At 65.0% G+C, this 57428-nt stretch carries 50 protein-coding genes (2 of these 50 only partly in view); 33 read left to right on the top strand and 17 right to left on the bottom strand.

Going from position 1 to position 57428, the window contains the following annotated elements:
* Nucleotides 1-408 carry the 3' portion of a polyprenyl synthetase family protein gene (locus tag M2335_RS10540; RefSeq protein ID WP_264570092.1) on the top strand. 606 nt of this gene lie to the left of the window's left edge, so 408 of the gene's 1014 nt are visible here — the last part of the coding sequence; its start codon lies off the left edge, out of view; the stop codon is at nucleotides 406-408.
* Between the two features lie 532 nt (nucleotides 409-940).
* Nucleotides 941-1513 carry an FxDxF family PEP-CTERM protein gene (locus M2335_RS10535; protein ID WP_264594651.1) on the top strand — a complete coding sequence of 191 codons (573 nt, stop codon included), beginning with the start codon at nucleotides 941-943 and terminating at the stop codon, nucleotides 1511-1513.
* A 102-nt stretch (nucleotides 1514-1615) separates the two neighbouring features.
* Here the strand turns inward: M2335_RS10535 and M2335_RS10530 are convergent, their stop codons facing one another.
* A complete protein-coding gene (locus M2335_RS10530; protein WP_264594650.1) occupies nucleotides 1616-2413 on the bottom strand; it encodes an N-acyl amino acid synthase FeeM domain-containing protein in 798 nt (265 codons plus the stop codon).
* 372 nt (nucleotides 2414-2785) lie between these two features.
* Between M2335_RS10530 and hrpB the strand changes: the two genes are divergently transcribed.
* Nucleotides 2786-5257 carry an ATP-dependent helicase HrpB gene (hrpB, locus tag M2335_RS10525; RefSeq protein ID WP_264594649.1) on the top strand — a complete coding sequence of 824 codons (2472 nt, stop codon included), beginning with the start codon at nucleotides 2786-2788 and terminating at the stop codon, nucleotides 5255-5257.
* Between the two features lie 190 nt (nucleotides 5258-5447).
* Nucleotides 5448-5726 (top strand): ETC complex I subunit, encoded by a 279-nt coding sequence (locus M2335_RS10520; protein WP_181559425.1) that lies wholly within the window; start codon nucleotides 5448-5450, stop codon nucleotides 5724-5726.
* 30 nt (nucleotides 5727-5756) lie between these two features.
* Here the strand turns inward: M2335_RS10520 and dmeF are convergent, their stop codons facing one another.
* From dmeF to purM, 4 genes are all read right to left on the bottom strand, one after another.
* On the bottom strand, nucleotides 5757-6728 hold the full coding sequence (gene dmeF / locus M2335_RS10515; RefSeq protein ID WP_264594648.1) for a CDF family Co(II)/Ni(II) efflux transporter DmeF: 972 nt from the start codon (nucleotides 6726-6728) through the stop codon (nucleotides 5757-5759).
* Between the two features lie 9 nt (nucleotides 6729-6737).
* Nucleotides 6738-7013, bottom strand: coding sequence for a metal/formaldehyde-sensitive transcriptional repressor (locus M2335_RS10510; RefSeq protein WP_264594647.1), 276 nt, complete (start codon nucleotides 7011-7013; stop codon nucleotides 6738-6740).
* Nucleotides 7014-7259: 246 nt separating this feature from the next.
* Complete coding sequence (purN, locus tag M2335_RS10505; protein ID WP_264594646.1) at nucleotides 7260-8222, bottom strand: phosphoribosylglycinamide formyltransferase; 963 nt, start codon at nucleotides 8220-8222, stop codon at nucleotides 7260-7262.
* A gap of 28 nt (nucleotides 8223-8250) precedes the next feature.
* Nucleotides 8251-9357, bottom strand: a complete 1107-nt coding sequence (gene purM, locus M2335_RS10500; RefSeq protein ID WP_264594645.1) for a phosphoribosylformylglycinamidine cyclo-ligase — start codon at nucleotides 9355-9357, stop codon at nucleotides 8251-8253.
* On the opposite strand from purM, the gene M2335_RS10495 reads away from it, so the two are divergent.
* The 4 genes from M2335_RS10495 to M2335_RS10480 are packed head-to-tail and all read left to right on the top strand — an operon-like array spanning nucleotide 9356 to nucleotide 14973.
* The gene (locus M2335_RS10495) at nucleotides 9356-10660 is read left to right on the top strand and encodes a heavy-metal-associated domain-containing protein (protein ID WP_264594644.1); all 1305 of its coding nucleotides are present in this window, start codon (nucleotides 9356-9358) and stop codon (nucleotides 10658-10660) included. The genes purM and M2335_RS10495 overlap by 2 nt on opposite strands.
* Nucleotides 10657-11295: a DnaA ATPase domain-containing protein gene (locus M2335_RS10490; protein ID WP_264594643.1), complete on the top strand. Its 639-nt coding sequence runs from the start codon at nucleotides 10657-10659 to the stop codon at nucleotides 11293-11295. Before M2335_RS10495 ends, M2335_RS10490 begins: the two co-directional genes overlap by 4 nt.
* 2 nt (nucleotides 11296-11297) lie before the next feature.
* Nucleotides 11298-13448: an RNA degradosome polyphosphate kinase gene (locus M2335_RS10485; RefSeq protein ID WP_264572231.1), complete on the top strand. Its 2151-nt coding sequence runs from the start codon at nucleotides 11298-11300 to the stop codon at nucleotides 13446-13448.
* Nucleotides 13449-13464: 16 nt separating this feature from the next.
* The gene (locus tag M2335_RS10480; protein ID WP_264594642.1) at nucleotides 13465-14973 is read left to right on the top strand and encodes a Ppx/GppA family phosphatase; all 1509 of its coding nucleotides are present in this window, start codon (nucleotides 13465-13467) and stop codon (nucleotides 14971-14973) included.
* A gap of 309 nt (nucleotides 14974-15282) precedes the next feature.
* Here M2335_RS10480 and M2335_RS10475 read toward each other — a convergent pair whose 3' ends face one another.
* Together M2335_RS10475 and rnd are read right to left on the bottom strand one after the other, a co-directional pair.
* On the bottom strand, nucleotides 15283-15579 hold the full coding sequence (locus M2335_RS10475; RefSeq protein ID WP_264594641.1) for an I78 family peptidase inhibitor: 297 nt from the start codon (nucleotides 15577-15579) through the stop codon (nucleotides 15283-15285).
* A gap of 66 nt (nucleotides 15580-15645) precedes the next feature.
* The gene (gene rnd, locus M2335_RS10470; protein ID WP_264587061.1) at nucleotides 15646-16833 is read right to left on the bottom strand and encodes a ribonuclease D; all 1188 of its coding nucleotides are present in this window, start codon (nucleotides 16831-16833) and stop codon (nucleotides 15646-15648) included.
* Between the two features lie 146 nt (nucleotides 16834-16979).
* On the opposite strand from rnd, the gene aspS reads away from it, so the two are divergent.
* Both aspS and M2335_RS10460 read left to right on the top strand, forming a co-directional pair.
* Nucleotides 16980-18761, top strand: a complete 1782-nt coding sequence (gene aspS, locus M2335_RS10465) for an aspartate--tRNA ligase (protein WP_264587062.1) — start codon at nucleotides 16980-16982, stop codon at nucleotides 18759-18761.
* Between the two features lie 38 nt (nucleotides 18762-18799).
* Complete coding sequence (locus tag M2335_RS10460) at nucleotides 18800-19585, top strand: polyphosphate kinase 2 family protein (protein WP_264570106.1); 786 nt, start codon at nucleotides 18800-18802, stop codon at nucleotides 19583-19585.
* A 5-nt stretch (nucleotides 19586-19590) separates the two neighbouring features.
* On the opposite strand, the gene M2335_RS10455 is transcribed toward M2335_RS10460, so the two are convergent.
* The 5 genes from M2335_RS10455 to M2335_RS10435 are packed head-to-tail and all read right to left on the bottom strand — an operon-like array spanning nucleotide 19591 to nucleotide 23420.
* Nucleotides 19591-20088 (bottom strand): GNAT family N-acetyltransferase, encoded by a 498-nt coding sequence (locus tag M2335_RS10455; protein ID WP_264594640.1) that lies wholly within the window; start codon nucleotides 20086-20088, stop codon nucleotides 19591-19593.
* Between the two features lie 10 nt (nucleotides 20089-20098).
* Nucleotides 20099-20749, bottom strand: a complete 651-nt coding sequence (locus M2335_RS10450; protein WP_264594639.1) for a hypothetical protein — start codon at nucleotides 20747-20749, stop codon at nucleotides 20099-20101.
* Entirely contained in the window at nucleotides 20746-21234 is a 489-nt protein-coding gene (gene greB / locus M2335_RS10445) for a transcription elongation factor GreB (RefSeq protein ID WP_181559438.1), read from the bottom strand. The genes M2335_RS10450 and greB overlap by 4 nt, the downstream gene beginning before the upstream one ends.
* Nucleotides 21231-21413, bottom strand: a complete 183-nt coding sequence (locus M2335_RS10440) for a hypothetical protein (RefSeq protein ID WP_264578720.1) — start codon at nucleotides 21411-21413, stop codon at nucleotides 21231-21233. Before M2335_RS10440 ends, greB begins: the two co-directional genes overlap by 4 nt.
* Nucleotides 21414-21467: 54 nt before the next feature.
* Nucleotides 21468-23420 carry a lytic transglycosylase domain-containing protein gene (locus M2335_RS10435; protein ID WP_264594638.1) on the bottom strand — a complete coding sequence of 651 codons (1953 nt, stop codon included), beginning with the start codon at nucleotides 23418-23420 and terminating at the stop codon, nucleotides 21468-21470.
* Between the two features lie 147 nt (nucleotides 23421-23567).
* On the opposite strand from M2335_RS10435, the gene dapA reads away from it, so the two are divergent.
* From dapA to M2335_RS10390, 9 genes are all read left to right on the top strand, one after another.
* Complete coding sequence (gene dapA / locus M2335_RS10430; protein WP_264570110.1) at nucleotides 23568-24446, top strand: 4-hydroxy-tetrahydrodipicolinate synthase; 879 nt, start codon at nucleotides 23568-23570, stop codon at nucleotides 24444-24446.
* 46 nt (nucleotides 24447-24492) lie between these two features.
* Nucleotides 24493-24975, top strand: coding sequence for an SsrA-binding protein SmpB (gene smpB / locus M2335_RS10425; RefSeq protein ID WP_264570111.1), 483 nt, complete (start codon nucleotides 24493-24495; stop codon nucleotides 24973-24975).
* Nucleotides 24975-25583: a DUF2062 domain-containing protein gene (locus tag M2335_RS10420; protein WP_264594637.1), complete on the top strand. Its 609-nt coding sequence runs from the start codon at nucleotides 24975-24977 to the stop codon at nucleotides 25581-25583. The genes smpB and M2335_RS10420 overlap by 1 nt, the downstream gene beginning before the upstream one ends.
* Nucleotides 25580-28021 (top strand): response regulator, encoded by a 2442-nt coding sequence (locus tag M2335_RS10415; RefSeq protein ID WP_413716117.1) that lies wholly within the window; start codon nucleotides 25580-25582, stop codon nucleotides 28019-28021. Before M2335_RS10420 ends, M2335_RS10415 begins: the two co-directional genes overlap by 4 nt.
* A 108-nt stretch (nucleotides 28022-28129) precedes the next feature.
* Nucleotides 28130-29311, top strand: a complete 1182-nt coding sequence (locus M2335_RS10410) for an HlyD family efflux transporter periplasmic adaptor subunit (protein WP_181559444.1) — start codon at nucleotides 28130-28132, stop codon at nucleotides 29309-29311.
* Nucleotides 29312-29316: 5 nt separating this feature from the next.
* A complete protein-coding gene (locus M2335_RS10405; RefSeq protein WP_264594636.1) occupies nucleotides 29317-31491 on the top strand; it encodes a glycosyltransferase in 2175 nt (724 codons plus the stop codon).
* 108 nt (nucleotides 31492-31599) lie between these two features.
* Entirely contained in the window at nucleotides 31600-32679 is a 1080-nt protein-coding gene (gene recA / locus M2335_RS10400; protein WP_319801195.1) for a recombinase RecA, read from the top strand.
* Nucleotides 32680-32867: 188 nt separating this feature from the next.
* Nucleotides 32868-35522 (top strand): alanine--tRNA ligase, encoded by a 2655-nt coding sequence (gene alaS, locus M2335_RS10395; protein WP_264594635.1) that lies wholly within the window; start codon nucleotides 32868-32870, stop codon nucleotides 35520-35522.
* A gap of 64 nt (nucleotides 35523-35586) precedes the next feature.
* Complete coding sequence (locus tag M2335_RS10390; protein ID WP_264594634.1) at nucleotides 35587-35985, top strand: cupin domain-containing protein; 399 nt, start codon at nucleotides 35587-35589, stop codon at nucleotides 35983-35985.
* A gap of 13 nt (nucleotides 35986-35998) precedes the next feature.
* Here M2335_RS10390 and M2335_RS10385 read toward each other — a convergent pair whose 3' ends face one another.
* Both M2335_RS10385 and M2335_RS10380 read right to left on the bottom strand, forming a co-directional pair.
* Nucleotides 35999-37783: a cation:proton antiporter gene (locus tag M2335_RS10385; RefSeq protein WP_264587070.1), complete on the bottom strand. Its 1785-nt coding sequence runs from the start codon at nucleotides 37781-37783 to the stop codon at nucleotides 35999-36001.
* Between the two features lie 113 nt (nucleotides 37784-37896).
* Complete coding sequence (locus M2335_RS10380) at nucleotides 37897-39117, bottom strand: NADP-dependent isocitrate dehydrogenase (RefSeq protein WP_264594633.1); 1221 nt, start codon at nucleotides 39115-39117, stop codon at nucleotides 37897-37899.
* A gap of 208 nt (nucleotides 39118-39325) precedes the next feature.
* On the opposite strand from M2335_RS10380, the gene M2335_RS10375 reads away from it, so the two are divergent.
* The gene (locus M2335_RS10375; RefSeq protein ID WP_264594632.1) at nucleotides 39326-40072 is read left to right on the top strand and encodes a phosphatidylserine decarboxylase; all 747 of its coding nucleotides are present in this window, start codon (nucleotides 39326-39328) and stop codon (nucleotides 40070-40072) included.
* A gap of 58 nt (nucleotides 40073-40130) precedes the next feature.
* Nucleotides 40131-40913, top strand: coding sequence for a CDP-alcohol phosphatidyltransferase family protein (locus M2335_RS10370; RefSeq protein ID WP_264594631.1), 783 nt, complete (start codon nucleotides 40131-40133; stop codon nucleotides 40911-40913).
* Here M2335_RS10370 and M2335_RS10365 read toward each other — a convergent pair.
* On the bottom strand, nucleotides 40873-41100 hold the full coding sequence (locus M2335_RS10365; protein ID WP_264594630.1) for a hypothetical protein: 228 nt from the start codon (nucleotides 41098-41100) through the stop codon (nucleotides 40873-40875). The two genes, M2335_RS10370 and M2335_RS10365, sit on opposite strands and share 41 nt — an antisense overlap.
* A 210-nt stretch (nucleotides 41101-41310) precedes the next feature.
* Here M2335_RS10365 and rpsB point away from each other — a divergent pair, with 210 nt between their 5' ends.
* The 12 genes from rpsB (at nucleotide 41311) to rpmE (ending at nucleotide 52563) form a co-directional block, all read left to right on the top strand.
* Nucleotides 41311-42069, top strand: a complete 759-nt coding sequence (gene rpsB / locus M2335_RS10360) for a 30S ribosomal protein S2 (RefSeq protein ID WP_181559454.1) — start codon at nucleotides 41311-41313, stop codon at nucleotides 42067-42069.
* Nucleotides 42070-42183: 114 nt separating this feature from the next.
* Nucleotides 42184-43110: a translation elongation factor Ts gene (gene tsf / locus M2335_RS10355; RefSeq protein ID WP_264570120.1), complete on the top strand. Its 927-nt coding sequence runs from the start codon at nucleotides 42184-42186 to the stop codon at nucleotides 43108-43110.
* Nucleotides 43111-43216: 106 nt separating this feature from the next.
* Nucleotides 43217-43939: a UMP kinase gene (pyrH, locus tag M2335_RS10350; RefSeq protein ID WP_264570121.1), complete on the top strand. Its 723-nt coding sequence runs from the start codon at nucleotides 43217-43219 to the stop codon at nucleotides 43937-43939.
* An 18-nt stretch (nucleotides 43940-43957) separates the two neighbouring features.
* Complete coding sequence (gene frr, locus M2335_RS10345; protein ID WP_264570122.1) at nucleotides 43958-44515, top strand: ribosome recycling factor; 558 nt, start codon at nucleotides 43958-43960, stop codon at nucleotides 44513-44515.
* A gap of 60 nt (nucleotides 44516-44575) precedes the next feature.
* Nucleotides 44576-45319 (top strand): isoprenyl transferase, encoded by a 744-nt coding sequence (locus M2335_RS10340; protein ID WP_264594629.1) that lies wholly within the window; start codon nucleotides 44576-44578, stop codon nucleotides 45317-45319.
* Entirely contained in the window at nucleotides 45319-45981 is a 663-nt protein-coding gene (locus tag M2335_RS10335) for a phosphatidate cytidylyltransferase (RefSeq protein WP_264594628.1), read from the top strand. The genes M2335_RS10340 and M2335_RS10335 overlap by 1 nt, the downstream gene beginning before the upstream one ends.
* Nucleotides 45978-47144, top strand: coding sequence for a 1-deoxy-D-xylulose-5-phosphate reductoisomerase (locus M2335_RS10330; RefSeq protein WP_264594627.1), 1167 nt, complete (start codon nucleotides 45978-45980; stop codon nucleotides 47142-47144). Before M2335_RS10335 ends, M2335_RS10330 begins: the two co-directional genes overlap by 4 nt.
* Nucleotides 47141-48277: a M50 family metallopeptidase gene (locus M2335_RS10325; RefSeq protein ID WP_264594626.1), complete on the top strand. Its 1137-nt coding sequence runs from the start codon at nucleotides 47141-47143 to the stop codon at nucleotides 48275-48277. Before M2335_RS10330 ends, M2335_RS10325 begins: the two co-directional genes overlap by 4 nt.
* Nucleotides 48278-48452: 175 nt before the next feature.
* Entirely contained in the window at nucleotides 48453-51065 is a 2613-nt protein-coding gene (bamA, locus tag M2335_RS10320; RefSeq protein ID WP_413716141.1) for an outer membrane protein assembly factor BamA, read from the top strand.
* Nucleotides 51065-51736 (top strand): OmpH family outer membrane protein, encoded by a 672-nt coding sequence (locus M2335_RS10315; RefSeq protein ID WP_264572649.1) that lies wholly within the window; start codon nucleotides 51065-51067, stop codon nucleotides 51734-51736. Before bamA ends, M2335_RS10315 begins: the two co-directional genes overlap by 1 nt.
* 6 nt (nucleotides 51737-51742) lie before the next feature.
* Complete coding sequence (fabZ, locus tag M2335_RS10310; protein WP_264575947.1) at nucleotides 51743-52225, top strand: 3-hydroxyacyl-ACP dehydratase FabZ; 483 nt, start codon at nucleotides 51743-51745, stop codon at nucleotides 52223-52225.
* A 110-nt stretch (nucleotides 52226-52335) separates the two neighbouring features.
* Nucleotides 52336-52563: a 50S ribosomal protein L31 gene (gene rpmE / locus M2335_RS10305; protein WP_181559464.1), complete on the top strand. Its 228-nt coding sequence runs from the start codon at nucleotides 52336-52338 to the stop codon at nucleotides 52561-52563.
* A gap of 103 nt (nucleotides 52564-52666) precedes the next feature.
* On the opposite strand, the gene M2335_RS10300 is transcribed toward rpmE, so the two are convergent.
* Together M2335_RS10300 and rpoC are read right to left on the bottom strand one after the other, a co-directional pair.
* Nucleotides 52667-53863, bottom strand: a complete 1197-nt coding sequence (locus tag M2335_RS10300; RefSeq protein ID WP_264594624.1) for a S41 family peptidase — start codon at nucleotides 53861-53863, stop codon at nucleotides 52667-52669.
* A 119-nt stretch (nucleotides 53864-53982) separates the two neighbouring features.
* Nucleotides 53983-57428: the 3' portion of a DNA-directed RNA polymerase subunit beta' gene (gene rpoC / locus M2335_RS10295; RefSeq protein ID WP_181559466.1), read on the bottom strand. The gene runs 811 nt beyond the window's last position; only the last 3446 of its 4257 coding nucleotides appear in the window; its start codon lies beyond the right edge, outside the window; it ends in the stop codon at nucleotides 53983-53985.

Genomic DNA, 57428 nt, shown 5'->3' with positions numbered 1-57428 from the left:
GAGGCGGAGGAGCTGGCGCTCGACGCCTATGGTCGCAATCTCGGCATTGCCTTCCAGCTCGTCGACGATGCGATCGACTATGTCTCGGACGGCGCGACGATGGGCAAGGATACCGGCGATGACTTCCGCGATGGCAAGATCACGCTGCCGGTAATCCTGGCTTATGCGCGCGGCGGCGAGGCGGATCGCAAATTCTGGAAAGAGGCGATGTCCGGCCTCCATGGCGACAATGCCGATCTCGCCCATGCTCAGCATTTGCTGCGCGAAACCGGCGCGATCGACGACACCATGGCGCGGGCGCGCCATTATGGCCAGCGCGCCATCGACGCCATCGGCATGTACGGCAAGGGTGCCGCCAAGTCTGCGCTGGTCGAAGCCGTCGAATTCGCCATCGCGCGGGCTTACTGAGCCCGCTTTCCGGCAGGCGCCCGCGCCCCCCACGTTGTACCCGACACCCATAGCGAGATGACGCGCCGCGCTGCCCGATTGGGTGGGGCGGCCGCCTCGCCTAGCCGGTCTCGAATCGGGGCTTGTCGGTGCGGCAGGCCGCCACATCCCCTCTTCTCACCAGTCCCTTCCCGTCCATTTTCGGGACACGGGGTATATCGGCCACGACCCAAATAATTTTGCACTGCGCGGGAACGGTGGTGCGTTGCGATGAAGCGACCGCACCGTCCGCCATAGCGTGGTAAATCTGCGGTTAACAGTTGGGAACTTTGGGAACCCGGCAAATTGGTTGGCCTGATTAAGTATCTGAAATACAGCAATAAAATATGAGGAATTCGTTGATAATCCGTTAACCGATCAGTATTTCTCTGCTCGAGCGGTCGCCTCATTATCTACTCGGAATGTTCGCCTTTCAGGCGGTGTGGGAGAAGCATGATGAGCCAGCTCAAAAACCGAACAAACAAAGGAGCTATCCATGAGGAAACTGGTATCTTTGGCCGCGCTGGCCACTGCAGCAGCATTTGCGCCGAGTGCGGCCAACGCCGCCACCTGCGTTGCCATGAACTGCACGTTCACGCCCGGCGATGACGAGTTCACCACGTCTGGCGACACCATCCCCCCCATCACCGAAGCCGTTTCGGCCACCATTGGCCGCACCGACATCGGTTCGGGCATCTTCACCGACATTTACCGCTTCATCGTTGACGTTGATGGCGTCGGCAGCGGCGGCATCATCACGACGCTGTCGGGCCTGTCGACCAACATCGACCTGCTGACGGTCACGATTAACGGCAAGGACGTCCCGATCTTCGGTCAGGGCACCGACGTTGAATCCGCTGGCATTTCGGGCTTCCCGATCATGGCCGGCATGCTGAACGAGCTGGTGATCAGCGGCACGTCCGCGGGTCTTGGTTCCTACGGCGGCAACCTCACCTTCACGCCGTCGCCCGTGAGCGCGCCGGTTCCGGAGCCGGCCACCTGGGCGCTGATGCTGCTCGGCTTCGGCAGCCTTGGCTACACGATGCGCCGCGCACGTCGCACCAGCGCACGGGTCCAGTTCGCCTGATCATCCTGGCCGTCTCCCACGGGACGGCCTCGATAAAGAATGGGGATCAACGGGTGCAGCCGTTGATCCCCATTTTTGTGGGATGAGAGCAAACGATCCTGTTCAGGCAGCGCTGCGCCAGAATGTGCCGCTCATGCCATTGCGGCTGCGCGGCTCCGTGCAACCCGCATCCCTGTCCCACAAGCGCGCGACGCGCCGTGCGACATCCTGCTCCTCATCGCGCGAGAAGAAATAGGGGTAGAGCGAGCGGCCGATCTTGTCGGCGCGGCCGGCAAAGCGATTGATCTGGTCGGCGACATCGCAGACCTTGAGGCGCATGAGCTGTACCGGCGTATCCTTGGGCCACCAGGAGACGGACTCATCCATCTTCGGCGGGCCAAGCCGGTCGAAACCGAGCATGGCCTCATAATAGCGCACATGGCGTGGATGCACCTCGATCACCAGATCCGTGCAATCGAAGCGCTGCATCCCGTAAATGAAGATGACATGAAAAAGCCCCGCGAGGACGGAGGGGGACTTGGTCATCGGGTCGACCGCGAACTTGGTGAGTTCGCAAAGGCGGGCACCCGGCGCCTCGCGCAACGCATCCAGTTCCGTGCGAAATGTTTGATCGGTCGAAAGGCCGGCTGGTGAGTCCACCGTCAAGGTGAGCGTGGCGATTACGGCATCTTCCAGCGCTGCCGTGAAGACGGCCTGGTGATCGCCATTGTCGGGGAGCAGATGCGCCATGCCATAACCGCGCGACCCATACATGCGGTTCAGGAGATCATGCGCCTGCTCGCGCAGGTCGGGCCGATCGGCCAGCCGGACATCGATGGTGCGCAGCCGCTGGCCACAGGCAGACGGGATACGGCGCACGGACAGCAGCCGGCCGTGCGGTTCCGCGCAAGAGGCGGACACAACATGATCATGCACTAGGACGACCCCCAAAAGGCCCAACCGGGCCAGACGAGCTTTCTATTTTTACGAAGCCTTGCGCCTCAGCGAGACCATGGATGGGTTCGAACGGTTAACAGAGCAATACCTCTTCGCGGCAAAGAGGCGGAGCGTTCGGGCGTTGCGGCAAAAGGTAGATAGTTCTATGACTTAAGTGAACAAGTGCACGGAACTCTAGTCATCCGGGTGTAGTCGCAGGAGCAGATTGCTCCCATGGCGGTGGTTAAGAATTAACCATGTTCTCTATCCTTGCATGACTCTGCGGTGATCAGGCTTTGCTCCTATCCCTTACGCCGCCAGCTTGGCTTTGGCGGCGTCGGCGCATAAGCGGATGACGTGACCGCTGCGCTCCCCATCCATGAGGTTCTGCCCGACCTGCTCGCTGCCTTGCGAGCAGGATCGAACGCCGTGCTCGTGGCGCCGCCCGGCGCGGGTAAGACGACCAGCGTTGCGCCCGCTTTGCTGGGCGAGCCGTGGGTGGCGGGCGGGCAGATATGGCTGCTCTCGCCGCGCCGGCTTGCCGCGCGCGCCGCTGCCGAGCGCATGGCGGATCTGGCTGGCGAGAAGCCCGGCGACACCATCGGCTATGCCACCCGACTTGAGAGCCGCCAATCCGTCCGCACCCGCATCCTCGTCGTGACCGAAGGGATTTTCCGGCGCCGCATTCAGGCCGATCCGGAGTTGACCGGCGTCGCCGCCGTGCTGTTCGACGAGGTCCATGAACGCAGCCTGGAAGGCGATTTCGGGCTGGCCCTCGCGCTCGATGCGCAATCCGGCCTGCGCGAGGATTTGCGCCTGCTCGCCATGTCCGCGACGCTGGATGGTGCGCGCTTCGCCACGCTCATGGCGGTGGAGGGCAAGCCGGCCCCCGTGATCGAGAGCGCGGGCCGATCTTTCCCCATCGATCTGCGGCATATTGGCCGCGCGGCAGAGCAGCGCATCGAGGATGGCATGGCGGCGGCGATCCGTCGCGCGCTGGCCGAAGAGTCGCAGGGCGATGTTCTGGCCTTCCTCCCCGGCGTCGGCGAGATCGAGCGCACGGCCGAGCGGCTGATGGGACTGTCCGAGAGCATCGCCCTCCATCGCCTGCATGGCTCGCTCGAGCCGGGAGCCCAGCGCGCGGCCCTGCGACCGGCGGCGGCAGGCACGCGCAAGCTGATATTGGCGACCAGCATCGCTGAGACCAGCCTCACCATCGACGGCGTGCGCATCGTGGTCGATTCAGGGCTTGCCCGCCGGCCCCGGCATGATCTCGCCGCCGGTGTTACGCGGCTGGTGACGGAGCGCGCCAGTCAGGCCGCCGTAACCCAGCGTGCCGGCCGCGCGGGTCGTCAGGCGCCGGGCGTGGCCTACCGCTTGTGGGAAGCAGCGGCGACCGCCGGGCTGCCGCCGTTCGATCCGCCCGAAATTCTGGAAAGCGACCTGACCGGCCTGCTGCTCGATTGCGCGGTGTGGGGCGTGACCGACCCGACCACGCTGCGCTGGCTCGATCCGCCACCGGCGGCGGCCTTGGCCGAGGCGCGGCGCCGGCTCGAGGCGCTGGGCGCGCTGGATGGGGAGGGGCGGGCGACTCCGCATGGCCGCGCGGTCGCCGATCTGCCGCTGGAGCCACGCCTCGCGCATATGCTCATCGCTTCGGCCGAGGCGGGGGAGGGCGCTGCGGCGGCTGACGTGGCGGTGCTGCTCACCGAGCGCGGGCTGGGCGGGCCATCGGTGGATCTCGCCCGGCGTCATGCGCTCTGGCTGCGCGAGCGGGGACAGCGGGCCGAAGCAGCGCGCGGCCTTGCGCGGCGCTGGCTCGGGCTGGTCGCGTCCGGCTCGTCGCAAGGCATCATCGACGATGCCGCGCTTGCCCGCTGCCTGATGAGAGCCTTCCCGGACCGCATCGCCCGGCGACGGGATGCCAGTGGCGAACATTGGATCAGCGCGGGCGGGCGCGGCTTCCGGCTGGACCCCGCCGATCCGCTGGCGCGTGCAGACTGGCTGGCGGTAGGCGATATTCAGGGCAGCGCCGCCGGGGCACGCATCCTCTCCGCACTGGCCGTGCAGGAGGAGGATGTGATGGTCGCTGCCGGGCATCGCGTCATGGATCGCCGCACGGTGCGCTGGCGCAAGGATCTGGCCGGCGTTGAGGCATTGCGTGAACGGCATCTGGGCGCCATCCGCCTCACCAGCGGGCCGGACGATGCGCCCGAACGGGCCGCCATCATTGCCGCACTGGCGCAGGCGCTGCGCAGCGAGGGACTGGGGCTGCTGCCATGGGGCAAGGCGGCGCAGGCGTTGCGGACCCGGGCTGCCTTTGCGGGCGTGGGCGATGAGATCGGCGATGCGGCGCTGCTTGCCGATGCCGAGGAGTGGCTGGAGATGCTGCTCCCGGCCAATGCCCGGCGCTTTTCCGCGATCGACGGTGGCGCGCTGCATGGCCTGCTAACCCAGCGCCTGGGATGGGATGCCACGCAGCGCATCGAGGCGCTGGCGCCGGCCGAGTTCCGTAGCCCGGCCGGCAGCACCCACGCCATCGACTATGAGGCGCCGGCTGGCCCGACCGTCGAATTGCGGGTGCAGGCGCTCTTTGGCCTATCGGAGCATCCGGTCATCGGTCGCGAGCGCATCCCGCTCGTCTTGTCCCTGACATCGCCGGCGGGTCGCCCCATCCAGACGACGCGGGATCTGCCGGCCTTCTGGAAAGGCAGCTGGGCGGATGTCGCCAAGGAGATGCGCGGACGCTACCCGCGGCATCCATGGCCGGATGATCCCGCCGCGGCCAGCGCTACGCTGCGGACCAAGAAGGCTGATGCCCATCGGTGATCCTGTTCCGGATGACCTTCCGTTCGTGTCGAGCGAAGTCGAGACACGGCAGAGCGGTGCGCGGGTGTCTCGACTTCGCTTGACACGAACGGGTCGCTTCATTCCCCCAATCATCTTGACAGGGCCCCCCGCTTTGCGCGACGGCAAAAGCGCTCGCATGTTGGGCATATGCACGATGGGGAAAGCACCGATGTCCGCCCGGATCTACCAGATACCCAAGAACGCCATGCAGTCCGGTCGGGCGCGCACCGGCACCTGGATGCTGGAGTTCGCCCCGGCAGAGGCCAAGAAGCCCGATCCGCTGATGGGCTGGGCCGGCTCTGGCGACACGCAGGAGCAGGTCAAGCTGAGCTTCCCCGACGAGGACGCCGCCCGTGCTTATGCCGAGCGCTATGGCATCGCCTATCACGTCGTGAGAACGCCACCCAAGACGTTGAAAATTCAGGCTTACGCCGATAATTTCCGCTAAGGTCTCGGGCCGTCCTGACGGGCGGGACGGCTACCGCACTTCGATCGTGAGATGCGCGAGCGTGCAGCGTCCGGCCATGCGGGCGCGGATCGTGTCGCTGCTGACATCCGGTTGCGCGATGACGCTCACGATCGCAGCATGGGCCTGCGGACCCACGCGCCAGACGTGAAGATCGGCCACGCGCGCATCGCCTTGTTCCTCAACGACGGCGCGCACCTTGCCGGCCAGCACCTCGTCGCTGCGGTCGAGCAGCATGGCCGAGGTGTCCCGCATCAGCCCCCAGGCCCAGCGGGCGATGACCAGCGCGCCGACGATCCCCATCAGCGGGTCCATCCATACCCAGTCGAGATAGCGCCCGGCCAGCAGGGCGCCGATGGCGAGGACAGAGGTCAGCGCGTCCGCCAGCACGTGGAAATAGGCTGAGCGCAGATTATTGTCGTGGCCGTGGCTATGCCCATGCTCATGGCCATCATGGTGATGCGCGCCATGGTCATTGCCAGCGTGATGATGGTGCGCGTGACCGTGATCATGCCCATGCCCATGCGCGCCGCCCATCAGCACCAGCGCGCTGGCGATGTTCACCAGCAGGCCGATCACCGCCACGAAGGTCGCCTCGCCGAAAGCGACTCTCGTCGGTTCAAACAGGCGCACCGCCGACTCGCTGGCAATCGCCAGCGCGACGAGACCCAGCGCCATGGCGGAGGCGAAGCCTGCCAGATCGCCGACCTTGCCGGTCCCGAAGCTGTAGGCGGGGTCCTGCGCATGTTTGCGCGCATAGCCATAAGCGAATGCGGCGATGGACAGCGCGCCGGCGTGGGTCGCCATATGGAAGCCATCCGCCAGCAGCGCCATTGATCCGGTCCAATAGCCAGCGACGATCTCGCCCACCATCGTCACGACGGTTAGCAGGATGACCCAATAGGTCCGCCGGGCATTTTGGTCATGCGAGGCGCCGAGGAAGTCGTGGCTCGGTGTCAGGCCTTCAATATCGAGTGTCCGCATCACGCGTTCCTACTTCGCGTAGCGGCGGATGACCGCCAGCAGTTCGTCCGCCCCTATCTGGCGTTCGGCATCGCTCAGCCCCGGTCGGGCGACATGCGCCTCCAGATGCTCGGCAATGATTTCATCGAGCAGCCCGTTCACCGCGCCACGCACGGCCGCCACCAGATGCAGGATATCGGTGCAGCTTTTGTCCGATTCGAGCGCGCGCTCGATGGCGTTGACCTGCCCCCCGATCCGCCGGACGCGGGCGAGCAGCTGTGGATTAATCTGGAGAAGATGCGACATAGGAATACCCCCTATACCTATTTTTGCGTAGGTTCAATGGATGGGGCGCTCCGGGCGTTCAGGACGAGAATTCCATCAGGTTTGAAGGTAGCCGTACCCAACCTTCTTCGTCATTCCCGCGCACGCGGGAATCCAGGCCAGCGCCTACGAAAGACGCACGGTCCCGGCTAGATTCCCGCGTTCGCGGGAATGATGAGTGGATGGTGTGTTGGGCACTATCGCTAAGGCGGGCAGTGGTCCCGCGCCCTAAAACTGGCCCGCGATCTCGAGCATTTTTGTCAGCCGCTTGGGCGCCACGGCTCGCCAGCTCTTTTCCAGCCAGCCGCGCACATGCTCCCAGTCGATGCCCGGGCGGTCGAGGCGGATCGCGATCCAGCCGCTCGCGCCATAATAAGCCGGGCGATAATAGATGTCGGGGTCGGCCTCGATCAGCGCGGCCATTTCGTCAGCGCCGGAGGTCTTGACCAGTAGCGCCACCGCATCCTCGCCATGGTGGCGCACCGAGACATAAGCGAAGAACTTGCCCGACGTTTCGCTGCCCACGCGCCAACCCGCCGCCCCATGCGAGTCGCGGGCATGTGTCTCCGGCAAGGCGAGAGCGAGTTGGCCCACTTGTCCGATCAGCCAGTCCGGCTCCATCTCGCGCCCCACATAGCTGGCCAGCATCCGGGGATAGAGCTGATATTCGGCGTAGAGTACGCGCTGGGCGAGCGTATCGGCGCTATCCTCGGGCAGGATGGCGACCGGGATCTGCCCCAGCACCGGGCCGTCATCCAGCGCCGGCGTGACGAGGTGGACGGTGCAGCCGCCATGGCTGTCGCCTGCGTCGATGGCCCGCTGGTGCGTGTCGAGCCCCTTGAATTTGGGGAGCAGGGAGGGATGGGTGTTGAGCATCCGCCCCGCCCATTGGCCCACGAAATCGGCGGTGAGGATGCGCATATAGCCGCACAGCGCAACATAATCGGCGCCGGATGCCCGCAGCGCGTCGAGCATGATCGCCTCATGGGCCTCGCGGCTCATGCCCTTGTGGCTGTGGGCAAAGGTCGCCACGCCCTCGGCCGCCGCGACGGTCAGCCCGCGCGCTTCCGGCTTGTTTGAGGCGACGAGCACGATCTCATAGGGGCAGTCCGGCAGGCGCGAGGCATAGAGGAGCGACGTCATCGTCGTCCCCGTGCCGGAGAGCATCACCGCGACTTTGGCCTTGGACACGTCAGTTCCCCCAATCCGTTCGGGCTTATTACCCCAGATGGACCGCGTTCCAGTCTGCCATTGCGCACCACGTCTCTTGCGATCCGCGCACGGTGCAGCCCTTCTCGCCAGCGCGAATCTCGCCGATGCGGTGGACGGTCTCGCCCGCCTCACGCAACGCCGCACTCACCGCGTCCACATCGGCGGGCGCCACGACGACGGCCATGCCGATCCCGCAATTGAATGTGCGCGCCATCTCGCCCGGCTCGATATTGCCCTGTGCTTGCAGGAACGCCATCAGCCGCGGCTGCGCCCAAAGGTCCGCATCGATATGCGCGTGCAGGCCAGCCGGCAGAATCCGGGGGATATTCTCCAACAGGCCGCCGCCGGTGATGTGCGCCATCGCATGGACGAGGCCCTGGCGGACCAGCGGCAGCAGCGGCTTCACATAAATCCGGGTCGGCGCCATCAGCGCATCGATGAGCAGCACCTCCTGATCGAACAGGGCAGGGCGGTCCAGCTTCCAGCCCTTGTCCGCCGCCAGGCGTCGCACCAGCGAATAGCCGTTGGAGTGGACGCCCGAGGAGGCGAGGCCCAGAATCACGTCGCCCTCGGCCACCTTGTCGGCGGTCAGCACTTCGTTGCGCTCGACGGCGCCGACGCAGAAACCGGCGAGGTCATAATCGCCATCGGCATACATGCCAGGCATTTCCGCCGTCTCGCCTCCGATCAGCGCGCAGCCGGCCTGCTTGCAGCCCTCTGCGATGCCCGCGATCACCCGCTCGGCCACGCCGTTGTCGAGGCGGCCGGTCGCGAAATAATCGAGGAAGAAGAGCGGCTCGGCGCCCTGCACGATGAGGTCGTTGGCGCACATGGCTACCAGATCGATGCCCACCGTATTGTGCTTGCCGCTGTCGATAGCGAGCTTGAGCTTGGTGCCGACGCCGTCATTCGCCGCAACGAGCAGCGGATCGGTAAAGCCCGCCGCCTTCAGATCGAAGAAGCCGCCGAATCCGCCCAGATCGGCATCGGCCCCCGGTCGCCGCGTCGCGCGGGCGAGCGGAGCAATGGCGCGAACGAGCGCATTTCCGGCAGCGATATCCACGCCGGCCTGCGCATAGGTGTAGCCCTCGGGCTGGTTGTGCTTGGAGTCCATGGCCCGCCCTTACCAAATCGGGCTTGGTTTTCCAGAACAATGCCGCCAAAAGGGCGCCGTGACGCTCTCTCTGCCATCCTTGCGCCCCATTCACGTCGTGTTCGCGCTGGTTCTGGCGGCCTTTGCGGCTGTGCTGGTCGCGCAGATCGAGGGTGAGCGGGGCATTGCGCCGCTGGCCTCGCAGGGCGATTTCGAGGTGAAGGATATTCGCGTCGATGTCGCCGGGCCCAATGCCGATGCGGCGCGGGCGACCGGGTGGCGGTTGGCCCAGCGCCTCGCCTGGCAATCGCTGTGGAAGCGGACGCATGGCGGCAATGGCCCTGCGCTTGGGGACAGCGTGCTGGATGGGCTGGTGTCCGGCATTGAGGTGCAGCAGGAGCAGATCGGTCCCAATCGCTATATCGCTACGCTCTCGGTGATGTTCGATCGCGCCCGGGCCGGGCAGGCGCTTGGCGTTTCCGGGCAGATTCGCCGCTCCCCGCCGCTGCTGGTGATCCCCGTTCTCTGGGATTCGGGTACGCCGATGACGTTCGAGCGGGTGACGCCCTGGCAGAAGGCGTGGGCCGAATTCCGCATTTCCGACAGCCCGATCGATTATGTGCGCACCGCTGGCGATGGCCCCGATTCCCTGCTGCTCAATCCCGGTCAGATCGGCCGGCGCGGGCGCAACTGGTGGCGTATCCTCCTCGATCTTTATGGCGCGGCGGATGTGATCATGCCGATCGCGCGGATCGAGCGCAGCTTTCCCGGCGGGCCGATCACAGGCCATTTCAGCGCGCGCTATGGGCCGGACAATAATTTCATCGGGGATTTCACCCTGCGCGCCGCCACGCCTGCCGATCTGCCCAAGATGATGAGCGACGCAGTCGCGCGCATCGACCAGCTTTACGCGGGCGCCCTGGCGGACGGCACGTTGCGGCTCGACCCCTCGCTGGTCATCGAGGAGCCGGTCAACGCGGTCGAGATCGAGAATGCGGTTGGGCTGGAGGCGATCCTCGGTGTCCTGCCGGCTGATACGCCCGGTGCCGCCTCGTTCAGCGTTCAGATCGAGACGCCTACCACGGCCTCAGTCGGGGAAGCGCAGGCGATGCTGCGGGGTATTCCGGGGGTCAGCGCGGCCTCGACCTCAAGCCTGGCACTCGGCGGCACGTCGGTCATGCAGGTCGGCTTCAGCGGCACGATCGAGCAATTGCGCGCGCAGCTTGAAGGACGGGGATATTCGGTCGCCGTATCTGGGAATACGCTGCGGATCGCCCGTCGGGGCGCAAGTCCACCAGCCGGCGGAGGCGGGGGCGGGCAATGACCCAGTTGCCGCTGCCCATCGGCTGGTCGCGGCATGGCGGAGCGGGAAGTCTGCTGGTCCACGCTGCCAATGCCGACGCGCTCGCGCTGGTGCGCGACTGGCAGCGCTGGCCCTCGCCCTGCACATTGCTCGTCGGCCCATCCCGGTCCGGCCGTTCGCTCATTGCCGAGGTGTTTCTGCGCGAAAGCGGTGGCGTGCTGGTCGATGATGCCGACCGCGCCGATGAGACCCACCTGTTCCACCTCTGGAACGAGGCACGCGATTCGGGCCGGCCGCTGTTGATGGTCGCCAGCGAGGCGCCGCCGACATGGACGATTGCATTGCCCGATCTGCGCACGCGCCTCGCGACCGCCGCCGTCGCGCGTATTCTCCCGCCGGACGAAGCGGTTACCGCAGCGCTGATCGCCCATGGACTGGAGCGGGCAGGCTCGGCCTTCGCTCCGGACCTCCCGGATTTTCTCGCCCGCCGCACCGCGCGCTGTTATGCCGCGATCGACGGCGTCGTGGCCGAGCTGAACGCGCTGTCGCTGGCGCGGGGGCAGAAACTCTCGGTTGCGTTGGCGCGGCAAGCGCTCCGTAACAATGCGCTGCTAGACGGAGCGGATGAGACCGCACCGCATAAGGGAACCCACTGACCGTGTCTGAAGCCGATCCCACTTCTTCGATCACGGGCGCGGGCGCCGCAGACGGAGCGCGCTACTTCAATCGAGAGTTGTCTTGGCTCAATTTCAACCAGCGCGTGCTGGAGGAAGCCTGCAATCCGGCGCATCCGCTGCTGGAGCGGCTGCGCTTTCTCTCCATCTCCGGCAGCAACCTCGATGAGTTTTTCATGGTCCGGGTGGCCGGTCTCAAGGGCCAGCAGCTCCAAGGCGTCGAAATGCGCTCGGTCGACGGGTTGACCCCCGCCCAGCAGTTGGAGGCGATCGGCGACCGGGCCGAGGCGCTCATGTCCGCCCAGCAGGTCGTCTGGCATGATCTTCATGCGGCGCTCCGCAGCGCGCATATCAGCGTGATCGGCCCCGAGCCGGTCGATGCCCGCGCGGACAGCTGGATGCGCCAGCATTTCCTCGAGCAGATCTTCCCCATCCTCACGCCCCAGGCGCTCGATCCCGCCCACCCGTTTCCGTTCATTCCCAACAAGGGCCTCAGCCTGTTCTTCGACCTGCTGCGCGAATCGGACAAGGAAGTGGTGCAGGAGTTGGTGATTCTGCCGGCCACACTGCCGCGCTTCATCCGGGTGCCGGGCAAGAATGCGCGCTACATCGCAATCGAGGCGCTGGTACGGCGCTATTCGGCCTTGCTGTTCCCCGGCTTCATCGTGCGGGACAGCGGCCTGTTCCGCATCCTGCGCGATAGCGACATCGAGATCGAGGAAGAGGCCGAGGATCTCGTCCGCTATTATCGCAGCGCCATCAAGCAGCGCCGGCGCGGCCGGATTATCCGCGTGGAAATCGAAAGTGGCGTGGCCGAGCCGGTCGAAACCAAGCTGCAGACGATGATGCAGGGCCATGAGGCCATGGTCGTGGATATCGATGGCTTCATGGGCATTGCCGATCTGGCCGAGGTGGTCGAGGAAGACCGGCCGGATCTCAAATTCCCGGCCTACGCCCCGCGTTTCCCCGAGCGCATCCGCGAATATGGCGGCGATTGCTTCGCTGCGATTCGCGCCAAGGACATCGTCGTCCACCACCCCTATGAGAGCTTCGATGTCGTCATCGCCTTCCTCAAGCAGGCGGCGGACGATCCCGATGTGGTGGCGATCAAGCAGACCCTCTACCGCGCCGGCAAGCAGAGCGCGATCATCCGCGCGCTGATCGACGCGGCCGAGGCGGGGAAGTCCGTCACCGCCGTCGTCGAGCTCAAGGCGCGGTTCGATGAGGAGCAGAACCTGCTCTGGGCCGCGCAACTGGAGCGCGCCGGCGTGCAGGTCGTCTATGGCTTTATCGACTGGAAGACCCACGCCAAGATTTCCATGGTCGTGCGGCGCGAGGGCAACGGCTTTCGCACCTACTGCCATTTCGGTACAGGCAATTATCACCCGATCACCGCGCGGATTTATACGGACCTGTCCTTTTTCACCGCCGATCCCCGGGCCGGGCGCGATGCCGCCGCGGTGTTTAATTACATCACCGGCTATGTCGAGCCGCAGCATATGGAGATGATCACGCTCTCGCCGCTGCACATGCGCGACAAGCTCGCGGCGCTGATCGAAGCGGAAATCGAGCATGCCCGCGCTGGCCGCCCCGCGACCATCTGGGCGAAGATGAACAGCCTGGTGGACCCCGCGATCATCGAGCAGCTTTATGCCGCCAGCAATGCGGGCGTGAAGGTGGAACTGATCGTGCGCGGCATCTGTTGCCTGCGGCCCGGCGTACCGGGCATGTCGGAGAATATCTCGGTCAAGTCGGTGATCGGGCGGTTCCTGGAACACAGCCGCATCTGGGCCTTTGGCAATGGCAAGTCCTTGCCCAACAATAGCGCCAGGCTGTTCATCAGCTCGGCGGACTGGATGCCACGCAATTTCGACCGGCGGGTTGAGTATATGCTGCCGATCGAGAACCCGACCGTCCATGATCAGGTGCTCGATCAGGTGCTGGTGGCCAATCTGCTCGATGACGAGCAGAGCTGGGCGCTGGGCAGCGATGGCAGCTACACACGCCTCAAGCCGGGGAAGAAGCCGTTCAACCTGCACCATTATTTCATGACCAATCCGTCCCTTTCCGGTCGCGGTGCCTCGCGGCGCTCCGCCCGCGCGGTGCCAAAGCTCTCGCTCTCCGAGCGTGGCTGAGGGGAGGGGTTCAGCCATGACCCTGCTGGATCGCACGACGCGCCGCTCGATGAAGGCGACGCTCAACGGGCCGCATTTCCGCCGGACGGCGATTATCGACATTGGCTCCAACAGCGTTCGCCTCGTTGTCTATGATGGGCCTCGGCGCATTCCTTTCGTGCTGTTCAACGAGAAGGTGCTGGCGGGCCTGGGCGCGGAGATCGGCACATCCGGGCGGATCGGCGCGGCGGCGATGGAGCGCGGGCTGGTGGCGCTGGAGCGCTTCGCGCGGCTGTGCGTGGAGATGGAGGTGGACCAGATCACCTGCGTCGCCACCGCTGCCGTGCGCGATGCGTCCAACCGGGATACCTTCATCGAACGCGCGGCGGAAATCGGCCTGGAGGTCAGCGTGCTGAGCGGTCAGGAGGAAGGGCTTGCCTCCGCGCACGGGCTGCTCTCCGGCATGCCGCGTGCGGACGGGATCATGGGCGATCTGGGCGGCGGCAGCCTCGAACTGGTGCGCGTACGGCCCGAGGGCGTGGAGATGCCCGTTTCCCTGCCGCTCGGCATTTTTCGGATCGGTGACGTCCGCGCACGGGGACGCAAGGGGCTGGTCCAGCATCTCGATGGGCTGTTGAAGGCGCAGGGCCTTGGCGACATCGAGCAGGGCCTGCCCTTCTATCTGATCGGCGGAAGCTGGCGCGCGCTGGCGCGGCTGGACATGCACCTCACCAATTATTCGCTGCCGATCCTGCATCATTACGAAATGACGCCGGATCGCCCGGCCGAGCTGCTCAAATGGCTGGAAAACGCGCAGAAGGCAGACCTCAAGGCGGTCGGCGTCTCCAGCGCGCGTTTTCCTACGCTGCCAGATGCCGCGCATCTGCTGTGCGCGGTGGTGGAGCGGCTGCGCTCCGCCCATCTCACCGTCTCAGCCTTCGGGCTGCGGGAAGGGCTGCTCTACGAGAGCTTGCCGCGCGATATGGCGAATCAGGACCCGCTCCTCGTCGCCGCCCGCATCGAGGGTGAGGCGCAGGGGCGCTTTGTCGGCCATGGCGACACGATCAGTGGCTGGATCGCGCCGTTGTTCCACGATGATCCGCCGGAATGGGCGCGCATCCGCTTTGCGGCCTGTCTGCTGGCGGATGTCGGCTGGCGTGCCAATCCCGAGTTTCGCGCCGAACGCGGCATGGAATTCGCCCTGCAGGGCAATTGGGTCGGCGTGAATGCCGCCGAGCGCGCCGCGCTAGGGCAGGCGCTTCATGCGAATTTCGGCGGCGGCACCAACATTCCCGCGCTGCTGGCGGGTCTCGCTCCCGAGCCGCTGCTGCGCCGCGCGATCCAATGGGGCCTTGCCATCCGCCTGTGCCAGCGCCTCTCCGGCGGCGCGGAAGGCCCGCTGGACGGCTGCTCGCTCGACGTGCGCGACGGCACGGTCATCCTGCGCCTCGACCCGGAACATGCGGCACTTGCCGGCGAATCCATCGACCGCCGCCTGCGCCAGCTCGGCCAGGCCATGGGCATGGGCTATCTGCTCGATGCGTGACGTGGGCGGTTTGGGGTGGGGAGTGGACGTCTTCCAAGCCCTCTCCCCTTGAGGGAGAGGGATGCGCAGGCTAGGCAGCTTGCTGCCTAGCCGAAGCTGGGAGAGGGGTGTCGATCCGCAGGATCGAGCGGATCAGAGATCCGTACCCCTCATCCAACTGCGCCTAGCCGCCTCACGGCGACAAGGCTCCGTATCCTTCTCCCTCAAGGGGAGAAGGAGGGCTCGCACGACGTCGCGTCCGGACAGTCAGCCATCAGCACGGCTGTACACTGTCGTACCCCCTAATTGCCGGCGCAGCCCAACCGCCCGTCACCCGCAGTTCACCCGCTCAATCATCATCGCATCATCATAGCTGATGTTCAGCCGGTCCTCGCGATAGTCCATCGTCATGGCGGAGCGCGGCGGGGCCCAGCGTAGGGTGCGGGCGCCGGATTTGGCGAGCAGATCAGCGCCCAGCGTTGCGGTTGCGCGCTGGCCGATGGCGCTTTGCAGCCCGTCCGCCGAACAGGCGCCGTTGCCGGCCATTGGCGGTTCGCCCACGCTGGTCGTGGCGGTAGCGCAGGCCGTCAGCGGGGCAAGAGCGAGAAGGGGAGCGATCATGCGCATGGTGCGGGGCCTTTCCTCAAAAGGCCAGCCTAGCATGCGGGCGTCCACCGGTCATCCGGCAGGCGATCAGTCGTTGGGCTCGGCCAGCTTTTCCGTGCGGGTCATCAGCAGCTTGCCATCGCGCACCGCGAAGGCCATGCGGCCTTCCACCAGATCCAGCGCGTCGCGGCCGAACTGCTCGAACCGCCAACCTTCCAGGATCGGCAGGTTGGTCCGCACACCGGCCGCCAGCATCTCCAGATCGTCGGCGCGAGCGAGCAGCCGCGAGGCGACGTTGATCTCCCGCGAGCGGATCTTGAGCAGTAGCTTGAGCAGATCGGCGACCAGCGCGCCTTCCTTGCCGAGACCGGGCCGACCCGGATCGCGCTCGGGCATTTCCTCGCGGGGCAGGGGCGCGGCATTGTCCAGCGCAGCCATCAGCCGTGCGCCGATGTCATTGCCTTTCCAGCTTGCCGAAAGCCCGCGCACCTTGCCCAGATCCTCCTGCTTGCGCGGCGGATGGGAGGCGATGTCGGCCAGCGTCTCGTCCTTGACGATGCGCCCGCGCGGCAGGTTCTTGTCCTTCGCCTCGGTCTCGCGCCAGCCGGCCAGCGCCTTCAGACGCCCAAGCACATCGGCCTTGCGGCTGGAAATGCGCACACGCTTCCACGCCTCGGCGGGATTGACCTCATAATTACCGGGATCGGCGAGCCGCTCCATTTCCTGATTGAGCCACACGCCGCGCCCCGTCTTGCGTAGTTCTTCCAGCATCATCGGGAAGATCGCGGCGAGATGGGTAACATCGCCGATCGCATAATCGATCTGCCGCTTGTCCAAGGGGCGCCGCGCCCAGTCGGTGAACCGCGCGCCCTTGTCCAGGTGAATGCCCAGCCAGCTGTCGACCAAATTGCTGTAGCCGATCTGCTCGCCCTGGCTCAGCGCCATGCTGGCAATCTGCGTGTCGAACAGCGGGTGCGGCGTCTTGCCGGTGAGGTTGAAGACGATCTCGATGTCCTGCCCGCCGGCGTGGAAGACCTTGAGCACATCCTCATTGTTCACCAGCAGGTCGAGCAGCGGGCCCATGTCCAGCCCGGGTGCCTTGGGGTCGATTGCCGCGGCTTCCTTCCCATCGGAGATCTGGAACAGGCACAGTTCCGGCCAATAGGTGTTCTCGCGCATGAATTCGGTATCCACGGCGACAAAGTCGGCCTTGGACAACCGCTCGCACAGCGCGGCGAGGGAAGAGCTGTCAGTGATCAATGGATGGATTTGCATATGGCAGGTGATCTTATTATTGGCCGGTCCTCGGATTGGGGGCCGGCGGCACGCTTGAGCGTATCACCATATCCCCCACAAGTCGTCTTTGTCATCCAATTGGCGCCCTCGCAATGAGGCGCGTGAAAATAAAAGGCCGTTAGACCATGCACGCCTATCGCACGCACACCTGCGGGGAGCTCCGCGCCGCCAATGCCGGCGAGACTGTTCGGCTGTCCGGCTGGGTCCACCGCAAGCGCGATCATGGCGATCTGGTGTTCATCGACCTGCGCGATCATTACGGCATGGTGCAGATCGTCACCGAAGTCAGCGGCCCGGTGTTCGATGTGATCGAGAGTCTGAAGGCCGAGAGCGTCGTTACCATCACTGGCACGGTCGTGGCGCGCGCCAAGGAAGCCGTGAACCCGAACTTGCCGACCGGCGAGGTCGAGGTGCGGGCGGCAGAGGCCGTCGTGCTCTCCGCCGCGCAGGAGCTGCCGCTCCCGGTCGCGGGCGAGCAGGAATATCCCGAGGATATCCGCCTGCGCTATCGCTTCCTCGATCTGCGCCGCGAGACGTTGCATGCGAACATCGTCAAGCGCACCAAGATTATTTCGGACATGCGCCGCCGGATGGAAGGCGCGGGCTTTACCGAATATTCGACGCCCATCCTCACCGCCTCCTCGCCGGAGGGCGCGCGCGACTTCCTCGTGCCCAGCCGCATTCATGCCGGCAAGTTCTACGCGCTGCCGCAGGCGCCGCAGCAGTATAAGCAGTTGCTGATGGTCGCGGGCTTCGATCGCTATTTCCAGATTGCGCCCTGCTTCCGCGATGAAGACCCGCGCGCCGACCGCCTGCCGGGCGAGTTCTACCAGCTCGATCTGGAAATGAGCTTCGTCACGCAGGAAGATGTGTGGAACACTATGGAGCCGGTGATTGCCCAGGTCTTCGAGACCTTTGCCGATGGCAAGCCAGTGACGCCGGCCGGCAGCTTCCCGCGCATTCCTTATGCCGAAGCCATGCTGAAATATGGCAGCGACAAGCCGGACCTGCGCAACCCGATCATCATCACCGATGTGACCGATCATTTCGTCGGCTCGGGCTTTGGCATCTTCGCGAGCATCGTCGAGAGCGGCGGCGTCATCCGCGCCATTCCCGCGCCGGGCGCCGGCGCGGGCAGCCGCAAGTTCTTCGATGAGATGAACAATTGGTCGCGCTCGGAAGGCTTTTCGGGCCTTGGCTATATCAATATCAAGGATGGCGAGCCGGGCGGCCCCATCGCCAAGAATCACGGGCCGGAGGCGACCGCCAAGCTGATCGAAACGCTCGGCCTTGGTCCCAATGATGGCGTGTTCTTCGCCGCCGGCAAGGAGACGCAGGCCGCCAAGCTCGCCGGTCTTGCCCGCATCCGCGTCGGCGAGCAGCTCGACCTGATCGACAAGGACCGCTTCGACCTGTGCTGGATCGTGGACTTTCCATTCTACGAATATGACGAGGACTCCAAGAGCCTGGACTTCGCGCACAACCCCTTCTCCATGCCGCAGGGCGGGATGGAGGCGCTGGACGGGCCCGATCCGCTTTCGATCAAGGCCTTCCAGTACGACATGGTCTGCAACGGCTTCGAGATCGCGTCCGGCTCGATCCGCAACCAGTCGCCCGAGCTGATGGTTAAGGCCTTCGAGAAGGTTGGCCTGAGCAAGCAGGATGTGGAAGATCGCTTCGGCGGCCTCTACCGCGCTTTCCAATATGGCGCGCCGCCGCACGGTGGCATGGCCGCCGGCGTGGACCGCATCGTGATGCTGCTCTGTGGCGCTGTGAACCTGCGCGAGATCACGCTGTTCCCGATGAACCAGCGCGCCGAGGATCTGCTGATGGGCGCGCCCTCCAACGCGGAGCTCAAGCAGCTGCGCGAACTGCACATCCGCGTCGTCGAGCCGCAAAAGAGCTGAACTCTCGACAATGGCTGGCCGCACGATAGGGTGCGGCCATGACCATCAAGCTCTCCGATTATGAGAAGGGCGCCGATTTCGACGGCGACTTCGACAAGGCGCTGCTCAAGCTCCAGAAGCGGCTGGAGAAGATCCAGGTCGCCCACATCATCCACAAGCGCCGCAGCGTGGTGATGCTGGAAGGGTGGGACGCCGCCGGCAAGGGCGGCATCATCAAGCGAATGACGTCGCTGCTCGATCCGCGCTATTTCCACGTCTGGCCCATCGGGGCGCCGACGCCGGACGAACTTGGGCGCCATTTCCTATGGCGCTTCTGGACCAAGCTGCCCGCGGACAAGCACATCGCGATCTTCGACCGGAGCTGGTACGGGCGCGTGCTGGTCGAGCGGGTGGAGGGCTTCTGCACAAAAGCCGAGTGGAAGCGCGGCTATGACGAGATCAATGCGTTCGAGGCCCAGCAGATCGACAGCGGCACCGCAATCGTGAAGCTGTTCGTCCACATCACGCAGAAGGAGCAGGACAAGCAGCTTGCACAGCGGCTGGACGATCCCTTCAAGCGCTGGAAGACGGGCACGGAGGATTATCGCAATCGCGACAAGCGGGCCGATTATCTCGATGCCATCAAGGACATGTTCGCCAAGACCGACACCAAGCAGGCGCCCTGGCAGGTGATCGATGGCAATGATCGCAAAGCTGCGCGGATCGCGGCGCTTACCTGCATCGCCGACCGGCTGGAAAAGCATGTCTCGATGGAGATGCCGGACGCCGACCCCGCCGTCGTGAAACTGGCGCATGAGGCGTTCGGCTATCAGCCGGAGGAGTGAGCGGCTCAGGCCTGATCCATGAGGCTGCGGTACATCACGAGCGCATCGACATAACCGTGAACCGGATGGTGGAACGCGCCGGGAAGCGCCCCGATCACGCTAAATCCCATATGCTGCCACAGACGCACGGCGCGGACGTTCGTGGAAATCACCAGATTAAACTGCATCGCGCGGAAGCCCTGCGCGCGGGCCGTTTGCAGCGAGTGGCGGCACAGCGCTTGCGCAATGCCTTTCCCACGCTGATCGGCCCGGACGATATAGCCGGCATTGGCGACATGGGCGGCCGGGCCGGTCGAATTTGCGCGCAAGGTGTAGCTGCCCACGATGCCGGCGTCGGATGTTGCGACGAACACCTGCTTGTCCGGCGCGGTCCAGTAGGCGTGGGCACCCGCCTCATCCAGATCGTGGGCGAGGGGAAAGGTCGCCCCCTCGCGGATGACCGGCTCGAAAACGGTCCAGATGCCCGGCCAGTCGGCGGCCGAGGCGGGGCGGATGTCCATCATGGCGAGGCGCTCAGTCCTGCGCGGCCGGGGCGTAGCGCATCGTGCCGTCGCGCCAATGGAGAACCAGCTTGTCGTCCTCGCGAGTCACCAGCGTATCGCGGAAAGCGGCAACGCCCATGTCATTGGGGGTCAGGATGATGTGGACGCGAAGATGCTCCTGCGCGGGCAGCGGGATCACCTCGGATTTGGTGCCGAAAAATACTTCGGAGACTTGAATCGAGCGCGGACGGCGTTTGCCTAAATCGCCGGTCCAGCCGTCGCTCTGGGTATAGTCGGCGATGGTGTCGCCATCCTCGAGGGTGAGCTCAAAATCGACGGCGGGAACGCCCACTCCATTGGGCCAGGTGACCAGCAGGGTGAACGGCTCATTCCCGTCGCTGGCTACATCGGCGAGCGAGAACGCTGCCGGCTTGGGGGTCGGCTCGGTGGTGAGGCGCAAGGTGCCGTCATCCCTGCATTCCCAGCGCCCCGCTGCCGATTCGTCCACAGCGCCGGCGGTGAACATGTAGCGGAAGCGACCATCCGGGTCGATTTCCAGTGCCGAGGCTGCATCCGGCCCGGCATCGGCCATGAAGAGCCCCGTCGGGCAATCTGCAGCCCATGCCCCCGACGCCGTGCCGGCCAGCAGCCCAATCCCCAGCAAGGCCGTCCGCGCGATCATTGCGGATAGCTGATGGCGAGGATTTCCCATTCCTTGCTGCCGCCCGGCAGGTCGACGCGGCGCAGGTCGCCCACGGCAGCTCCTCTCAGGGCGCGCGCCAGCGGCGTATCCCAGCCGATCCGAGCGGCGCCGGCATCCGCCTCGTCATTGCCGACGATGGTAACACTGCGCTGATTGTCCTCCTCATCGGCGAGCGTGACCGTCGCGCCGAAGAAGATGCGGCTCTTATCCGGCTGCTGCGCAGGTTCCACGATCTTGGCGAGCTTCATCCGCTGCGCCAGCCATTTCAGGCGGCGGTCGATCTCCCGCATCCGCTTGCGGCCATAGAGATAGTCGCCATTCTCGCTGCGATCGCCATTGCCGGCGGCCCAGCTGACGATCTCCACGATCTTGGGCCGTTCTTCCCCGAGAAGCTGGTCATATTCGGCGCGCAGCGCGGCAAAACCGCCCGGCGTGATGTAGTTCGGCCGAGGAAGCGCGCTCATTTGCCCCGGCGTTTCGGCCGCTTGCTGGCGTACATCAGGGCTGCGGCGAGCGCTGCTGATCCGATGCCGACGCCGGCCCAGAAGGCCTTGGTCCCGCGCCTCTCGTCGGTCTCGGCGGCGTCGGCAGGCCCGGCGATGGGCGTCGATGCGGGCGCGGTACTCGTCTCTCTTTCAGTCATGATCTCTATTCTGTTCTGGGTCGAAAGGTCGGATTAGGCGGGAGCGGGCGGTCCTCAGCCGGGCAGGGACTTGCCCAGGAACCGGCTGAGCGGCGCCAGGTCGGCGGTGCTCTGCACGGGGCTCAGCATGTCATAGATCACCGCATTCTCCAGCACGCGCTGCACATAGTTGCGCGTCTCGAAAATGGGAATGTCCTCGATCCACTGGACCATGTCCACGCCGGGCAGGCGCGGGTCGCCGTTGGATTGCAGCCAGCGGTTCACTCGGCCCATGCCGCCATTATAGGCGGCGATGGCGAGCGGGTAGCTGCCGTTGTAGTAGCGCAGCAGCTGCTGGAAGTAGGCACTGCCAAGCTGCACGTTATAGTTCGGGTCGTAGAGCGAGCTCTGGTTGAAGCTCATGCCGATCTTGCCCGCGACTTCGCGCGCGGTGGAGGGCAGCAGCTGCATCAGTCCATGCGCATTGGCGTGGGACACGATGGCCCGGTCGAACTGGCTTTCCTGCCGGGTGATCGCGTGGATCATCGTCCAATTGGAGCGGTCGCTCAGCGGCACATTCATGCGGGGGAAGCTGTAGTCCGGCGCGGCACTCAGGCCATTGCGGCCGGCGCTGCGGGCGGCCATGACGCCCAGATCCGGGCGGCCGAGGACTTGCGCCAGTTCGCCGGCAAGCGCCAGTTCCGTGTCCGTCTGCGCATTGTCGGCAATGGCGCGGATGAACAGCGATTGGTCGCGGGTCTGCCCGTTGCGCCCGAGCAGGCTGGCGGCGCGCACCACCGGCCGCGCCATGAAGGCGGCGCGCTCGCTGGCGCTGGGGCGCACGGCACTGGCCAGCGCATCGGGATTGACGCGGCGTTTGAGACGCTCGAGCGCGAGCTGGCCATAATATTGATCGGGGTAGCTGCCGGCCTTCTCGAAATGCGCGGTCGCCTGCGACTGGCGACCAGCGGCCAGCGCGGCGCGTCCGGCCCAATAATGGCCCTTGGAGCTGGTCTGGCCCGATTTGGCGCCATTGGCATAGCGGTCGAACATCGCCTCGGCATCGGCAGGGCGGTTCAGCTTGTTGAGCGCGATCATCCCGGCCAGCCATGTGAGGCTGGTATAATCATCGCGCACGCCCAGTGACTGCGCGCTGATGTCGGTCCCGCGGGGGAAGGCATCGTCGACCTTGGAGGCAATGGCAAAGGCCGTGCTGAACTGGTTGTCATTGTTCGCGGCGCGGGCCTGCGCCAGCAGCACCTCATACCATTTTTCCGGGTCGGTAGGGCGTTGCATCAGCGCCGTGCGGTTGCCGAGCAGGCTGCGCGCCGCAGCAAGGTCGCCATTGTCGGTCAGCCAGCGCGCCTTGTCGGCCAGATAGCCGGCGTCCAGCATCCCCACAGGATCGGCCGGACCCATGAGGGCCGCAGCATTGGGCGATTTGCGCTGGAAGGCGATCCGCGCGGCGACAACCGCCTGGCGGGTCACCGGCACGGAGGCGAGTAGGCGTTCGGCGATCTCCGGGCGGCGTTGCCACAAAGCTGAATCCGCGCGCCGCAAATGATCTTCCGGCGTGAGGGCGGATGCGAACTGCATCCGCAGCCGGTCCTCCCATTTGGCGTCCATGGCGCCAGACGCCCAAGCGTCCCGCGCCATTTTCTGCGCCTCGCTTTGCTTGCCCATCCGCGCCAGCGTCAGCGCATGAATGGCCTTGGCCTGGGCGGAGCGTGCGGGATATTTGGCGAAGAATGCGAGAATGACCGACGGCTCGTTGACGTCCGCATCCACACGCCGCTCGGCATAGGAGCGCAGCTTGGATTCCTCGGGCCAGCCGGGATTGGCGAGCAGGAAGTTCGCGTAGACCGAGAAATCGTGGCTGTCGCTGGAAGCAATGCGGCGCCAGTTTTCAATCGCATCGCGGGTGCGCGCTTCGTCATTGGCACCGGCGGCAAGACGCTCCTGAACGGCCTGCCAGGTAACGGTGGGCGTGCTTTGCGAGGACGAAGCGGTCGTCGCTGCCGAGGCCATGGCCGCAACAAGAACGACAGCAGATAAGCGAAGGTCTTTTCCCATGGGAAGCATTATGGCAGAGCCTCGATGATCGAACGGTGAACGGGCGCGTGCATTTGCCCCACTATGCCTGTCCGAGCGCGCGCTTTGAAGGAGTTTTTTCATATGTTTTCCGGCTCGATTCCGGCACTGATCACCCCGTTCCGTAATGACAAGCTGGATGAGGACGCATTCCGCAGCTTCGTGGACTGGCAAATCGAGGAAGGATCGAGCGCCCTCGTGCCGTGCGGAACGACCGGTGAAAGCGCCACGATGACCATCGAGGAGCATAATCGCGTTGTGCGCATCTGCGTCGAGCAGGCCGCCGGGCGCGTGCCGGTGATTGCCGGCGCTGGCTCCAACGATACCCGGATTGCGCTGGAACATATGTTCGCCGCGCAGGCCGCCGGCGCCGATGCCGCGCTGGTCGTCGCGCCCTATTATAATAAGCCGAGCCAGGAAGGGCTGTACCAGCATTTCGCCTATCTGGCCTCGCGCTGCGATCTCCCAATCGTGCTCTACAACATTCCGGGCCGCTCAATCGTGGATATCGGCGTGCCGGTGCTGCACCGGCTGGTCGAGGAATTTCCGAGCATCGTGGGCCTTAAGGATGCGACCGGGAATATCGGCCGGGTGACCGCCCAGCGCCTCGCCTGCGGGGCGGACTGGTGCCAGCTTTCCGGCAATGACGAGACGGCGCTGGCGTTCAACGCCATGGGCGGCCGGGGCTGCATTTCGGTGACGGCCAATGTCGCGCCGCGCCTGTGCGCCGATTTCCAGAATGCCTGCCTTGAGGATCGCTGGAAGGATGCGCTGGCGTTGCAGGACCGGCTCTATCCGCTTCACGATGCGCTCTTCACCGATTCTTCACCGGGCCCGATCAAATATGCGCTCTCGCGGGTGCGACCGGAGATGCCGTGCGAGCTGCGGCTGCCGATAACATGGCCATCAGGTGCCTCGCGTGCGACGGTAGACCGCGCTCTTGAGATCGCGGGGCTGGTTTAGGCCGGTCACATCGCCTAAATCTGGCGCTCATTACAGAAAGATTCCGATGGCTCGCCCGCGCCCTGCGACATTCAACAAGGTCAAGACCGTGGCCGAGAACCGGCGCGCCCGTTTCGATTACGCGATTGAGGACGTTTACGAAGCGGGCATCATGCTGCGCGGGACCGAGGTCAAATCGCTGCGCTTTGGCGATGGCTCGATCACCGAGAGCTATGCCGAGGTGAAGGACGACGAGATCTGGCTGATCAACAGCAACATCCCCGAGTTCAGCCACGGCAACCGCTTCAATCATGAGCCCAAGCGCCCCCGCAAGCTGCTGCTGCGCGAGCGGGAGATCGCCAAGCTGCACGGCGCCGTCGCCCGGCAGGGCATGACGCTGGTGCCGTTGAGCGTCTATTTCAACGAGCGCGGTAAGGCGAAGGTCGAGCTGGCGCTGGCCAAGGGCAAGAACGTCCGCGACAAGCGGGAAACCGCCAAGGAGCGCGACTGGAAGCGCGAGCAGGGCCGCATCATGCGGGAGCGGGGCTGATGCCCAAGCGCCGGCTGATCAAGGCGTTTCGCGCGTCCATGCCCAGCCGGGAGAGCCTGGCGGAAAACCGGTTCGTCAAGCCGGTGGCGCATCGCGTGCTGGCCCCCGAGCTGTGGCGCTTCACCCGCAGGTCTGTGCCGCGCGGCGTGGCGCTGGGCTTGCTCGTCGGCATCTTCCTGCTGATCCCCGGGCTGCAGATTGCCGGCGCGGCGCTGCTGGCGCTGCCGTTCCGCGCGAATGTGCCGCTGGCCGCTGCGATGACCTTCCTGTCCAATCCCGCGACGACGCCCTTCATCCTCGCCGCATCCTATTATGTCGGCGCGACCATGTTGGGGCGGTCCGGCGATGTCAGCCAGGTGATGGCGCTCATTCATCACGAGGCGGGGCTGGCGGAATGGACGGCCTGGCTGCTGTCATCGACAGCACCGGTGCTGCTGTTCGGCCTGCTCGTCGTGTCGGTCGTCTCGGCCGCTATCGGCTATTTTGTTTCCTCCTGGCTGTGGAAGAGCCGCATCGGGCGGAAATGGCGCGGGCGTCAGGCGGGCCGATCCGACAGCGCTGAGACCGGAGGCGACGGAATTTTGCCGCTGGGAGGGCAGACTTCGTGAGCGATGGGGGAGCGAATGCGCGCAATGGCGATTTGCTCAATCTGACGGCAAATCAACCGCGCTTCCCCCTGCTGCTGCTCGTCGCTCTGGTCGCGCTGCTGGCGGGCGCGCCGCTGTTATGGCTGTTCGGCGATCCGGCCGTGGGCGCCGTGTTCGGGGCGTCCGTGCTCGCGGTATCCGCGCTGCTCTGGGTGACGCAGCGCAGCCTCGCGCCGGTCGTGCCGGCTCTGCCTGCAGATCCGGACTGGACGCTGATTCGCGCGGCGGCCAATGCCGCAGGTTGCGCCATCGCCCTGACCGACCGGACGGGTCGCATGGTGTGCGCCAATGATCATTATGGCGACTGGTTCGGTGGCTATCCCGCGCCTGCCGAGATCGACATTTCCCCGAGCGATCTGAACCGCGTGGCGCAAGCCGGGCAGGCGGCCTGGCGCGAGGGCGAAATCACCGTGCGCGGCATATTGCGCGGCAGTCTCCATCTCGATCTGCAGGTGACGCGCACCGGACGGGCGGATGACTATCTGCTCTGGCGTTTCGAGAGCGTCCAGCAGGCCAGCATCGTCGATGATTTCGGTCGCATCATGGCCGGCGAGGCGGGCGAGCGCCTGTCCGATTCCGGCGTGATGTGCGTGATGATCGGTGGGGAAGGGCGCATCCGTGCGGCCAATCCCGCCTTCATCCTGCGTGCGACCGGCCGCGCGGACAGCATCATCGAGGGTCGCGACTTCGCCGGCTATATGCGCGTGGACGCCGAGGGCCGCATCTTCTTTGCGCAGGAAGAAAAGCAGGCGGTGCCGATCCGCATGATCCAGGTGCCGCTGCGCCCGGACGATCCCTCCGGCCAGATCGTGCTGGTCATGGTGGATGAGAGCGTCTCGGCGGTGGAGGGCATTTCCAGCCTCGCTTATGTCGAAGCCCTGCTCTCGCTGCTGCCCTTCGGTCTTGGCATGGCCGACCGGGAAGGGCGGCTGCTGTTCTTCAACAAGGCTTTCGGTCGCGCTGCCGGCATCCCTCCCGGCGAAAAGCCGAGCTATCCGGGCGATATCGTGGTGGTGGAGGATCGCGCCGCCGTGGCCGACACCATCCGCCGCTTTGCCAATGGCCCGCAAATGTCCGGCGATATGCAGGTCGGCCTGCTCGGTGCGCCGGACGAGCCGGTGTCCCTGAGCCTTGCCGGGGTGAGGGGGCTGGGCGAGGCCGCCGTGCTGCTGAGCCTCAAGGACAATAGCGAGGAATCGCGCCTCAAGCGTCAGGTCGCCCAGCAGACCAAGATGCAGGCGGTCGGCCAGCTTGCCGGCGGCGTGGCGCACGACTTCAACAATATTCTGACCGCGATCATCGGCCATTGCGATCTGATGCTGATGCGCCACACGCCCGGCGATAGCGACTATGACGACATCCAGCAGGTCAAGGCCAACTCCAACCGCGCAGCCTCGCTCACGCGGCAGCTTCTCGCCTTCTCGCGCCAGCAGACCTTGCGTCCGCAGGTGCTGCAATTGCCCGATGTCGTGTCCGAGGTCTCCAGCCTGCTCAAGCGGCTGCTCGGCGAGAACATCCGCCTGGAGGTCTTCCACGGCCGCAATCTCGGCCATGTCCGCGCCGATCCCGGCCAGCTTGAGCAGGTGATCGTCAATCTGGTGGTGAACGCGCGCGATGCGATGCCCGAAGGCGGCACGGTGACCGTCCGCACCTTCCCGGTCTCCGCCGCCGATGTGCGCGAGATGAAGAACGAGATCATGCCGATCGGCGATTATACCGGCCTCAGCATCTCGGACACCGGCACCGGCATTCCGCCGGAGGTGCTGGGCAAGATCTTCGAACCCTTCTTCACCACGAAGTCGGTCGGCAAGGGCACCGGGCTCGGGCTCTCGACCGTCTACGGCATCGTCAAGCAGTCCAATGGGTTCATCTTCTCCGATTCGACCGTAGGGCAGGGAACCACATTCAACATCTATCTGCCGGTGCACGCGGTCGCCTCTGAAGGCATGTCTTCGCCCGTGGCCCCGCGCAAGGCGGCGGTCAGCGAGACATGGGGCACCGGCACGATCCTGCTGGTCGAGGATGAGGACATGGTGCGCAACGTTGCTGAGCGTGCGCTGGCCCGGCAGGGTTACACTGTCGTCACCGCCTCGGACGGCGAGCAGGGTCTGGCGCGACTTGCGGAGGCCGAGCGGATCGATCTGCTGATTTCCGACGTGGTGATGCCGGGAATGGATGGCCCGACGATGGTCCGCCATGTCCGGGAGAGCCATCCCGATATCCCGGTGCTGTTCATGTCCGGCTATGCCGAGGAGCAGCTTCGCAAGTCCATCGACATCGAGAATGTGGCTTTCCTGCCCAAGCCCTTCTCGGTCTCCCAGCTCGCCGAGGCCGCGCGCGATGTGCTGGCGAGCGCCCGCCAGAGCGATCCGCAGGATGATGCGACCGCCCGCGCATAACGCGGCCTTAGCCGTCCTTCGGCTAACGATATCGTAACCACGCCACTGCTAGTCCCGCTTCGTGGGCGCCGGGCAGACGCCCGGTATCTTTCAGGGGTGGTGGTATTCATGAGTCGCGTTGAAACGATCCTGCGGGCGCGCAGCACGCGCATTGCGCTGGCGGTAGCCTTGCTGAGCACGGGCGCCATTGGCTTTGCGCCTTATGTGTTCAACGATGTGTCGACGCAGGCGGCAGTCAACGCGCCGATCATCCGCCTGACCGCGGCCGCGGACGGGACAGTGGCGGCGCTGCCCGCCGATGGCCAGTATTTCATGAAGCCGACACCTGTGCATCTGCTCGATCTCTCGCAGGACACCGGCGAAGTCGCGGAGCTCAAGGCCCGGGCCGAAATCGCCCTCGCGCAGATCGATCTCGCCAAGCGCCAACTCGGGGAGCTGACCGCGCAGGAGGTCCGGCTGGGACGCCGTGCCACGGTGTTCTCCAACGCCACGACGGCGCGCCTCTCCGAGGATCAATCTGCCGCTGGCGCTGCCTTGTCCGGTTGTCAGGCCGAGCGGACGGAGCTTCGCGCAAGCCTAGCCCGAGCGCGCCAGCTCTCCGAGCAGGGCTTCATGTCTGCCTCCGGCGTGGAAAAGGCCAGCGCCTTGCTCGCCGCCAAGGACAGCGAATGCAGCGGCCTTGGGGCCAAGATCCAGTCCATCGGCATTGCCCGCAACGCCGCGCGCGCCGGGGTGTTTCTGGGCGACAGCTATAATGATGCGCCTTATGCCGTGCAGCAGGCCGATCGGGTGGTGCTCCAGCGCCAGACCATCGAGAAGATGCTCACCGACGCCAATGCCGAATATACCCAAACTCAGCTCCGGTTGAAGGATGCGCAGGCCCGCGCCAATTATGTGGCACCAGCCGGCACGCTGGTCTGGGCGACGACCGCCAGTTCCGGTACCTCCATTCGTGCCGGCGAGCCGGTTGTCGATCTGGTCGATTGCCGCCGACGCTTCGTGCAGGTGGCCTTGCCCGAGCGCAAGGCGGAGGTGATCCACGCCGGCTCGCCCGCGAACATCCGCATGATCGGCGCGAGCGAGTGGATGAAGGGCCGGGTCATCGCGATCACCGGTGCTGCCGGTCGCCGGCAGGAAGGCCTGCTCGCCGCCTCGACCTATTCCCTGCCGGAAGCGCGCGAGATCATCGTCGATGTTGCGCTGCCCGAGCAGGTGCCGGCCAAGGCCGACGCCGCGCGCAAATGCGATGTCGGGCGTCTGGCTGAGGTGCGGTTCAGCCGCAGTCTCTAAGGCGTATGACCGACGTCGCTTTCACGGCGCCCTGGGCCTCGCTGGCGCTGGTGCTGGGCGCCTTCGTCATATTCGGCGGGTTGTGGCCGTCGCGCGTCGGCATCGTGGCGACGATTGCCGCGGCCATCGTCAATTATCTGCATTGGCGGATTTTCTATACGATCCCCTGGGGCGGCAGCTTCAGCGATCTCTGGTGGCCGGTCTCCTGCCTGATCGTGGAGGTGCTGGCGCTGTTCGATGCCGGCATTCTTCTGGCGATTCTTTCGCGCCCGACGGACCGCTCGGCTGAAGCCGATGCGGGGGAAGCCCGGCTGAGAGCTTTATGGGCGGAGAATGCCGATCTTCTGCCGCCGGTGGACGTGTTCATCGCGACCTATAATGAGCCGCGCGAGGTGCTGGAGAAGACGATTCTCGGCTGTCTCGCGATGGATTGGCCGGAGGCGCGCGTTTGGGTACTGGATGACGGGCGCCGGCCCTGGGTACAGGACATGTGCCACGCCAAGGGCGCCGGGTACATCACGCGGCCGGACAACAAGGGCGCCAAGGCTGGCAATATCAACCATGGCCTCACCCAGACGAATGCGCCGTTCGTCGCCGTGTTCGATGCCGACTTCGTGCCTCAGCGCGATTTCCTCATCCGCACCATGGGCTTTTTCGAGAATGAGAAGATCGGAATCGTCCAGATTCCCCACAGCTTCTACAATCACGATCCCATGCAGACCAATCTTGGCCTGCAGCAGGCTATGCCGGATGATCAACGCTTCTTCTTCGAGGCGATCATGCCGGGCCGCGATGGCTGGGATGCCTCCTTCTGCTGCGGCTCCAACTCGGTGACGCGCCGGGCGATCTTCGACGAGATCGGCGGCGGCCTGCCCGAGGGCTCGATCACCGAGGATATGCTGCTCACCCTCGCCAGCCTGCGCAAGGGCTACATCACGCGCTATCTCAACGAGCCGCTGGCCTACGGCCTCGCGCCTGAGAGCACCGCTGCCTTCTTCGTGCAGCGTCAGCGCTGGGCGCAGGGCGCGATCCAGATTCTCTATCTCAATCATGGCCCGCTGGGTCGCGGCCTCAAGCTGCGCTATCGGCTGCTGTTCCTCCCCTCCGCCTGGGTGACGCAGGGCCTGCAATCGGTCTTCACGATCCTCGCGCCGATTCTGTTCGCGCTGTTCAATCTGGCGCCGATGGTCGGAGTCGATTTGCCGGGCATTATCTTCTTCCTTCTGCCGATGATCGTCGCGCTGCTGGGTGGCATCAGCATGCTGGCGCCGGGCCGCTATTATCCGCTCGCGGCGCAGATCCTGTCCGTCTTCCAGACGTTCCGCATCCTGCCCGCTGCGCTCAAGACGCTGATCGCGCCGAAGGGACTGACCTTCAAGGTGACGCCCAAGGGCTCCGGCTCCAAGGGCGGCAAGCGCGGGCCGGGCGATTATGTGCTGTTCGCGTCGCTCACGCTCATGGCGGCGAGTCTGGCCAGCCTCGCCATCAACATGCTGCCCGATTATCGCATCGTCACGCAGGATGGCCTGCTGCCCGTCGTGGCCTTCTGGCTGGCGTTCAACATGGTGATGCTGCTGCTGGTGGCGATGATGTGCCTGGAGAAGCCGCGCGTGCGGGGCGAGGAGCGCTTCGACCTGCGCCAGACGGTGACGCTGATCGGCGATAACGGACAGATGCTCAGCGCCTCGAGGGGGGATATCTCCATCTCGGGCATCGGCCTGCATCTCGATGCACCGAGCGGCTTCGCGGTGGGCGAAAGGGTGCAGATCGTCCTCCCGGATGTCGGCATATTGCGTGGCGAGGTGCGCTATTCGGCGCGCCGGATCGGCATCCTGTTCGATTTTCATTCCGAGGAAATCCGCGACCGGCTGATCGTGTCGCTGTTCACCAACGGTATGAACGTAAATGCGCAGCGTCCCTCAGCGCTGGCCGTGGCCGGCGCAATTGTCCGGCGGCTCTGGTCGGCGGACCTCAGCATCCGCGCACAGGCCGTATCCGCGCCGGAAGCCCCGGAGGCGCCGGTCGAGAAGCTCAGCGCCGCAACGCGCTGTATCGCGCCCGGCAAGCGGCCGGATCTGCGTGGTCCGGCGCTGCTGACGGCGGAGGAGGGGGCTTCCCTCGCCGCTGCCAAGGTTGCGGTCGTGCCGGTCTCGGCGGCAAGTCCGCGCCGGGTCGCCTGACCTGCGTTCTTAAATTTCGTTCCCCTCTTGTTCCGCAAGAACAAATAGGATACATGGCTCTTGTGACTTTCGGTTCACGAGGATTTGACTTCCATGGGGAGCAGGCACATGACGGCGAGCTTGAAGCTTATCGACGGCGAGAAGAACGTGGGAACCATGGAACGGCAGAAAGCACTCGAAGCAGCACTGGCGCAGATCGATCGCGCCTTCGGCAAGGGCTCGGCGATGAAGCTGGGCTCAAAGGAGGCGATGCAGGTCGAGGCGATTTCCACCGGCAGCCTGGGCCTTGATATCGCGCTTGGCGTCGGCGGCCTGCCGCGCGGTCGCGTGATCGAGGTCTATGGCCCGGAAAGCTCGGGCAAGACCACGCTGGCGCTCCATGTGATCGCCGAGGCGCAGAAGACGGGCGGCACGGCGGCCTTTATCGACGCCGAACATGCGCTCGATCCGGTCTATGCCCGCAAGCTGGGCGTGAACATCGATGAGTTGATCGTCTCGCAGCCGGATACCGGCGAGCAGGCCCTGGAGATCACCGATACGCTGGTGCGCTCCAACGCCATCGACGTGCTGGTGGTCGATTCGGTCGCGGCGCTGGTGCCTCGCGCCGAGATCGAGGGTGAGATGGGCGATAGCCATGTCGGCCTGCAGGCGCGGCTCATGTCCCAATCGCTGCGCAAGCTGACCGGCTCGATCAGCCGCTCGCGCTGCATGGTGATCTTCATCAACCAGCTGCGCATGAAGATCGGCGTGATGTACGGCAATCCGGAGACGACCACGGGCGGTAATGCCTTGAAGTTCTACGCCTCTGTCCGCCTCGACATTCGCCGGACCGGTCAGATCAAGGATCGTGACGATATCGTCGGCAACGCCACGCGCGTGAAGGTGGTCAAGAACAAGGTCGCGCCGCCGTTCAAGCAGGTCGAGTTCGACATCATGTATGGCGAAGGCATTTCCAAGGTCGGCGAGATTTTGGACCTTGGCGTCAAGGCCGGCGTGGTCGAGAAGTCGGGCGCGTGGTTCTCCTATGATTCCGTGCGGATCGGGCAGGGGCGTGAGAACGCCAAGAACTTCCTGCGCGAAAATCCCGAAATGATGGACAAGCTGGAGCGCACGATCCGCGCGCGCACCGAGGCTGTGGCCGAGGGCATGATGACCGGGCCGGACAGTGACGAGGCAGGCGAGGATTGATCTTTTTGGGGACCTGATCGTGCACAGGCGCGGTCAGGTCGTCGTCTGCGGTGGCGTCGCATGAGGGACGCGCTGTGCAGTTCGAGCGATCGTGAAGCTGCGCTTGCGACTGGCGATCGGACTTTGGTCGCGATTTTCCGTTCACTCACCGCTTGTCGGCGGCTGCGGCTTCCCCTAATCGCTCGTCCATGACGTCGACCAACGATATCCGCCGCGCGTTCCTCGATTATTTCGGGGCCAATGGTCATGAGATCGTGCCTTCCGCGCCGCTCGTGCCCAATAACGATCCCACGCTCATGTTCGTGAACGCCGGCATGGTGCCGTTCAAGAATGTGTTCACTGGGCTTGAGAGCCGCCCCTACAAGACGGCGACCTCCTCGCAGAAGTGCGTGCGTGCGGGCGGCAAGCACAACGATCTCGATAATGTCGGCTATACCGCGCGGCACCTCACCTTCTTCGAGATGCTCGGCAATTTCTCGTTTGGCGATTATTTCAAGGAACGCGCCATCGAGCTGGCGTGGACGTTCGTCACGCGCGAACTCGGCCTGCCCAAGGATCGGCTGCTGGTCACGGTCTATCACACCGATGACGAGGCATTTGGCTACTGGAAAAAAATCGGCCTGCCGGACGAGCGCATCATCCGCATCGCGACCAAAGACAATTTTTGGTCGATGGGCGATGATGGCCCATGCGGCCCCTGTTCTGAAATCTTCTACGATCATGGTCCGGACGTGCCCGGTGGGCCTCCGGGTTCGCCCGATGAAGATGGCGATCGGTTCGTCGAGATCTGGAATCTCGTCTTCATGCAGTTCGAGCAGCTGGGCGGCGAAATCGTCGGCGATTTGCCGCGTCCGTCCATCGACACCGGCATGGGCCTCGAACGCGCGGCTACGGTCATTCAGGGCGTGCATAGCGTCTTCGATACCGACCAGTTCCGGGCTCTGATCGATCTGTCCGCCACGCTGACCAAAACCTCGGCAAAAGGCGAGCAGGCCGCCAGCCACCGCGTCATTGCCGACCATTTGCGTTCGGCGGGCTTCCTGATTGCCGATGGCGTGCTGCCGGCCAATGAGGGGCGCGGTTATGTGCTGCGGCGGATCATGCGCCGCGCCATGCGTCATGCGCATCTGCTGGGCGCCGCCGAGCCGCTGATGCACCGCCTGGTTGGCGGTCTCAGCGCGGAAATGGGCGCGGCCTTCCCGGAATTGATCCGCGCCCAACCGCTGATTGAGGAAACACTGCTGCGCGAGGAAACTCGCTTCCGGCAGACGCTCGACAAGGGGCTCAAGCTGCTGGACGAAGCCGTGGCCGGCTTGCCGACAGGTGCGACGCTGCCCGGTGACACGGCGTTCAAGCTCTATGACACCTACGGCTTCCCTTACGATCTGACCGAAGACGCGCTGCGCGCCCAGGGCCTCACCGTCGACCGCTCCGGCTTCGACGCGGCCATGGCTGCCCAAAAGGCCGCCGCGCGCGCCGCTTGGAAAGGCTCTGGCCAGAAGGCATCGGAAGACGTCTGGTTCGATATTGCCGAGAGCGAGGGCTCGACCGAGTTCACCGGCTATCTGAGCGAAGCCGGTGAGGGTCGCGTCGTCGCGCTGGTCAGGGATGGCGCCCGTGTCGAGCAGGCGCAGGCTGGCGAGAGCGTGACCATCGTCACCAATCAGACGCCCTTTTATGGTGAGAGCGGCGGCCAGGCAGGCGATACCGGTCGGATCAGCAAGTCAGATGGGCTGTCCGCGACCGTCTCGGACACCGCCAAGCCCCTGGGCCGTCTTCACGCCCATCAGGCGAGCATCGAGGCCGGGCGAATCGCCATTGGCGATATCGTCCACATGGAGGTCGATGCCGCCCGCCGCGCGCGCGTGCGCGCCAATCACAGCGCCACGCACCTGTTGCACGCAGCGCTCCGCAAGACGCTCGGCCCGCATGTGACCCAGAAGGGCAGCCTCGTCGCGGAAGACCGGCTGCGTTTCGACTTCTCGCATCCCGAGGCGCTCACCCCGGCGCAGATCGCGCGGGTCGAGGCCGATGTGAACGCGCAAATTCGCGGCAATGCTGAGGTCAGCACGCGGCTCATGTCGCCGGACGACGCGATTGCCGCCGGCGCCATGGCTCTGTTCGGCGAGAAATATGGCGACGAAGTGCGCGTGCTCTCCATGGGCACGGGCGACGAGGGCACCTATTCGGTTGAGCTGTGCGGCGGCACCCATGTGCGCGCGCTGGGCGACATCGCGCTGTTCAAGATCGTCGGCGAAAGCGCGGTTGCCAGTGGTGTCCGCCGGATCGAGGCGCTGACCGGGGAGGCCGCGCGCCTGTGGCTCACGCAGCGCGACGAACAATTGCGCGCCATCGCCACGACCTTGCGGACGACGCCCGAGGACGCGACGACCCGCGTGGCCGCGCTGGCCGAACAGAGCCGCAAGCTGGAGCGCGAGTTGGCGGAGGCCAAGAAGGCGCTCGCGCTGGCTGGCGCATCGGGCGGCGGCGCTTCGGCTGAGGCTGCGCCCGAGATCGTCAATGGCTACAAGGTGCTCGCCCAGCAGTTCGATGGACTCGACCCCAAGGGACTGCGCGGCCTGGTGGATGACGCCAAGGGCCGGCTTGCCAGCGGCATCGCCGTCGTCATCGCGGTGAATGACGGGCGCGCGAGCATCGCGGCCGGCGTGACCGACGATCTGACCGGCACGTTCAGCGCTGTCGATCTGGTCCGGCTCGGCGTGGCTGCGCTGGGCGGGCAGGGTGGCGGCGGTCGCCCGGATATGGCGCAGGGTGGCGGTCCGGACGGTTCGGCTGCACCGGCGGCGATCGAGGCGATCAAGGCGCGCATCGCGCAGGGCTAACGGGGCGCTGAACGGGGGAGGGCAGACCTCTCGGTCCGGCCGGCTCCTGTGTGGGAGACGATCCATGACGCCGAAGTCGCTCAGCATCTATCCCATCCACCTCGCGCGGGGCGGTAAGGCGGTGGCACAGCCAGCCATGACCTCCGATCCGGCCTGGTATGCCGCCTATGATGCCCGCCATGGCGGAGATGGCGCAGATGGCCGCCTGGTCAGCGCCTATCGTTTCAGCAGCAATTGGTCGATGTGGGAGCGGCATCCGCTCGGCGACGAAATCGTCTATTGCATCGCTGGCGCCGTGACGCTGCGGCAGCGCGGCGAGGATGGGACGGAAACCCATGTTGCGCTCTCCGCCGGCGACTATGCGATCAACCCCGCCAATGTCTGGCACACTGCGGATGCTGCCGGAGAGGTGGAACCGCTGTTCATCACCCCGGGCAGCGGAACCGAGCACGAGCCGCGCTAGCGGCGGCCTGCGTTCAGGCGGGACCGTTCGCTTCCCCCAGCCGTCGACTCCGCAGCCGCGGCGCGACGTCGAGTTCCGCCGCCGCCTTGATCTCATTCTGCAAGTCCTCGCGCTTCTGGTGCACGGACGCGATTACCGGCCCCATGGGCAGGCCGAGGTCCACCAGCGCGGTCTCGGCGAGGTGCAGTGAGCTTTCCAGCGTCTCCGGCACCGCGTCGCTTGCGCCGGCCCGATAGAGTTGCGCGGCGTGGGTGGTGTCCCGCGCCCGCACGATGATTGGCAGATCGTCCAGCCAGCCCCGCACGCGATTGGTGACGCGCATCGCCAGCACCGGGTCGTCCATGGTGATGATGAGCGCCTGCGCGCGCCCGAGTCTCAGGCGATCGAGCGTGTCCGGGCGCGACACATCGCCGAACTGGACGGTGTAGCCCTCCGCCCGGGCCTGCGCGACGATATCGATATCGTTCTCCACCGCCACATAGGGCACCTCATGTACCCGCAGGAGATCCGCGACGGTGCGGCCAACGCGGCCGAAGCCGAGGATGATGGCGGCGCGCGCATTGTCATCGGTCTCGTTGGTGTCCGGCTCCAGCGCATCCCGTTCGACCCGCCGGGCCATGCGATGCCCGAATTTGGCGAGGATGGGTGTGAGGGTGAGGCCGATGGCGGTGGCCATTTGCCAGAAAGCGGCCGTGCCGGGGCTGATGAGATTGGCCGTCACGGCGCTCGCCAGCACGATGAGCGTCGTTTCCGAGGGGCTGCCCATCAGGATGCCGGTTTCCAGCGCCACCCCGCGCCGCGCGCCCGCAAGCCGCAGCAGCAGGCTGGTCACCGCCACCTTCGCGAGAACCACGCCGGTGATCGCCAGCAGCAACCCATCCCATTGCGCGACCAGGGCGACCGGATCGATCGCCATGCCGACCGTGATCAGGAAGACGCCCAGCGCCAGACCCTTGAACGGCTCGGTCATGCCCTCGACCTGGCCGTGATAGTCGGTTTCGGCGATGAGAATGCCCGCGACCAGCGCGCCGACGATGGGCGAGAGGCCTGCCGCCGTGGTGAGCAGGCTGGAGACCATCACGACGAGCAGGCTTGCCGCCAGAAACACCTCGGGCCGCTTGGCGCGCGCCGCCTGTGCGAAGAGGCGGGGGAGCATGAAGCGCCCGCCGATCAGCAAGGCGAGGACGGCGAGGCCGCCGGTCAACAGGACGGTGGCGAGATTTTCCCAGCCATCGTCCGCGACATTGGGCGCCATGGCACCAAGCGCGAAGACGATGGGCACGAGCGCCAGATCCTCGAAGAGCAACATGCCGAACGCGGATTTGCCAACCGCCGAATGGGTGCCGGCAATCGGCATGACGAGCGCCGTTGACGAGAGGGAGAGGGCAAGACCCAGGCCGATGGCGGCATACAGGCTGCTGCCCAGCAGCAGCATCCCGCCGCCGATCAGCGTGGCGCTGCCGAGCAGTTCCGCCGCACCGATGCCGAAGACGAATTTGCGCATCGACCACAGGCGCTTGAACGACAGTTCCAGGCCGATGGAGAAGAGCAGCATGACGATGCCGAGTTCGGCAAAGGCAGTGATCGCCGATTCCCGCGAAATCGTCACATGGGCGAGCGCCGGATAGGCGCTGACGAACCGGCCGAGACCAAAGGGGCCGACCAGCAGGCCGACGAGGATGAAGCCGATGATCGGGCTGATGCGGAAGCGTGCGAAGGCGGGGATCACGAGGCCTGCCGCGCCGAGAATGACCAGCGCCTCGTTGAAGGTCTGGCTGCCGAACGTGCCGTGGATCATCGGATCAGTCCGCTCGGACGAGTGGGCGGGAGGCCAGGGTGCGGGCGTGCCGCAGGGAGGGAGGAGGGCGCTTCGAGCGTGGTTGACCCCATCGAAGCGCCCCCTTCAGGTCTTTAGGACCAGTTGCTCATTTCAGCTTCGAGGTTCCGGCGGATCGCCTCGAAGAACTGCTCGGTGGTCATCCAGGCCTGATTCGGGCCGATGAGGATCGCGAGATCCTTGGTCATCTCGCCATTTTCCACCGTCTGCACGCAGACGCGCTCCAGCGTCTCGGCAAAGCGGACGACGTCCGGCGTCTCGTCGAACTTGCCGCGGAACTTGAGGCCACCGGTCCACGCGAAGATCGAGGCGATCGGATTGGTGGAGGTCGCCTTGCCCTGCTGGTGCTGGCGATAGTGACGGGTCACGGTGCCATGCGCGGCTTCGGCCTCGACCGTCTTGCCGTCGGGCGACATGAGGACGGAGGTCATCAGGCCGAGCGAGCCGAAGCCCTGCGCCACGGTGTCCGACTGGACGTCGCCGTCATAATTCTTGCACGCCCATACGAACTTGCCGCTCCACTTGAGTGCGGCCGCGACCATGTCGTCGATCAGGCGGTGCTGATATTCGATGCCAGCAGCCGCGTACTTGTCCTTGAATTCACGGTCGAAAACGTCCTGGAACAGATCCTTGAAACGGCCGTCATAGGCTTTGATGATCGTGTTCTTGGTGGAGAGGTACAGCGGCCACTTGCGGTCGAGCGCATAGTTCATGGATGCGCGGGCGAAATCGATGATCGACTGGTCGAGATTGTACATCGACATGGCGACGCCCGAGCCGGGGAACTGGAAGACCTCGCGGTCGATCACCTTGCCATCGTCGCCTTCGAACACCAGACGCAGCTTGCCGGGGCCGGGCACGAGGAAGTCGGTGGCGCGATACTGATCGCCAAAGGCATGGCGGCCGATCACGATCGGGTCGGTCCAGCCCGGCACCAGACGGGGCACGTTCTTGATGACTATCGGCTCGCGGAACACGACGCCGCCCAGAATGTTGCGGATCGTGCCGTTCGGCGACTTCCACATCTGCTTGAGGTTGAACTCCTCGACACGCGCCTCGTCCGGCGTGATCGTGGCGCACTTCACGCCGACGCCGTACTTCTTGATTGCCTCGGCGGAATCGATGGTAATTTGGTCGTTGGTGCGGTCACGCTCTTCGACGCTCAGATCAAAATAGTGAAGGTCGACGTCGACATAAGGCTTGATGAGCCGCTCGCGGATCCATTCCCAGATGATCCGGGTCATCTCATCGCCGTCGATCTCGACGATCGGATTTTTCACCTTGATCTTGCTCATGCGTGCCATGTTCCCTGTTCGATGTCGCTGGGGCCGCCACGACCACGCGCGGCAGGGCCTTTCACGATGCCTCTAGGGAAGGTCGCGGCGATGATCAACTACCCTGGCCACGCGTGAGAGGCTGATGTCGGGCGATTTATGCCATGTGGCAGGCCTGTTTGGGCCGGCGGGGATTGTGCCGGGCGGCGGCTCACCCTAAACAGAGCCCATGACAACAGAATTTTCGGGCACGCAGCCGGTCGCGCCTTCACGGACAAGCGTCAAGTGGAGTTTCCCATCGGTTCACCCGGAGGGGCGGCGCTTTGGGGCGATTGCCGCTGCGATTACCCTCATTTTTGCCTTGATGGGCTGGTCGACCCTGGCCTGGCTGATGGTCGGCGTGACGCTTTGGGTGTTCGCCTTCTTCCGCGATCCCATCCGCGCCGTGCCGCAGGACGAGCGCGCTATCATCGCGCCGGCGGATGGCCTGGTCACCCTGATCCAGGTCGTTCCGCCCCCGCCGGAGATGGTCGGACCCGACAAGCTTGGAACCGAACCCATGACACGGGTTTCTATCTTCATGAGCGTGTTCGACGTCCACATCAATCGCACCCCGATCAGCGGCACCATCAAGGATGTCGTCTATATCAGTGGCAAGTTCGTCAATGCGGACCTGGACAAGGCCAGCGAAGACAATGAGCGCCAGCATATTCTGGTCGAGCGTAGCGATGGCGTGCGGGTGGGCTTCACGCAGATCGCCGGGCTGGTCGCGCGGCGGATCGTTCCTTTCGTCAAGCGCGGCGATATCGTCGCGGCGGGCCAGCGCGTCGGGTTGATCCGCTTCGGTAGCCGCGTGGACGTCTATCTCCCTGCCGGCACGGCGCCGCAGGTCGCGCTGGGCACGCATACGGTGGCCGGCGAAACGATCCTGGCGCATCTGGGCGAGAATCAGTCCGCTACGGCTGTGCTGCAATGAGGCCTCGCTCGCTTGGCGCGCCCATTGGCGGATCCGCGCCTGTGTCGGATCTGATATAATGGCGCGACCGCGTCCCATCGCCCGGATGAGCCGCGGCATCACGCTGCGTCAGGTCGCACCGAACGCCATTACGGCGATGGCGCTCTGCTTTGGTCTCACCGCCATTCGATATGGCATTTCCGGTGAATGGCAGCTTGCCGTCGCGGCGATCATCTTTGCCGGCGTGCTCGATGGCGTGGACGGACGTGTCGCGCGCCTGCTGCGGGCGGACAGTCGCTTCGGCGCGGAACTCGATTCGCTCTCGGACGCGATTGCCTTTGGCGTCTCGCCGGCGCTCCTTGTCTATCTCTGGTCCTTGCAGTCCATGCCCCGCTTTGGCTGGATCGTCGCGCTGGTGCTGGCGCTCAGCTGCGCGCTGCGCCTCGCGCGCTTCAATGCAAGCCTCGATGTAATCGATCAGCCGCGCAAGGCTGCGGGCTTTCTCACCGGCGTGCCTGCCCCGGCCGGCGCCGGCATTGCTTTGCTGCCCCTCTATGCCTGGTTCATCACCGGACTGGACGTGTTCCGCGACTGGCGGCTTGTCGCCCCGTGGATCATCATTTCGGCGTTCCTGATGATCTCCAGCCTGCCGACGCTGGGCTGGAAGGGGCTCCGCGTGCCGCCGGCCTGGCGCCTGTTCGCCATTCTGCTGGCCGGCATCTTCGCCGCGAGCCTGATGGTTGCGCCGTGGCATGCCCTGCTTCTGCTGTCGCTGGCATACATCGCGCTGCTGCCGATCGGGCTGGTCAGCTACGCTCGAGTCAAGCGGCGGCTCGTGGCGGCATCGCTATCGCAAGGCTGAGGCCTGTCGCGGCGACGGGCTGTGCCGTCTGCCGCTGCCCGGCACGTTCGGGCGTCCAACCTTCCAGATCCAGCGTCCGCAGGGCGCGTATCATCGCGCCATGGTGCAGGCGCAGTTCATGGACCATGATCGTCGCCGCCAAAGTCGCCGCAACCGCAAACAAGGCACATCCCAGAATATAGAACATCGTCGTCCCTTTCCTGTGTCCACAGCATCGCCATGGCTTTATGTTCACTATTTGTTCTTGTTCTCGCCGCCTGTCAAGCGTGATGTGCAGGCTTGTGCTCCTGTCGGGCTTGGTCTAAGGGCGCGCGTCTAACCCACATGGGATTCGCCACATACCGGTGCCGCTTCGCGGTCACTGAATCCCAGAGGCTCAACCGGAAGGAGATATATTATGGCGGCACCCGTCGTCACCCTGCACCAATTGATCGAGGCCGGCGCGCACTTCGGCCACCAGACGCACCGCTGGAATCCCCGCATGAAGCCGTACATCTTCGGCGAGCGGAACGGCATCCACATCCTCGATCTCTCGCAGACCGTTCCCCTCTTCGCCCGCGCGCTGGACTTCGTGTCCGCGACGGTCGCCGCTGGCGGCAAGGTGCTGTTCGTCGGCACAAAGCGCCAGGCGCAGGAGCCGATTGCCGAGGCCGCCCGTCGTTCGGGTCAGCACTTCGTCAATCACCGCTGGCTGGGCGGCATGCTCACCAACTGGAAGACCATTTCCGGCTCGATCAAGCGTCTCAAGACGCTTGAGGAGAAGCTGTCGGGCGATACCCACGGCCTCACCAAGAAGGAAGTGCTCCAGATGACGCGCGAGCGCGACAAGCTCGAGCTGTCGCTTGGCGGCATCCGCGACATGGGCGGCATTCCGGACGTGATGTTCGTCATCGACGTCAACAAGGAAGAGCTGGCGATCAAGGAAGCCAACACGCTGGGTATCCCGGTGGTCGCGGTTCTCGACTCGAACGTCGATCCGTCGGGCATCGCCTTCCCGGTTCCGGCCAATGACGACGCCAGCCGCGCCATCCGCCTCTATTGCGAGGCTCTGGCCCAGGCTGCGACCCGCGGCAACCAGAACGCCGCCGCGGCATCCGGCATGGACCTTGGCGCCATGGACGAGCCGCCGGCTGAGGAAGCGCTCGCGCAGGCCTGATCGGCGCCGTCAAACGCACGCAACAATGTGCGGGCAGGGCGCCGGATCGGGAACGATCCTGGCGCCCGCCTGACATCTGGCAACATTGAATTCGAGATTTGAGGAACAAGAGACATGGCAGAGATTACCGCAGCCGCCGTCAAGGAACTGCGCGAGCGCTCGGGCGCTGGCATGATGGACTGCAAGAAGGCGCTTGCCGAAACCAATGGTGACGTGGAAGCCGCAGTCGACTGGCTGCGCGCCAAGGGCCTTGCCGCCGCGCAGAAGAAGTCGAGCCGCACCGCAGCCGAGGGCCTGGTGGTCGTGGCTGTCGATGGCACGCGCGGCGTTGCCGTCGAAGTGAACAGCGAGACGGACTTCGTCGCCAAGAACGATCAGTTCCAGGGCTTCGTCCGCACGGCCGGCGACGTGGCGCTCAAGAACGCCATCGGCGATGCCGAGGCTCTGCTGGCCGCGCCGCACCCGGCCGGTGGCACGATCAACGATGCGCTGGTGACCAATGTCGCCACCATCGGCGAAAACCAGCAGCTGCGTCGCGTGAAGGCTGTGTCGGTCGATCAGGGTCTGGTCATCGATTACATGCACAACGCGGTGGCGCCCTCGCTCGGCAAGATCGGCGTGCTCGTCGCGCTGGAAAGCCCGGCCGGTGCCGACGTGCTCGCCCCGCTCGGCAAGCAGATCGCCATGCACATCGCGGCGGCTTTCCCGGTCGCGCTCAAGGCTGAGGACATTCCGTCCGAGATCCTCGACCGCGAGCGCAAGATCGCGGCGGAGAAGGCTGCCGAGTCGGGCAAGCCCGCCGACATCGTCGCCAAGATGGTCGACGGCGCCGTGGCGAAGTTCGCCAAGGAGCAGGCGCTGCTCTCGCAGATCTTCGTGATGGACAACAAGACGCCGATCGCGGACGTCGTGGCCAAGGCCGCGAAGGATGCCGGCACGACCATCGTCCTCAAGGACTATGTGCGCTTCCAACTCGGCGAAGGCATCGAGAAGGAAGAGAAGGATTTTGCGGCAGAGGTCGCAGCCGCCGTCGGCGCCTGATCCTTTCCTTCATTTATTACGCACCGGGCGCGCTCGGTGCTTGGCATGGCGGCGCGGGCTTACTAAGGTCCGCGCCGCTCCCGTCTCTGGAATTTGTTAGGCATTCATGACCACCACTGCCCCCAAGCGCATTCTCATCAAGCTCTCGGGCGAGGCCGCGATGGGGGCTCAGAGCTTCGGTATCGATCCGGGCACTGTCGCGCGCGTGGCCGGGGAAGTGAAGGAAGCCAAGGAATTCGGCTTCGAGATCTGTCTGGTGATCGGCGGCGGCAACATCTTCCGCGGCATGGCCGGCGCAGCGCAGGGCATGGACCGCGCCAATGCCGATTATATGGGCATGCTGGCGACCGTCATGAACGCCCTCGCCATGCAGGATGCGCTGGAGCATCTGGGCGTCGCGACGCGGGTGCAGTCCGCTATCCCCATGGCGAGCGTCTGCGAGCCCTATATCCGTCGTCGCGCCCAGCGACATCTGGAGAAGGGTCGGGTGGTGATCTTCGCCGCCGGCACGGGCAATCCCTATTTCACGACGGACAGCGGCGCGGCCTTGCGAGCAGCGGAGATGAGCTGCGATGCGCTCTACAAGGGCACGTCGGTCGATGGCGTCTATGACGCCGACCCCAAACTCGTCGATTCTGCAAAGCGTTTCGATCGCGTAAGTTACGATCAGGTGCTCACACAAAATCTCAAGGTGATGGATGCCAGCGCCGTGGCGCTGTGCCGCGACAACGCCATTCCCATCATCGTGTTCAACATTCGCGAGCAGGGCAACCTTGCCCGCGTGCTGCGCGGCGAGGGCGTTTCGACCCTGGTCGACAGCGGTCGCTAGGTTCATCGGAGAGGCAAGATGGCAAAATATGACAAGGCTGATCTGGAGCGCCGCATGGCAGGCGCCGTCGACGCGCTTCAGCATGATTTGAACGGGCTGCGCACGGGCCGGGCCAATGTGGGCCTGCTCGATCCCATCACCGTTGAGGTGTACGGCGCCAAGATGCCGCTCAATCAGGTCGCGACCGTTTCTGCGCCGGAGCCGCGCCTGCTCTCCGTGCAGGTGTGGGACAAGTCCAATGTCGGCCCGGTCGACAAGGCGATCCGCTCGGCGGGCCTTGGCCTCAATCCGATTGTCGATGGGCAGAATGTCCGTCTGCCGATTCCCGACCTGACCGAAGAGCGCCGCAAGGAACTCGCCAAGCTGGCCGGCCAATATGCCGAGAAGGCGCGCGTCGCCGCCCGCAACGTCCGCCGCGATGGCATGGACAATCTCAAAACCGACGAGAAGAAGGGCGAGATCAGCGAGGACGAGCGCAAGCGTGCCGAAGCCGACGTGCAGAAGCTCACCGATTCGACCATAGCGGATATCGATGCGGCAGCGCAGGCGAAGGAAAAGGAAATCCTTGGCAAATAATCCGTCCTTCGACTGCCGAGGGAGAGGCCAGGGCCATTTATGAGCCTTTTGAGGTCCAGGATGACGCGCAAGGCCGCGCCGACCCCCGCCCAGACCGGCGGGGAAGGGGCGGTGCCGCGCCATGTCGCGATCATCATGGATGGCAATGGTCGCTGGGCGAAGGCGCGTCGCTTGCCACGCGTCGCCGGTCATCGCGCCGGAGCCGAGGCCGTGCGCCGTACCCTGCGCGCTGCATCCAAGCTCGGCATTGAATGCGTGACGCTCTATGCCTTTTCGTCTGAGAACTGGAAGCGGCCTGAGGACGAGATTGCCGACCTGACCGGCCTGATGAAGCAGTTTCTCCGCTCGGAAGTGGATGATCTGCACGAGGCCGGCATCCGGCTGAAGATCATCGGCAATCACCATGCCTTCGAGCCGGAAGCGGCGGCCATGGTCGATGCGGCCGTGGCGCGCACCGCCGCCAACACCGCGTCCACGCTGGTAGTGGCGCTCAATTATGGATCGCAGGACGAACTGGCTCGCGCCATGCGCGCTCTTGCCCAGCAGGTGCAGGCCGGCACGCTGGCACCCGAAGCGATCACGCCCGCCGTCATCGCGGCGCAGCTCGATACCGCTGACCTGCCGCCGCTCGATCTGTTGATCCGCACCTCTGGCGAAGTGCGCCTCTCCAACTTCCTGCTCTGGCAGGCGGCCTATGCCGAACTGTATTTCACCGAGACGCTGTGGCCGGACTTCGATGAGGCGGCGCTGGCAGCCGCGGTGGAAAGCTATGCCTGCCGTGAGCGCCGGTACGGAGGCCGATGATGGCGGAACGCGCGCCTCGCTCCGATCTGGCGGTTCGCACCGGCTCCGCGATCGTGTTGCTGGTCGGCGCCGGGCTCGCGCTATGGGCCAATGGCGCGGTGCTGATCCTGCTGGTGGCGCTGGTGAGCGCGCTTGTCTTCTGGGAATGGCGCGGCCTCGTCCGGCGCTTTCCCGATGGCACGCTCGCCCGCGTGCTCTGGCTGCTCTTCGGGCTGATCTATATTGGCGGCGCGGCGCTGGCGCTGCTGTCTTTGGGCGCTGCGACGCGCTGGCTGCTGATCGGCATCGTCATCGCGACGGATGTGGGCGCCTATTTCGCCGGGCGGACGATTGGCGGACCGAAGATCGCCCCGGCGATCAGCCCCTCCAAGACCTGGGCGGGGCTGGGCGGCGGCATGACCGCCTCGGCATTGCTGGTGGCGGTTGTCGCCAGCGTGAGCCTGCAGCCCGGCTTCGTGCTGGTCAGCGCCCTGCTAGGCGCAGCCATCGCAGTGGTGGCGCAAGTCGGCGATTTCTTCGAAAGCTGGATGAAGCGGCGGGCGGGCGTGAAGGATAGCGGCAATCTCATCCCCGGCCATGGCGGCATGTTCGACCGTGTGGACGGCCTGCTGCTGGCCGCCATTCTGGCTGCTCTGGCCAGCGCAGGAGGAATGCTGGGATGATCGCGCCGCGCACCGTTTCCGTCTTCGGCGCGACCGGGTCGGTTGGCACCTCCACGCTCGATCTCATCGCGCGCGAACCGGAGGCGTTCGAGGTTCTGGCCGTGACCGCCGGGGACGATGTCGACAAGCTCGCCGCGATCGCCGTCACGCACCGCGCCCGCCGCGCCGTCATCGCCAATGAGAGCCGTTATGGCGCACTCAAGGCTGCGCTGGCCGGTAGCGGCATCGAGGCCGCCGCCGGCGGCGAGGCACTGATCGAGGCGGCCCAAATGGGCGCGGACTGGACCATGGCCGCCATTGTCGGCTGCGCGGGACTGGCTCCCACGCTTGCTGCGGTCGCCGGGGGCAAGACCGTGGCGCTGGCCAACAAGGAGGCCTTGGTTTCGGCCGGTGACGTCATGATGGCGGCGGTCGCCCGCAGTGGCGCCGCGCTGCTGCCGGTCGACAGTGAGCACAACGCAATCTTCCAGTGCCTCGCAAGCGGCGGCCTCGACGCCGTGCGCAAGATCACGCTCACCGCCAGCGGCGGCCCGTTCCGCACGCTCAGCCGCGAGGCCATGCGCACGGTGACGCCGACGCAGGCGGTCAAGCATCCCAACTGGTCGATGGGCCGCAAGATCAGCATCGACAGCGCGACGATGATGAACAAGGGGCTGGAGCTAATCGAGGCTTATCACCTCTTCCCCATCGGCCTTGAGCGCTTTTCGATCCTCGTTCACCCGCAATCGGTCATCCATTCGATGGTCGAATATCGCGATCGGTCGACCATTGCGCAGCTGGGTTGCCCGGATATGCGCATCCCCATCGCCAGCGCTTTGGCCTGGCCGCAGCGCATGGAGACGCCCTGCGAACCGCTCGATCTGGCCACGCTTGGCCGGCTCGACTTCGAGGCGCCCGATGAGGAGCGCTTCCCCGCGCTGCGCCTTGCGCGCGAGGCGATCCAGGCCGGCGGCGGCGCACCGGCCATTCTCAATGCCGCCAACGAGATCGCCGTTGGCGCGTTCCTCGATGGGCGGATCGGCTTTCTTGATATTGGCCGGATCGTCGAAGACGTGCTAGCCCGCAGCGACGCCGGCCGCATCGCTACGCTCGAGGATGTTCAGGCCATCGACAGGTCGGCGCGTGCAATGGCCGAGCAGCTGACGGCGGAGCTCATCAATTGACCGATAACCCCGGTTTCTTCTTCACGATCCTCGCGTTCCTGCTGGTCATCGGCCCGCTCGTGTTCGTTCATGAGCTGGGACATTATCTCGTCGGCCGCTGGTTCGGCGTTCATGCCGAGACCTTTTCCATCGGCTTCGGCAAGGAAGTCTTCGCCTGGCATGACAAGCGCGGCACGCGCTGGCGCGTCGCGGCGCTGCCGCTCGGCGGCTACGTCAAGTTCGCCGGAGACATGAACGCGGCTAGCCAGTCCGACCCGAGCTGGCTGCAACTGCCGCCGGATGAGCGCAACCGCACGTTCCAGTCCAAGTCGGTCGGCAAGCGCGCGCTCATCGTGCTGGCCGGGCCGCTCATCAATCTGCTGTTCGCCGCGATCATTCTGGGCGGCTTCGCTTATGCCTATGGCGAGAATGTCACCCCGGCGGACGTGACGGCGGTGGAAACCAATTCTGCGGCGGACCGCGCCGGCATCCTGCCCGGCGACAAGATTCGCGGCGTGGATGGTAAGCCGGTGGAGCTGTTTGGCGAGCTGCGCCAGATCATCGTGACCAAGCTGCCCGGCGAGGAGGTGACCCTCACGGTCGAGCGTGGCGGGGCGGCGCGCCAGATCCCGGTGAAGATCGGCGAGGTCGTTCAGGTCGATCGATTCGGCAATGAGTTCCGTTATGGCGCGCTGGGCGTGCGCAGCCTTGAATCGGTTTCGCGCCCCGTCGGGTTGCTTGAGGCACCCTGGGTCGGCGTGCGCCGCACGGGCGAACTGATCGGCATGATGGCAAGCGGCCTGGCTGATATCATCACCGGGCGACGCTCGGTCGATGAACTGGGCGGACCGCTCAAGATCGCGCAGATTTCCGGCGAGCAGGCGGCCCTCGGGCCGGAGGCGCTGATTGCCTTCGTCGCGCTGGTCTCCATTAACTTGGGGTTCATCAATCTCTTGCCAATTCCCATGCTCGACGGGGGTCATTTGTTCTTCTACGGAATAGAAGCTATTCAGCGCAGGCCAGTCAGTCCACGCTTTCAGGAAATGGCGTTTCGGTCGGGCCTCGCGCTTTTGCTGGGGCTGATGATCTTCGTGACTTTGAACGATCTGGCGTCGTTTGGCGTCTGGCGAGGGCTGAGCGGCTTGATTGGCTGATCGGGTTGGGGCAGGGGAGGCAGCGCGGATGCGGCTTCCCAAGATGAAGTGCATTCAGGACATGTCGAGGAATCTGAGTTTGAGCGAAGCAGCACGCATTTCATCGACACAGGGCCGCCTCGCGCCGTTGCTCCTGTGTGGCACCATCCTGGCGGGCTTCGGGTCCGTGCCGGCGATGGCACAGGCCACCGGAAGCGCCACAGCGCAGCCGGCCCCCGCGCTGCCCTCCGCGCCTGCGGTTCAGCCGGTGACCGCCGAAGAGCGCACCATCTCCGCCATCACGGTGGAAGGTGCCCAGCGCCTCGAGGGGGATACGGTCCTCTCCTACACCAAGCTGCGGATCGGCAACAAATACACACGCGAGACGCTCGACGAGGCGCTGCGCGAGCTTTACGCCAGCGAGTTGTTCTCGGATGTGCAGATCCGCGACAATCAGGGCGCGCTCACCATCCAGGTGACCGAGAACCCGGTCATCAATCGCATCGTGCTGGAGGGTAACAAGCGCCTCAAGGACGACAAGATCCTCCCCGAAATCCGCATGGCGCCGCGGCAGATTTACACCCGCTCCAAGGTGCGCGCGGATGTCGCCCGGATCATCGAGCTGTATCGTCGCCAGGGTCGGTTTGCAGCGGTCGTCGATCCCAAGCTGGTCCAGCTGGACCAGAACCGCGTCGACATCGTCTACGAAATCACGGAAGGGCCGAAATCCAAGGTCCGGCAGATCAACATCATCGGCAATGACAAATTCTCCGATGGGCAGCTGCGCAGCGAGATGGCGACCAAGCAGTCGCGGTGGTTCCGCGTCTTCTCGTCCGGCACTACCTACGATCCCGACCGTCTTGCCTATGACCAGCAGAAGGTCCGTCAGTTCTACCTGACGCAGGGCTATGCCGATTTCCGCGTCGTGTCGGCGGTGGCCGAGCTGACATCGAACAAGCAGGACTTCATCATCACCTATGTGGTGGAGGAAGGCGACCGCTACAAGTTCGGTGACGTGACCGTGCAGAGCGATATTCGCGACCTCAGTTCCGAGGGCCTGTCCCGCTCGCTGCGGATGAAGAAGGGCGACTGGTACAACGCCAAGGCCGTGGAAGACACGGTCGAGCAGCTCAACCAGACCGCCGGTCTGTTCGGCTATGCTTTCGCCGACGTGCAGCCCGAGTTCAATCGCAGCCGCGAAGACCTCACCATGGGCATCACCTTCCGCATCGCCAACGCGCCGCGCGTCTATGTCGAGCGGATCGATATCAACGGTAACACGCTGACGCAGGACAAGGTGATCCGCCGGGAGTTCCGTCTGCACGAGGGCGACGCGTTCAACACCTTCCAGGTCCGCCGCTCGCAGGACCGGATCAACTCGCTGGGCTTCTTCCAGGAGCGTCTGGAGATCGACCAGAAGCCGGGTTCCGCGCCCGACCGCATCGTGCTGGAAACCAATGTTGAGGAAAAGGCGACCGGTGAGCTTCAGCTTTCCGCTGGTTTCTCGAGCCTTGAGCGCTTCATCCTCTCGGCATCGGTCACGCAGCGCAACTTCCGCGGCATGGGCCAGGAACTGCGCACTTCGGTCAATTATTCGAGCTACTCAAAGTCCGTGAACGTCGGCTTCACCGAGCCCTACTTCCTGGACAAGAACATCGCGCTGGGCGGCGATATCTTCCGGCAGGATACGAACTCGTTCAACTACCTGTCCGGTAATGACCGCAACACGTTGTACAGCCAAGTCCGCACCGGCTTCCAGTTGCGCGCCGGTCTGCCGATTACCGAATATCTGTCGCTGGCGCTGCGCTACGGCCTCTCATTCGAGGACGTGACGCTGGACAAGGCCAACTATTATTCCGACCGTGAGCAGGCCGGCAACTTCCAGTGCGACCCTCTGCGCGCAAGCCAGTACCTGTGCGATGCCATCGGCAAGCGCACCACGTCGTCGATCGGCTATTCGTTGATCTACGACATGCGGGACAACCGCATCCGTCCGACGCGCGGGCACAGCATCACGTTCAGTCAGGACTTTGCCGGTCTGGGCGGTAACGTCCGTTACCTGCGCAACCGTCTCTCTGCCGATAAATACTGGCCGCTCGGCGGCGGCTTCATCTTCTCGGTGAAGGGCGAGGCTGGCTACATCCATTCGTTCGAAGATGGCGCGGGGCCGAATTCCGACCCCGTCCGCCTCGTCGATCGCTTCTTCCTGGGTGAGCCGCAATTGCGCGGTTTCGATATTCGCGGCGTCGGGCCGCGCATCGTGCGCAAGCCTTATCTGTACGACGAGAATAATAACGTCATCGGACTGAGTGAAAATCGTGACCAGTGGTCCGATGACGCTCTGGGCGGCCGCGCTTACTATCTCACGCACTTTGAGATCGAGATTCCTCTCGGTGCCGGCGCGCGCGACATGGGCCTGCGTCCGTCAGTGTTCATCGATGCCGGTGCCGTCTTCGGCGTCCGTCGTCCGAACTTGATCGACCTGCCCCAAAACATCGATTTCCCCATCCGGGATGCCAGCGGCTTGAGGCAGTGCATCACACCTGCGACCGACACGACCGCCAGTTCGCTTTCGTCCATTCCCGATGGCGCTAGCTGTCCTTCCGGTACGACGCCTTACGTAACGTCGATTGGCGGCTTCAAAGAAGTCTTCCTCGGAGACAGCCCCAAGCCCCGCGTTTCGGTCGGTTTCGGCGTGAACTGGAACTCGCCCTTCGGTCCGTTCCGGATCGATATCGCCAAGGCCCTGGTGAAGGTCGAAGGCGATGATACCAAGCTTGTAACCTTCAACATAGGGACACAATTCTGATGCGTAACTCCATCTTTTCCGCTGTTGCGCTCGCAACGGCATCGGTCGCGGCCCTCAGCGTTTCCGCGCCGGTTTCCGCACAGGTCAAGCAGGCGATTGCCGTTGTCAACATCGACGAGGCGATTGGCCAGTCCAGCGCGGCCACCACGGCCAGCCAGCAGATGCAGGTGACCTACAAGTCGAATATCGACCAGATCAACACGCGTCGCACCGCGCTGCAGACCGAGATTCAGCAGAAGCAGACGGCGCTGCAGACCGCGGCGCAGGCCGCTGGCCAGAACCCGCCCGCTGCCACGCAGACCACCCTGCAGAACCAGTATAACGAGCTACAGCGTCGCGCGCAGGAAGCGCAGGCAGAACTGCAGCGTCTCGAGCAGCCGCTCCAGCTCGCCCGTGCCTATGTGCTCGAGCAGATCGGCGCCAAGCTGCCCGAGGCCATGCGCAACGTGATGACCAAGAACAAGATCGACCTGCTGGTGAAGGCGGAAGCCGCAGAAGCCTTCCAGCCCACGGCGGACGTCACCCGTCTGCTCGTGCAGGAGATTAACGCACTGGTACCGTCCGTCAGCATCACGCCGCCGCAGGGTTGGCAGCCCGGTGGTCAGCAGCAGCAGCAGCCTGCCGCTGCAGCGCCGGCTGCGCGCACGCCGACAGCTGGCGAAGGGCGCTAATCACCGATGAGCGAAGCGGAAAGCACAGGGGCTGAACAGAGCGGCGGACTCGATATCCGTGGCGTGCTGGCAGCCTTGCCGCATCGTTACCCGTTGCTGCTGGTCGACCGTGTGGTCTCGATGGTTCCCAAGACCTCGATCCACGCGGTCAAGGCCGTGTCGATGAACGAGCAGTTCTTCCAGGGGCATTTCCCCGGGCGTCCGATCATGCCGGGCGTTCTCATCGTCGAGGCGATTGCCCAGGCCGCCGGCATCCTCGCCGTCGAGTCCCTCGGGCTCGCCGGCACGGGCAAGCTCGTTTATTTCATGACCATCGAGGGCGCGAAGTTCCGTGCGCCTGTCGAGCCGGGGCATCTGCTGGACCTCCATGTCGAGTTCACGCAGCTGCGCGGTTCGGTCTGCAAATTCTCCGGCAAGGCCAGCATCGACGGCAAATTGTGCGCAGAAACAAACTGCGTCGCGATGATCGCCGATCCGCCGAAGGACTGAGCGGGACACAAACCCCGCAGAGCCTTGCCAAGCCGGCCCTTTCCCGCTAAGGGCCGCGCTTCCCTAACGCCCCGGACCGGTCGGAAACCGGTCATTTCAGGAGCCGACACATGAAAAAAGACACGCATCCCGAATATCACCTCATCACCGTGCAGATGACGGACGGGACCAGCTTCCAGACCCGCTCGACCTGGGGCAAGGAAGGCGACACGATGACGCTGGAAATCGATCCGACGTCGCACCCGGCATGGACCGGCGGTCAGCGCCAGCTCGATCAGGGCGGCCGTGTTGCCCAGTTCAACAAGCGCTTCGGTGGCCTCACGCTCAAGAAGAACTGAGCGGTTCCACCCAACGTTTGAGAGGAAGGCTCCGATTTTCGGGGCCTTTTTCTTTGTCAGGAGCGCCGACGGAGGCCTGGCCGCGCCCGCATAATGCTGACCGTCAGCGCGCTGTATCCATCGGGACCGGCTCGGGCTGGAAAGCTTCCCTGGGCGTCCCATCGACAGCGTAAAGGCGCTCGGTCGGCAATTTGATGATCACGCCGGATTTGGGCAACGCATGATCGTAGATCGCGCCTAGGAGCCCCGCCATCCTGCTGCCTTGCACGCGCGCGCCTATGGCATGCAGGCCTATCGCCAGGCCTTCGCCCATGCTCCCCGTCCAGCGCGAGACCCGCACGAGGACCGGGCCGGCATGATGCTTCCCAGCCCGTGGTAGCACCTGCTCGATCCACTGCCGCGCAATGCCGGTCTCGCGCTCTTCGACGGGCAGGTTGTGAATTTGATAGGCGGTGGGCTGGGTGACGAACCAGCCCATGACCGCCCGCGCGACCGTCGTATTGCCGCCGCTGGCAGTGTCTGTCAGGTCGAGGATGATCGGCTTGCCCGGCGTCAGCGCCGCCATGGCCGCATCGAAGGCTGGGATCGTGTCATCGCGCCCGAGGGAATCGTGAAAGCGGATGATCGCCGCGCCGCGGGCGTCCTCGGTAACCGAGAGCGGCGGCATGTCCCGATGCTTGAGGGCGTACAGATTGGGTAATTCCACCGTGCGCGGTGACCTGCCGCCGGCCTTCACGGTCAGCTGTCGCGGCCGGTCGCGACGGCCCGCCGCGAGCACGCGCGCGGCATAGCCGGCATCGCCTTCGCCCGGCGCGACGCCGAGGTCGGTCCAGAACGCGTCGACCGCTGCCTGTACAGGCGTTCCGGCAATGGCGATCAGCTCGTCGCCGGCTTGCACACCGGCCTGTTCCGCCGGGCTGCCGGCCCGGACCTGCTCAATACGATAGCCAGCGCCGCGCCGCTCGATCCACAGGTCGCCATAGCTTGGGAAAACCGCCCAGCTGTTGGAGAAGGAGGCCCCCGTGATTGCATGATGGTCGGCGAGAACCATGAGGGCGCGTTCTGCAAGGCGGATGAGGCCATCCTCATCGCGGACCGCCTCGGCTTCCGCCTGGAGCCGGGAGGGCAGGCGATATTCGCCGCCTGCAAGGCGCTCGGGATAGGCATAGGTTTCCGCGATGATGCCCGGAAGTGCACGGGCATCCTCCTGATAGGGATTGGTCTGTCCCAGCGCGCCACTGGCAGAGAGGGCGAGGGCGCCCAAGGTTAGGGCAAGGCAGCAGAGCCTCAGTTTCAGCATCATGTGTCCTGCGGCCAAGGGAGTCGATGCCACAGGATATCGCGTCGGACATCCAAGCAAAAGGCCCGCCGGATCGCTCCGGCGGGCCTCTCTATTTTCTTCCTGAAAGGACCTGATGCTTAGTTCATGTCCTCGGTGGTGAAGTCCTCACCCTGCACCTTGCCGAGCGGATCGTCGCCGATGGCGGCTTCCACGGGCTGGCGCAGCTCGGCCTCATGCTCTTCGGCGGCGGTCTGCGGCGCGACGAGGTGAACCTCGTTGGCGGCCCGCATGGCGGCGCGGAGCGCAGCATCGCGGCTGTTCGCGGCGATCCGCATCCGGTTCATCGAGGAGCCGGTGCCGGCCGGGATCAGACGCCCGACGATCACATTCTCCTTGAGGCCGATCAGCGTGTCCTTCTTGCCCTGAACGGCCGCCTCGGTGAGGACGCGGGTCGTTTCCTGGAAGGAGGCAGCCGAGATGAAGCTGCGGGTCTGCAGCGACGCCTTGGTGATGCCGAGGAGCACGGGCTTGCCGAAGGCCGGCTGCTGGCCAGGCGCGAGGCGGGCGTTCACTTCGTCCATTTCCTCGCGATCGACCTGCTCGCCTGCCAGCAGCGTGGTGTCGCCGCCGTCGGTGATCTCAACCTTCTGCAGCATCTGGCGAACGATCACCTCGATGTGCTTGTCGTTGATCTTCACGCCCTGCAGTCGATAGACCTCCTGGATCTCCGCGACCATATATTCCGAAAGCGGCTCGATGCCGAGCACTTCGAGAATGTCGTGGGGATCGGGCGAACCGCCGATCAGGTTGTCGCCACGCTTCACGTAGTCGCCTTCCTGAACGTCGATCACCTTGCTCTTGGGGATCAGATACTCGACCGGCTCGCCGCCATCCTCGGGGAGGATCGCGATCTTGCGCTTGGCCTTATAGTCCTTGAGGAACTGAACGCGGCCCGAGACCCGTGCGATGATCGCATTGTCCTTGGGCTTGCGCGCCTCGAACAGCTCCGCCACGCGCGGCAGACCGCCCGTGATGTCGCGGGTCTTGGCAGCCTCGCGGGAGACACGGGCCAGCACGTCACCAGCCTGCACCTGCGCACCATCCTCGACCGAGAGCGTCGCGCCCGGCGCCAGAAGGTAACGCGCTGCCTCGCCGGAGGCATCGTCCAGCAGGGTCAGGCGCGGACGCAGATCGTCCTTGGAACGGGACGGGGCACGATATTCGGTCACCACGCGCTGCGTGATGCCGGTGGCCTCGTCCGCCTGTTCGGTCAGCGTCTTGCCGTCGATCAGGTCCTGATACTTCACGATACCCGGCTTCTCGGTGATCACCGGCTGCGTGAACGGATCCCACTCGGCGATGCGGTCGCCCTGCTTCACCTTGGCGCCATGCTTGAACAGGATGGCGGCACCATAAGGCAGGCGATGGACCGCACGCTCGCGGCCTTCATCGTCGATGATCGCCAGTTCGCCATTGCGGGCCAGCGACAGGTTACGGCCGTGCTTGTCCGTGATGGTCGGCATGTCGCGCAGCTCGATCGAACCGTCGGAGACGGCCTCGAGGTTGGACTGCTCGTTGAGCTGGGCGGCACCGCCGATGTGGAAGGTCCGCATCGTCAGCTGCGTGCCCGGCTCACCGATCGACTGGGCGGCGATCACGCCGACAGCCTCACCGATGTTCACCGGCGTACCGCGGGCGAGGTCACGTCCGTAGCACTTGGCGCACACGCCCATCTTGGATTCGCAGATCAGCGGCGAGCGGATCTTGACCGCCTGAACGCCGATGGCCTCGATCTTGGCGACCATTGCCTCGTCCAGCAGCTCGCCCTCGGGGACGATGACCGAGCCATCCTTGCTGTCCACAATGTCCTCGGCCGTGGTGCGACCGAGCACGCGCTCGCCGAGCGATGCGATCACGCTGCCGCCCTGGATGATGGCCTTCATCTCCAGCGCCTTCTGCGTGCCGCAATCCACCTCGACGATGGTGCAGTCCTGGCTCACGTCGACCAGACGGCGGGTCAGGTAACCCGAGTTTGCCGTCTTGAGCGCCGTGTCGGCCAGACCCTTACGGGCGCCGTGCGTCGAGTTGAAATATTCAAGAACGGTCAGGCCTTCCTTGAAGTTCGAGATGATCGGCGTCTCGATGATCTCGCCCGACGGCTTGGCCATCAGGCCGCGCATACCGGCCAGCTGCTTCATCTGCGCCGGGGAACCACGGGCACCCGAGTGGCTCATCATGTAGATCGAGTTGATCGGCTTCAGGCGGCCCGTATCCGGGTCCTGCGGCATCGAGCGAATCTCGTCCATCATGGCGTTGGCCACACGGTCACCACAGCCCGACCAGGCATCGATCACCTTGTTGTACTTTTCCTGCTGGGTGATCAGGCCGTCCTGATACTGCTGCTCATAGTCGGCAACCAGCGCCTTGGTCTCATCGACCAGAGCCACCTTGCTGTCCGGAATGATCATGTCGTCCTTGCCGAACGAGATGCCGGCCTGGAACGCGTGGCGGAAGCCCAGCGCCATGATGGCGTCGGCAAACAGCACCGTGTCCTTCTGGCCAGTGTGACGATAGACCTCGTCGATCACGTCGCCCACGTCCTTCTTGGTGAGCAGGCGGTTGACGGCGTCGAACGGCACCTTGTGGCTCTTGGGAAGGCACTCGCCGATCAGCATACGGCCCGGCGTGGTTTCCACGCGGCGCATGTAGGTCTCGCCATTCTCATCCGTCTGCGGCACGCGGCTGATGATCTTGCTGTGCAGCGTCACCGCCTTGGCGAAGAGGGCCTGGTGGACCTCCTGCATGTCGGCGAGGATCATGCCTTCGCCCGGCTCGCCGGCCAGTTCCATCGACAGATAATAGATACCCAGCACCATGTCCTGCGAGGGCACGATGATCGGCTTGCCGTTGGCGGGCGAGAGGATGTTGTTGGTGGACATCATCAGCACGCGCGCTTCCAGCTGGGCCTCAAGGCTCAGCGGAACGTGAACGGCCATCTGGTCACCGTCGAAGTCGGCGTTGAACGCGGCGCAGACCAGCGGGTGCAGCTGGATGGCCTTGCCCTCGATCAGCACGGGCTCGAACGCCTGAATGCCGAGGCGGTGGAGCGTCGGGGCGCGGTTCAGCAGCACAGGGTGCTCGCGGATCACCTCATCGAGGATGTCCCAGACTTCCTTGCGCTCCTTCTCGACCCACTTCTTCGCCTGCTTGAGGGTCATGGAGAGACCCTTGGCGTCGAGGCGGGCGTAGATGAACGGCTTGAACAGCTCGAGCGCCATCTTCTTGGGCAGGCCGCACTGGTGCAGCTTGAGCTCCGGACCGGTCACGATGACCGAACGGCCGGAATAGTCGACGCGCTTGCCGAGCAGGTTCTGGCGGAAGCGGCCCTGCTTACCCTTGAGCATGTCGGAGAGCGACTTGAGCGGACGCTTGTTGGCACCGGTGATCACGCGGCCACGACGGCCGTTGTCGAACAGGGCGTCAACGGCTTCCTGCAGCATGCGCTTTTCGTTGCGAACGATGATGTCCGGCGCACGCAGCTCCATCAGGCGCTTCAGGCGGTTGTTGCGGTTGATGACGCGAC

This window comes from Sphingobium sp. B12D2B (assembly GCF_025961775.1).
GTDB lineage: Bacteria > Pseudomonadota > Alphaproteobacteria > Sphingomonadales > Sphingomonadaceae > Sphingobium.
The sequence above is the reverse complement of the archived record's forward strand: the minus strand, read 5'-3'. Positions and strand labels throughout refer to the sequence as shown.

Bases quoted from the DNA above. Each gene is read 5' to 3' on its own strand.
- M2335_RS10375 (WP_264594632.1), top strand. From the start codon at position 39,326: ATGACAACAGAATTTTCGGGCACGCAGCCGGTCGCGCCTTCACGGACA.
- rpmE (WP_181559464.1), top strand. From the start codon at position 52,336: ATGAAAAAAGACACGCATCCCGAATATCACCTCATCACCGTGCAGATG.
- M2335_RS10440 (WP_264578720.1), bottom strand. From the start codon at position 21,413: ATGACTGAAAGAGAGACGAGTACCGCGCCCGCATCGACGCCCATCGCC.
- bamA (WP_413716141.1), top strand. From the start codon at position 48,453: ATGGCACAGGCCACCGGAAGCGCCACAGCGCAGCCGGCCCCCGCGCTG.
- M2335_RS10335 (WP_264594628.1), top strand. From the start codon at position 45,319: ATGGCGGAACGCGCGCCTCGCTCCGATCTGGCGGTTCGCACCGGCTCC.
- M2335_RS10390 (WP_264594634.1), top strand. From the start codon at position 35,587: ATGACGCCGAAGTCGCTCAGCATCTATCCCATCCACCTCGCGCGGGGC.
- recA (WP_319801195.1), top strand. From the start codon at position 31,600: ATGACGGCGAGCTTGAAGCTTATCGACGGCGAGAAGAACGTGGGAACC.
- M2335_RS10300 (WP_264594624.1), bottom strand. From the start codon at position 53,863: ATGCTGAAACTGAGGCTCTGCTGCCTTGCCCTAACCTTGGGCGCCCTC.
- M2335_RS10315 (WP_264572649.1), top strand. From the start codon at position 51,065: ATGCGTAACTCCATCTTTTCCGCTGTTGCGCTCGCAACGGCATCGGTC.
- M2335_RS10385 (WP_264587070.1), bottom strand. From the start codon at position 37,783: ATGATCCACGGCACGTTCGGCAGCCAGACCTTCAACGAGGCGCTGGTC.
- M2335_RS10340 (WP_264594629.1), top strand. From the start codon at position 44,576: ATGACGCGCAAGGCCGCGCCGACCCCCGCCCAGACCGGCGGGGAAGGG.
- greB (WP_181559438.1), bottom strand. From the start codon at position 21,234: ATGAGCGCGCTTCCTCGGCCGAACTACATCACGCCGGGCGGTTTTGCC.
- M2335_RS10450 (WP_264594639.1), bottom strand. From the start codon at position 20,749: ATGATCGCGCGGACGGCCTTGCTGGGGATTGGGCTGCTGGCCGGCACG.
- M2335_RS10435 (WP_264594638.1), bottom strand. From the start codon at position 23,420: ATGGCCTCGGCAGCGACGACCGCTTCGTCCTCGCAAAGCACGCCCACC.
- M2335_RS10365 (WP_264594630.1), bottom strand. From the start codon at position 41,100: ATGTTCTATATTCTGGGATGTGCCTTGTTTGCGGTTGCGGCGACTTTG.
- M2335_RS10455 (WP_264594640.1), bottom strand. From the start codon at position 20,088: ATGATGGACATCCGCCCCGCCTCGGCCGCCGACTGGCCGGGCATCTGG.
- dmeF (WP_264594648.1), bottom strand. From the start codon at position 6,728: ATGCGGACACTCGATATTGAAGGCCTGACACCGAGCCACGACTTCCTC.
- M2335_RS10480 (WP_264594642.1), top strand. From the start codon at position 13,465: ATGACCCTGCTGGATCGCACGACGCGCCGCTCGATGAAGGCGACGCTC.
- smpB (WP_264570111.1), top strand. From the start codon at position 24,493: ATGGCTCGCCCGCGCCCTGCGACATTCAACAAGGTCAAGACCGTGGCC.
- M2335_RS10460 (WP_264570106.1), top strand. From the start codon at position 18,800: ATGACCATCAAGCTCTCCGATTATGAGAAGGGCGCCGATTTCGACGGC.
- M2335_RS10495 (WP_264594644.1), top strand. From the start codon at position 9,356: ATGGCCCGCCCTTACCAAATCGGGCTTGGTTTTCCAGAACAATGCCGC.
- purM (WP_264594645.1), bottom strand. From the start codon at position 9,357: ATGGACTCCAAGCACAACCAGCCCGAGGGCTACACCTATGCGCAGGCC.
- dapA (WP_264570110.1), top strand. From the start codon at position 23,568: ATGTTTTCCGGCTCGATTCCGGCACTGATCACCCCGTTCCGTAATGAC.
- M2335_RS10475 (WP_264594641.1), bottom strand. From the start codon at position 15,579: ATGCGCATGATCGCTCCCCTTCTCGCTCTTGCCCCGCTGACGGCCTGC.
- pyrH (WP_264570121.1), top strand. From the start codon at position 43,217: ATGACCACCACTGCCCCCAAGCGCATTCTCATCAAGCTCTCGGGCGAG.
- M2335_RS10370 (WP_264594631.1), top strand. From the start codon at position 40,131: ATGGCGCGACCGCGTCCCATCGCCCGGATGAGCCGCGGCATCACGCTG.
- rpsB (WP_181559454.1), top strand. From the start codon at position 41,311: ATGGCGGCACCCGTCGTCACCCTGCACCAATTGATCGAGGCCGGCGCG.
- M2335_RS10380 (WP_264594633.1), bottom strand. From the start codon at position 39,117: ATGAGCAAGATCAAGGTGAAAAATCCGATCGTCGAGATCGACGGCGAT.
- tsf (WP_264570120.1), top strand. From the start codon at position 42,184: ATGGCAGAGATTACCGCAGCCGCCGTCAAGGAACTGCGCGAGCGCTCG.
- M2335_RS10510 (WP_264594647.1), bottom strand. From the start codon at position 7,013: ATGTCGCATCTTCTCCAGATTAATCCACAGCTGCTCGCCCGCGTCCGG.
- M2335_RS10490 (WP_264594643.1), top strand. From the start codon at position 10,657: ATGACCCAGTTGCCGCTGCCCATCGGCTGGTCGCGGCATGGCGGAGCG.
- M2335_RS10405 (WP_264594636.1), top strand. From the start codon at position 29,317: ATGACCGACGTCGCTTTCACGGCGCCCTGGGCCTCGCTGGCGCTGGTG.
- M2335_RS10520 (WP_181559425.1), top strand. From the start codon at position 5,448: ATGTCCGCCCGGATCTACCAGATACCCAAGAACGCCATGCAGTCCGGT.
- frr (WP_264570122.1), top strand. From the start codon at position 43,958: ATGGCAAAATATGACAAGGCTGATCTGGAGCGCCGCATGGCAGGCGCC.
- M2335_RS10330 (WP_264594627.1), top strand. From the start codon at position 45,978: ATGATCGCGCCGCGCACCGTTTCCGTCTTCGGCGCGACCGGGTCGGTT.
- M2335_RS10420 (WP_264594637.1), top strand. From the start codon at position 24,975: ATGCCCAAGCGCCGGCTGATCAAGGCGTTTCGCGCGTCCATGCCCAGC.
- alaS (WP_264594635.1), top strand. From the start codon at position 32,868: ATGACGTCGACCAACGATATCCGCCGCGCGTTCCTCGATTATTTCGGG.
- aspS (WP_264587062.1), top strand. From the start codon at position 16,980: ATGCACGCCTATCGCACGCACACCTGCGGGGAGCTCCGCGCCGCCAAT.
- fabZ (WP_264575947.1), top strand. From the start codon at position 51,743: ATGAGCGAAGCGGAAAGCACAGGGGCTGAACAGAGCGGCGGACTCGAT.
- M2335_RS10410 (WP_181559444.1), top strand. From the start codon at position 28,130: ATGAGTCGCGTTGAAACGATCCTGCGGGCGCGCAGCACGCGCATTGCG.
- rnd (WP_264587061.1), bottom strand. From the start codon at position 16,833: ATGCAAATCCATCCATTGATCACTGACAGCTCTTCCCTCGCCGCGCTG.